We start from the raw sequence: 56,526 nt of genomic DNA on the forward strand, positions 1-56,526 counted from the left end.
TCCTCCGGCCCCTGCTGCACCGGCCACCACCTCGGCCGAGGGCACGCAGCCCGCTCGCCAGCGCGGGCGCTTCGGCGGCATGTCGCTGCAGCAGTTGCAGGAGAAGTACCGCGAAGTCGTCGAGCGTCCGACGGGCAGCAGCAACGTCTCCTACCTCCAGTGGAAGATTCGGGAGGCGGAGGCTGGGCGAATCAACGTAGGCCCGCGTCCCGAGCGCGAGGTGAAGGTGCGCGAGGACGGCAAGCGTGTCATCCCGCTCTCATTCGACGACGAGGCCATCAAGGCCCTGGACAAGGCCTGGCGCGACGCGGGCCTGCCGAGCCGCACGCGCCTCGTCACGCGCGCACTGTACAACGAGCTCAAGGCCATGGGCGCCACCGAGGCCGCCGCGCACTTCGCTCCGAAGGCTGAGGAGTAAGGCCCGGCATGACGACAAAAGAACAAGCCACCGACGCCCTCGTGTCGGTGGCGCTTCGCAAGGCGCTCTCGGGCGCCCGTGTGAAAGCAAAGCTGTCCGGGACGACGCAGTGCTGGCCCTTGAACGCCCTGAAGAAGCCGATGTCACTGAAGCGACGGAATGCGAACGAAGCGCGGTAGCGCGTGACAGGGACGGCAAGGACCTATCACGCGGTCTCAGCGCCGCTGCTCTTTCAATCGAAGAAGACGAGTGCGTCGTTCGAGCATGGCTTGACGCTCCTGCTCGCGAATCGCTTCGGGATCATCACCATGCGCCCGCAGAGCACGATCCATCTCTCTATCCACCGCCCGTACGAATCGCGCCTCCGCCTCCTCGGTAAACCCGAACGGGAACGTTCGTGGCAGGAGCAGAGAAGGGTGCCCTAAGAACCGAAGTTCGTCCGCGATGGGCTCTAGCAGGACTCTCGCGCCATCAATCGCCACCCACAGCGCCTGCACCGAGTCCACGCCCACCGCATCCGCCTTGAGCTTCGAGGGGCCAATCCCCACCACCTCGTATTTGCAGACATAGTCGCGTCGAGAACGGACGGGCTTGAACCACCGGACCTCGATGCTTCCAGAGCCGTCCGCCCACTCATACTTCCTAGTCGCCACAAGTATTCTCGCCATGGTAGCCCTCAATCCCCGAAGTAGGTATAGCACCAGCTATTCCTAGCCCTCAGGCTCGAGTTCTCGTTCGCGCGGCAGCTCTCCCTCAGTTGGATGTCGGAGCTATTGCCGCAGAACCTGCACCATGCGTGGGGGAAGCCCCGAGCGCCGCGAAGCCGCGCATGCATCAAGACATTGGCTGAGGCCCAGGAGAAGTCCACCTTGCCGCGCAGGCCCAACTCGTCGAGCAGGCTCTCCTCACCCAAATGGACTTGATACGCCCGCCAACCAGAGCGTGCATGCCTTTTGCGACGGGCAACAGAGCGCCGCGCGAACCCACCGGAACACCGACTATGAGCACCACGGCCGTCCCCTTCTACATTGTCCCCATCAAGGTGATTGATTTCAGCAACGCCAGGCTGTCCTTGGACCTCGGCAAGAACCAGGTCGGCAGAGCCCAACCTCAGCTGGACATTTTCCTTCCCGGCGCCCCCCATCGGCAGTTGAGCGCTTTGCTCCACACCTATGCCGCCAGCCTGGAGCTGAACACCCCACCCAACGAGCGGTGGCTCATTCGGACCGACTGCTGCGTGGAGCCGAACCACGGCCGCATCTTCCTGGAGCTGGCCGAGGGGGACCATGCCGAGGCGATGCGCGGGATGATGCTCCTCAACGCCCTGTTGCTGGACTGAACGGCAGGGGCAGGGGAACCCGCGCCGCACCACCGCGCGGGCTCCTCTCCCAATCCCGTGACACTGAAACACCACGCGAAACACGCCGCAATCCTCGGCGCCAACTACATCCAGCACAAAACATCAGACACAACTTGCTTCGCACCCCCACGTAGGGATGTATGCGTTTCGCGACGAACGACAAAGCGCCGCGCCAACCCCAAAGGAACGCACACCATGAAGACCACCCCCAAGCCCCCTCGCCTTGGCCAGACGACGGCAACCGCCCCCCAGAACGCCACGGTGACTCTGAGCCTCAGCAAGAACCGATACGGCACGCCTCAGCCGCAGGTGGACTTCTTCCTCCCGCGCGGCTCCAGCCACCGGGAGACGAGCGCGATGCTCTACACGTTCGCCGCCAGCGTGGAGCTGCGCACGCCTACCAGCGAGCGATGGATTGTGCAGACCGAGCGCCTCGAGGAGGCGAATCACGGCCGCGTCTACCTGGAGCTGTCCAAGGGGGACCATGCCGAAGCCATGCGGGGAATGGCGCTCCTCAACGCCGTGCTGCCGCGCTGAGCAGCAGAGGAAGGGGGAACCCGCGCCGCAGCACCGCGCGGGCTCCTCTCCCAATCCCGTGACACTGAAACACCACACGACACACGCCCCCAACCCTGGGCGCCGACCACATTCGACACAAAACACCAGACGCGACTTGCTTCCCACCCGCACGCAGGGATGTATGTGTTTCGCGACGGCCAGCGACGGCCCCGCCAACACACGGAGAACCCCATGAGCCGCCCCATCGTGATTGTCGAGAGCCCTTACGCCGGTGACATCGAGCGCAACGTCGCGTATGCCCGGGCGGCCCTCAGCGACTGCCTCCGGCGCGGCGAGGCCCCCTACGCGAGCCACCTGCTCTACACGCAGCCTGGGGTGCTGCGGGACGAGGTCCCCGAGGAGCGCAACCACGGCATCGAGGCGGGCTTCGAATTCCGCCGCGTCGCGCAGGCCACGGTGGACTACACGGACCTCGGCTACTCGGAGGGGATGAAGCTGGGCATCCGCCACGCCGAGGCCCTCGGCCACCCCATCGAGTACCGCTCGCTTCCCGGCTGGGCCACCCAGGCGTAAGCGTCGGGACGCAGCGACAGGGCAGCAGGAGCCAAGCACCTCGGCCGCGCCCTTTCGCAGAGTCAACGCGGAGCCCCACAGACTCAACTTGAATTGCATCCCCACAAGAGCGCGTATGTCTTTCGCAACGGGCGACACCCCGCCCTACGGAACGCGAGGACAACGGTGGCCACGACGAGCCAGCAGTTGATGATGGTAGGACAGCACACCGCGCGCCATGGAATTCCCCAGCCGTACATCGAGGTGCGCTTCCCGAAGGACACGCGCCAGCGCAGGCTGAGCCCCGCCCTCCATCGACTCTACGCCGATGTCGAGATGGCAACCCCGGAGAGCGAGGGTTGGGACGTTCGCATCGAACTACTCCCGGATGTGTTCATCTTCTCCGGAGGCCGCGTGTACCTGGAGCTGGCGGGGGGGCACCCCGGATGAGGCCGAGCGCGCGATGGCGCTGCTCAAAAGCCTCGTGGGTTGAGCCCTTCTGAGCCCCTCGGCAGGCGCCGCGTGCAGCGCGCGCCCGCCAGCAGCCCGGCGCCGGTGGAAGGCTCCTCCGGCTGCCCCAGCGGACGCAGCGGGGGACTCCGCGCCGACACATCCCGCCAATCCCCCGGCCTATCGCCAAGACAATCACACACACTTGAATTCCGCCTACCGCCCCGAGCCCAGGAACGCGGGGCTGCTCGCCATCCGCAGAAGGCCGGCATGAAACCTCGCGAATTCTCGCGGCTATTTCAGACACTCAAATTCACCCCACCAACCTTCAAAGAGGACTTGCCTCATTCGCACACCGGAGCACGTATGTGTTTCGCAACGGGCGCCACAGCCCCGCGCCAATGCGAGAGGCAAACTCCATGAAGACGCTCCGGTTTGGAATTGAGATTGAGACGGTTGGCGCCACCCGCCAGAAACTGGCCTACGCGATTCAGGGCGCGGTAGGTGGGCACGCTTCCGGCGACTACCGGGGCTGGCAGGTGACGGACGCCCAGGGCCGCACCTGGAAGGTGGTGGCGGACGCCTCGCTGAGCGGGGGCGAGTACAGCGGCGAAATCGTCTCCCCCATCCTCACCTACCAGGAAATGGACGCCTTACAGCAGGTGGTGCGCGCCGCGCGCGAGGCCGGCGCCCGCTCCGACGCCTCCACCGGCATCCACATCCACGTCGACGGCAGCCGCTTCGACGCCAAGGGCGTCACCAACCTCGTCAAAATGGTGCACAAGCAGGAGCGCCTCCTGGAGACGGCCCTCGGGGTGAGTGCGGCCCGGCTGGCCCGGTACTGCCGGCCCATCGATGGGGCATTCCTCCAGCGACTGGAGGCCCGGCGCCCGCGCACCCTGCAGGAGGTGAATGAGGCTTGGTACGGGCGCCGCAACAGCATGCCCAACCGCTACGACTCCAGCCGCTACCACGGCCTCAACCTCAACAGCCTCTTCTTCCGGGGCACCATCGAATTCCGGTACTTCAACGGCACGGTGCACGCGGGAGAGGTGAAGGCCTACGTCCAACTGGTGCTCGCACTCGCCGCCCGGGCCCTGGCCTCGAAGGCCGCCTCCAGCAAGCGCCGCGACTTCAACCCCGCCACCGCGAAGTACGACTTCCGGGTGTTCCTCTTGCACCTGGGCCTCATCGGCGAGGAATTCAAGACGGCCCGCCTCCACCTCCTCAAGCGCCTGGAGGGCAGCGCCGCCTGGAAGGGCCAGCGCCGCGACAGGCGCAGCCCGAGCGGGGAGGGCACGCCCGGCAGCGAGGGCACGCAGAGCGGCGCTGGGGGCGTCCAGGGCGGCGTGCACGAGGCCCTCGCCGCCTGAAGCGGCTTTCACGCCGGGCCCTTGAGGGCCCTGGCCGGCAATGACTACGGCGGGCCGCGCGCCCGCCCCCAACACGGAGAAACCCATGCTCTACTTCGCCTACGGCTCCAACCTCGACAGGGCCCAAATGCGCACGCGCTGCCCTGGCGCCACCGTCGAGGCCCGGGCCACTCTTCCCGGACACACCCTGGTGTTCGGCGGGTACAGCCGCCGCTGGGGCGGCGCCGTCGCCAGCCTCCAGCGCGTGCGCGGCGCCCACGTCGAGGGGCTGCTTTACCGCCTCACCCCGGGGGACTTGCGCGCCCTCGACGCCTTCGAGGGGCACCCCTTCGCGTACCAGCGCGCCACGCGACTGGTGACGGACAGGGCTGGCCAGCGCCGTCGCGCACTGGTGTACCTCCAGCCCGAGGCATGCTTCGAATCCTGGCCACCCGCCACCCGTTACTTCCTCGTCCTCTGGCACGCCTACGGACGCCTGGGCTTCAACCGCGCCGCCCTCTCAGGCGCCCTGGGAGGTGTGGCGTGAAGCGCGATTCAACCTCCGTCACGCGCGTCTTCGTCTACGGGACGCTGCTGTCCGGCGAGCCCAACCACCACCTCCTGCGCGGCGCACACCTCGTCGGCCCGGCGCGGACGCAGCCCCGCTTCACCCTCTACGACTACGGGCCCTTCCCCGCCCTCGCCTCCGGGGGCAAGCACACCGTCGAAGGGGAGGTGTACGAAGTCGACGCGCTCACGCTAGCGGCGCTCGACAGGCTCGAGGGCCACCCCCGCTTCTACCAACGCAGCCCCATTACTCTCGACGGGGGCGCGCGCGTCGAGGCATACCTGTTTCCCAAGGCGCGGCTGGCAGGCTGCCCCACCATCGAATCCGGTTGCTGGCGTCGACACATTCAAGCGAGGAAATCATGGTAATCGTCATGCGTGACGGGCGTGTCCTCCAGGGCACTGCCGTCCAAATCGTGAAGGGAATGCAGGACATCGCCTTCGGAGTGGAGCGCTTGTCCTTGGGTGAGTACATCGACTGGGTGGTAGGCAATGCCCAGCGTTTCGAGTCCGTCGCGCTGCGCGTCCAGGGCGAATCCGACGAGGAGAAGGCCGCGTCGCTCGTGGAGAAGATGCTGCGCGAGGGCCTGGCGACGCGGGGGTGACGGTGCCCTCCCCCAGCGCCCCACATGAGGACTTCGCGCGTGCGCTACTTCCCGTTCAGCCCCTGGCGAATCGCCTCGCGCAGGGCTTCCCGCAGCAGGTACACCTCCCCCAGCAGGCGAAGCACATCCTCAGCCGCGCGCTGCAGCGGCGTCCCCTGTTCCGCGGGGTCGTCGCTCAGCAACCGCAGGTAGTGCCCTTCGAGCCCGTTGAGCTCCTCGTCCGTCATGGGGCATCTGCCTCCCGAGGGACGTGACGCCGTGTCCAGTCGGGGCGTCCTCCACTGCGGGAAGAAGGCCCTCGTGGGCCCCGCGCGCCTCCACAAGCACCAAGGCCTCGCGCGCGCCCAGCGCCGTCAGCGCAGCCTCCTCCGCCCGTCGATACGCGTCCTTCGCTGCGGCCAACCGCGTCCGCGCCTTGAGACTTCCGTCCAAGCACGCATACGCCCGCTGCAACTCCACCTCTACCCGCCCCAGGCGCTCCGCGAGTGCCCGCCGCTTCTTCATGCTCATGGAGAGGGTGGAGAGCAGGTGGCATGCCGCACCTTCACGGACGCCTCTTCACTCGGGACGTGCTGAGCGCCGGCCCAGTGCCCACATCCGTCGGCTTGCACTCCCCAGTCCGGGCAGGAAGACGCCAGCCACCGCCGCCCACGGGCTGGAGTCCCTGGCGACGTTGGCCCATGAATTGAACTGCCCCGAAGGGCGATGCCACTGAAGGGCGTGGCATCAATCAGCCGAACTCTGTCCACAGGCTGACGGTGACTTGCCTTTCCGGCTTTAGCGCGACTGCCTCGTCCGTGCGTTCTCCAGTTAGCGGTTGCGATTGCCACCGCATTTATAGCAGTGACTCTCGCGCGCCGACAGCCGGCGAGGCTGGAAAGCCTTCGCACATTCATGTCAGCCCTTGCAGCTACGCTTCGTGGAATCCAGGGGGAGAGGGCACCATGCTGTTGGTAGACGTGCTGGAGGAGCACCTCGACGAGGCCGAATTTCGGTGGCTGCAATGGGAGAGGGCCCTGGAGGCACCGGACTTCACCCTTGAGGAGACGGCAACGAGAGAGGAGCGACTCCTGGCGCACCTGGAGGCACTGGAGGACGAGTCCGCGCTCGACACCGTGCTGCGCCCGGCCTTCGACTCGGAGGAAGCGCTGCGCGTCTCGGCCGCAACCTACGCGCTGCTGGGGCTGGGCCAGGTGGACGAGGTGCTGGTGCGGCTGCGAGGTGCGGAAGCGCCCACCCGTGCCGCCATTCTCCGGGCGTTGGAGGTGAGTGAAGCACCAGGGCTGGCCCCTCGCCTCCTCGAATTGCTGAAGTTGGAGGACACGGGACTTCAGGCGGGAGTGCTGGAGACGCTGGCCTTCCGCCAGGAAGCGCCCGTGGAGGTGCTGGCGCGCTTCTTCACCCATGACAAGCCGCGGGCGCGAGTCGCCGCCCTGCGCGGGGCGCCTTCGCTGCCGGAGGAGACGGCGCGCAGACACTTGCCCGCGCTGCTCGATTCGGCCCACCCCGGCATTCGTGCGGCGGCCATGGAGGCGGGCCTTGCCTCTGGAGTACAGCTGGCCTGGGAAGCATGTCGCAAGGCAGTGCAGGCGCCCGGCGCGCATACCCGAGAAGCCATGGTGTTGCTGGCACTGGGCGGCGACGAGGCGGAAGCCGCCCGCTTGGTGGACTTGCTGGAGTCCGCCGAGCTGCGTGCCCACGCCCTCTGGGCTCTGGGCTTCAGCGGCCAGGTGGTTGCCATGGAGGCCTGCGTGAAGCACCTCGCGGTTCCCGACGTGGCGCGGCTGGCAGGAGAGGCGCTCTCGGCCATGACGGGCCTGCGCTTGGAAAGCGCCTATGCCCTACCTCCGGGAGAGAGGCTCGAAGACGCGCCGGTGCCCCCGGAGGAGCAGGAGAGTCCCGACGCTGATTTGACGCCCCGGCCGGAGGACGACTTGCCCTGGCCGGACGTGGCCGCCGTAAAGGACTGGTGGGCGCAAAACCGTGCACGCTTCGCGAAGGGCACGCGCTACCTGCAGGGCCAGCCCTTCTCGGGCCCGGTGCTGGTGGAGGCGCTGGGGTCCAGTCCCATGCGGCGCCGGCACGTGCTGGCGCGAGAACTCACCATTCGCACCCGCGGGCAGCACCGCATACCCACCCGCGCCTTCACCCACCACCAACACGAAGCCCTTGCACGGGCGAAGGCCACAGCTGCCCGCGTCCGGGCCGCGCCCCTGGCCTCCACCCTCCGCTGACGCCCCATGCCTGCCCTGGAGAATTTCACACCCTTCGCGGCCACAGACTTTCTCTCGCTGACGAAGGAGGGCGAGGAGTGCCTCGTCTTCGTCGCCGCCGGCAGCTTCGTCCTGCCGCCGGCCGGGCGCGCCGCCAACGCACCGCTGGCGGTATGCGAGAAGCAACTGCAGCCCGCCACCACGGACACGTATTGGGGCGAGCCGGAGAAGTCGAGCCTGCGCTACGAGTCGCAGTCTGCCTACACACGCCCGGGCACGGACGTGCTGCTGCACGGCCAAGCCTGGGCGCCCCGAGGCCGAAAGGTGACGCGCACGCAGGTGGTAGTGCGGGTGGGCACGTTGGAGAAACGGGCCACCGTCTTCGGCACCCGCGTCTGGTACCGCGGCCTCGTAGGGCTGAGTGCCTCAGACGCCCTACCCTTCGAGTCCGTGCCACTGCGCTACGAGAATGCCTTCGGCGGCACCACGGCGTCGGGCCACGAGGCGCGCAACCCCGTAGGCCGGGGCTTCTACACCGGCGCGAAGGAGGCGCTGGAAAGGCCCCTTCCCTCCATTGAGGCGCCCGAGGCCCTCGTGCGCGGCTGGGCGGACAGGCCCCCACCCTGCAGCTTCGGCCCAGTGGCGCGGCACTGGCAACCGCGCCTGGGCTGGGCGGGGACATACGACGCGGCTTGGGTGGAGAAGCGCGCTCCCCTCTGGCCCAGGGACTTCGACGAGCGCTTCTTCCATGCCGCCCCTGACGGTCTGCGGGCTCCGGCTCACCTGCAGGGCGGAGAGACGGTGGTGCTGGAAGGCGTCTCGCCCGATGGCCCGCTGGCCTTCCACCTCCCCACTCACCGACTCCTGGCCCGCTGCACCTTCGCAGGCCGGAGGGAGAAGCGACGAATGGTGCTGGACACGGTGCTGCTAGAGCCGGACGAGGGGCGCCTTGTCCTCACCTGGCGAGCGACGTTTCCAGCGCACCAGCAACTGGCCAGGCATGAGGTGAGTACCGTGCGGCTGCTCTTGCCCGGGGAGGACACGCCATGAGTGCTGCGCAGGTTGTGGGACTGGGCCTCTGCACGCCGGTGGGCACCTCGGCACACATGACGTTGGCCTCGCTGCGCGCGGGCCTCGTGCGTTTCGCGGAGACGGAGGTACTGGACGGGGTGGCCGAGCCCGTGCGGGCCTCGCGACTGAGTCTCCTTGACGCCTCCCTCTCCCGCACAGAGCGAATCGTGGCCCTGGCCCAGCAAGCCCTCGCCGGCGTGCGGCCGCTCCTGGACGCACTCCCTCCTGGGCGGGTGCCGCTGTACCTCGGACTGCCGGAGGCCGGGCTGGGCGCCCGAGTGGAGCAGGAGTCGCTGGTGGCGGCGCTCCTGGCCGAGACGAAGGGACGGTTGGACGTCGTGCAGGTGTATGCGGCCGGGCGGGCCGCCTTCTTCGAAGCACTCGCCTCGGCCCAGAAGGATTTGCACTCCGGTAGAGCCTCCTCGCTGGTGCTGGTGGGGGCGGTGGACTCGTTGGTCGACAGCGCTTCACTGCGGGCGCTCGTGGAGGCACGGCTCCACCTGGGCCGCCGGAATCCAGACGGGAGAATCCCGGGCGAGGCTGCTGGCTTCGTTGCCCTGGCACGGCCAGGCGCCCTCAAGCAGCTTAAGTTGGAGACCTCGGGCGTCCTGCTGGGCACAGCGCTCGCAGTGGAGCCCAAACCCTTCACGCACGGCCGCCCCAGCCTGGCTGAGGGGCTGACGGAAGCCCTCCTTGCCCTGCGGAAAAACGCGGTAACGGGCGGGCGATGGGTGGACGCAGTCCTGGCCTGCCAGCCTGGAGACGGCTTCTGGGCAACTGAATTCTCCCGCGCCTACCTGCGCAACACCGCCCTCATGCCCGAGCCCCTGCGCGTCCTCGTCGCGGGCGAAGGACTGGGAGATGCCGGCGCCGGCGCCGGCGCCGTCATGCTGGGCGTAGCTCTGCACCGGGCACGCTGGCGCCACCCCAGCGCACGCAGGACGCTCGTCTATGGCAGTGCCGACGGTGGACGCATTGGCGCCTGCATCGTGGAGATGAATCGAAACGCCAAGGAGGAAGCTTGAGCAAGGTCTTCGCCAACGGTCGCTCCATCCTGCACAAGGGGAGCGGGAACACGCACACCTCTGCCGCGCCCGACGTCTGCAAGGTGCCGACGCCAGGCGGGCCGGTGCCCACGCCCTTCGTGAACTCCGCCCAGGACGCCACGCTCACCAAGGGCAGCAAGAGTGTCACCATCAACGGCCAGCCGGTGGCGCTGACGGACTCCGAGCTGAGCGTCAGCTCCGGCGACGAGCCCGGGACGGCAGGCGGCCTCATCTCCTCCAAATTTAAGGGGAAGATGGCTTGGGGCAGCGGCAGCGTGGACGTGAAGGTTGAGGGCAAGGGCGTCGTGCGCTTCCTCGACGTTACCCTCCACAACGGCAACTCCTTTAACACCACGTTCATGTCGAATGGCCGGGCGGGAACTGGCTTCGCCTACGGGGACGACTTCGAAGGGGTGTGCATCATCTGCCAGAAGGATGCGGAGAGCCACGCGGTGCCCGAGCTGCTCGAAGGCAGCCTGGATGTCGCCAACAAGATTCTCAAGGACCTCAAGGCGCGCGAGGACGCATGGGTCAAGGTCAACCAGGAAATCGCCATGAAGGCGGCTGAACTCGAGCGTCTTGGGCGCCAGCCTGTCCCCCCTAAACAGGCGACGCTGGAGGAACGACGGGCGAGCATTCAGTCACTGAAGCGGACGCGCGATGAACTCGAGGGCCATCGCCGAGAGGACTCCACCGGGTACATGTTTGGAGTCATGGTGTGCCTCACCGGCAAGAAGTTCGCCGCGGTGTCGGGGAATGAGGTGCCGCCCGCGTTCGAAACCATCGCCGCGAGTTACGGTTGCACGGTCATCAAGGATTCGGCCACGCTGGAGAGCTTCAAGGCCCTGAATCCACGATGTGCCGCCGGAGACACCGCGGCTACCCAGAAAATGACCAAGCAGTGGAACGACACGACGAGGAGGGTCGCAAGAGGAGAGACTGGCTACTCCAACCGCCCAGGGACTTGCGCAGGCGCCAAACTCATCGGGAAGAGCGGCCACGTCGCTCACTCGATGACGGAGCTCTACTTCTCGTTCACAGGCGGTAGGCGAGCACTGACCTTCAATGTGCTTTATCGCGGCCCCAACAAATTCGCTCCATCCGAGGGAACTTGGACTCCTCCTAGCGTAGCTTCTCTCTTAAGTGGCGAGGGCGGCGAGAACATTGAGGAGCGTCGTGACATGAAACGCAAGAAGGAGACCACAGTGCCTTCATGTCGCTCATGTCAGGACACGCTTTACATGGCCCGGTGCGATATCGAGGTGCAGACATGCGGATGACCTGGTCGGAACTCCTCAAGGCCCCGCCCCCCCTCTCGGTGGCGGGCATGCTCACGTTTATGGAGCGATGGAAGCCACGGAGTACGCACGGCTTCGAACCAGCAACGGCCGACCAGATTGCGGCGCTGGCCCAGCCTCATGGCGGGCTCGACATGATGCCCCCCGTGTATCGCGAGTTCCTTGCGACGATGGGAGCCTCAACCGGCGGCTTGCGATTGATGTGGGGCACGACTTCGATTTCGGAGCTGCTCGAGGAGCGCCAGGAGCCTCAGCGAGAACGGCCCGATTCGCGCCGCTACCTCAAGTTCGCCATCGGCGAGGATGACTACAATGGCCGCCATCCCGATGACTTCTTCGACCTCTCCCACCGAACATCTGATGGACGCGACGCAGCGATTATCCGCATCCACGAGCGGCACTTGATAAGTGGCAAAGCGGAGGCTGAGCAGCCCTTCCCGAGCTTCTCAGACCTTCTCCGAGCGGTAATCGTATCCAGAGTCTGCCTGGAAGCCGACCCGCGAAAGAGAACGTCATCCTACGACCTTGGCTCGAATCCCGAGGCGCCGGCCAAGGCCTACGCGTTCTTCACACAACTAGGATTCTCGCTTACAGAGCTCGGGGCATCCTCGGCGATAGTCCCTCTAGAACACCCAGAGCGCGGCGCAGTAGCCCTTATCAGTGCGCCTTCGACACTTATCCCAAGTACGAGTGTTGAGTTGCGTGCTCGTGACAATGCCCAGCAGGTGCTCCTCAATGAAGTGCTCCAGGACCACGAGCAGGAGTTAGGCGGCGATTGAAGAAGAGGCGTCACGCACGTAGCGTGTCGAGCTCTCATCCATGCGGCGACGGGGGGGACGATGCCTCCGCCAGAGACAACACCGGCGACACACAGGCTCGCGGTTTTGAATTCCGGCTACGAAGCAAGCAGCCGGACCTGCGCACGCGCAACATTGGCTATAGCCGCCAAGCCAGCGCGCCTTGCTGGTTCACCCTACCCTGAGAAAAATCTCCGTACGGTGAAACTCAAGGTACTTCCTCTGCGCCGGGTTGAATGCCCCCACGTTGGGCCTTTCGGCAACATTCACCCCCATCCTGAGTAAGGCATCCTGGTTGGCCACTGGAGACACCAGAACATGGCCGTTATCTGCAAAGGAGATAAAGCCTCTGTCGAAGAGGCAGTCGATGCTGGGGCTTAAGAGCAGTCCATTATTTCCGTCCAATCGTTCCTGATTGGAACTGTGCCGCCACGGCTTGATGTGGCTCGCGATAAGGAAGCTGGGGATGCTCACTCCAGTGATGCGACAGGCCTTCTCCACCTTCGCCACATTCTCCCGAAAGAGCCCCTGTCCACGGCGGGCCTTCACAAGCGCATCCCGCTCTGTTGTCGACAACTCGGCCTGAGCTCGAACTTGCCCTTCTGCGAGCGCCTCCCATTGACTTCGAGCCTGCTCCACGGGGGATACGACCTCGAGTGAAGCCTCATGACTCGTCGCGGCGATTTGCAAGTCCTTGGCATTGAGCAATGCCACCAGGAGCTCGCCCATTGCGAGAGGAAGCTCCGCTAGATAGACGGACTGCAGGCCATTGCCAGTCTCCGGATGAAGGGGAGAGTAAATAGCGGGCAGTAGCGGCCGGATTTCTTCCAGGTGAGCTTTCGGTGAAAGTGGGTACGCCAGCACTTCGAATTCAACGCTCACCTTATAGCCGATGGCCTCCCACCCCTCGCTGAACCCATCGGGCCGCGGGCAATCGTAGCAATACGACTGAACGACTCCGTATCCCCGAATCGCCCCATCCCAGTATGCGAGCACCACATCCCCCGGCGAGGCCTCCCTCATGTTCTCGTAAAACTGGTTGCGCGCACCGTTGCGCTTCCGCTTCGGCGACCACAGGTACCCGCCGGCGATCTCGTGTCGATGCGTCTGCTTCTGGTTAACCCACCAATATCGCAAACTTCCCCCTCCTACGTCGTTGGCTCTTGGGGCGAGTATAGGGGATGAGATTGAGTCTGAGGGAAGTCCGCAGCTCAAGCGACCTAATTACGGCCCACCAGGCACTGCCCTAGTTAAGGTGACGGACGCGACCAAGCGCAAGCCGGCCTCCTGCTACTCCTCACGAAGCCGGAAGCCCCGCGGTCGACGCCCCCCCCTTCAGACCGCCTGGCACGGCACAACGGGCTGGCCCGCGAGAGTAGCGTGCCAGCCAGGCAGAACCGGCGCACGATCGCCTCTGGCACGGGATGCCTTCTGCTCATGTCATGTAACAACGGGGTCGGGCCGGTCGCCTCCGAGCTGAACTGAGCCAAGTTCCGTAGGAGCTGCATCAGACTACGGTGGGCGGATGAAGGGTGGACACCGCCCTCGACGAGCCAAGCACCTCCTCGAGAACGCGCAGCGCATCCGCAGTCGTCTCTCGCATCTCCGCATGCCATCGTTGCTCGTCAGCGGTAGGTTCACGCATCGTTTCGAGTCGGCGCTCCATGTCGTTTAGGAACGGCCGCATCCGCTGGTGCACTTGCTTCGCAAGTTCGCGGCCGAAAGATTCAATCCCAGCGTCCACTGATTGCTTGAAGGATGTGAAAGCCGCATTCGCATGCTCCTCGATACGCGCTCGTAGAGTAGCAGAACTATCCGCTCGATCTGTAAGAACATCAACAAGCACGGACACTCCGAACCCAACCCCTGCCGCGGCAAGCAAGCCCACAGGATTTGCGAGGGCAAAGAACACCGCCAGGCCGGCGCCTCCGCCAGCAGCAGTCACCTTCAACATGCGTTCACCGTCACCAGAGTCGGGCAGGACGACGGCCTCGCTCCAGTTCCCAAGTGCCCCCAGCGTCGCACGAGCATGCCTTGCCTGAGCGGATAGCCCTGCCTCCTCTCTAAATTCTGAAAGGGTACGCGCCACTGCCTTCTCCGCGCCCTCGCGCAGCGTTGTCACTGACGGAGTTACGTTTTCGATGATGGACCGGCATGCCACAATCAAACGCTCCTGCAGTGCCTGCACCGATTCAGAAACTAGCGGAACCCTGCTCCCGGCCGGCAAGGATTCGATGTACTCCGCAATGGCGTGGAAGTGCTCGCCCCTACGCACCTCGATGAGCGCAGCAGTCCGTTGCCGGAGGGAGTGAAAATTGTGCCGGCAGGTCTCCAAGATTCTTGCTTTGTCCTGCTGGCAGCGTGCAAATGCAGCGAGCAAGCGTTCGCGCTCCCTCCCCTTGGCCCTGCGGGCAGCGATGAGCGCATCAACTTCCTCGTCGGCAACACGAAGAGCGTCGAAGACCCTGAAGAGCCGCCGCAGGCCGACTGCCTCGGTGTTCCAAAGTCGCTCCCAAAGAGCCGCCTCGAAGGTTGAGAACGGCCTTGGAACCGGCCCGCTACGGGCACGCGCCTCCAATACCTCCCGGGTGCTCATGAAAAATGGGCCGTGTACTAATGCTGTGCGGAGCCTGAATCGGTCGAAGCTCTCCAACACGTACAGCTTAGCCTCTTCCTGATCCGCCCTAGAAAGCTTGTCTGCCTTGTTGCAGACGACAAGGACGGGACATTCACGGTCCCTGGCGCGTTCCAGGACTTCCCGTGTTGCATTGTCTATGGTTAAGCCACCACTCTCATAGGACGAGACATCAAGCACCAAGACCAGCGCATGTGCCTCTCCGATCGTCTCCTGCGTCGCAGACCAAATCCGTCCGCTCGGGTCGTCAAATCCCGGGATGTCGACATATTCGACACCAAGATCGAGCACCTGATGCCCAAGACGGACTTCGATGCAATCCACACGTTTCTCGTTCCCTCGATTGTGACGTTGGTCCGCGTAAGGGGCGAGCATGTCGGCTGAGATGGGACCATCGAAAATGAGCGGCGGCCGCCCATTAGGTTGGTATTTGATGGTTGCCGACTCTTTCTCTCCGGGGCCAATTATGATTGGAATGGCAGTCGTAATGACCCGCTCAACGGGACAGATAGAACGCCCCACAAGGGCATTTACCAACGAACTCTTCCCCGCACGGGACCGGCCAGTTATGGCCACCCGGTATAGCTCCTGCTCCAGGACGTGAGATATCTCCTCGCTATGCACGCCAATGCTCTCCCAGCCGAGTTGGCGGGCAAGCGCGCTGAGCCGGGCAACAGCCTCGCGCCCCTTCTGCTGGAGCCGCGAGTATTCTCCGGCCGAAAGAGAGGGACGTGCTAGAGGCAAGACATCCTCCAGTGACGGTACCGTCAGATTCGGATCTGCTTTAGCGCCTTCGAGCCCTGGCGAACGGAGCGATTCGATGAACGCGGGAAGCTCATCATAGGAATCGCCATATGGCACCACGCGCACATGGTGCCCTCTTTCGTTGTGCCATTGCTGTCGGCGCTCTACATCGGCTTTGCGCTCAAGGCGGAAGTGGCGATGCCGCGCGCCCTTGAGAACTACCGCCATCCAGTCAAGGAACTGTTCGAAGTTTGGATCTGCAAGTCCATCACCGCATCCGATGAAGACCAGCGACCAAGCCTCCCCCAACGTGCGCAGGCCAGCCTGAGCCAACTGAGCGCCGAGGATGCGTTCATAGTCCCCACCATCAAGGATGACAGTGTCCGGCTGCCGCCAAAAACCGTGCAGATGCAGAATTGTTTCACATGACTCAACGCGCGCGAAGGCGATTTGGTCCGACTTATCCATCCAGGTAATGGGATGTCGATGAAGCCGGCGTTCAAGGAGGTCGTCGTAGTTCGTCGTGAGAATCGGAGCGTTGAGGCTTCCGATCGCATCAATTAGTTCAAATCGCGTCGCTCTTAGTGTGCCGATTGTGTCTTCAAGCCAGCGCGGCCACTCACTCTGCCGGAGAAGAGAACGGCGTACCTTTGACGCTCCTGCGACAAGGTCATCAAGTCGTCCCGAACTAACATCGGCGAGCGCCCTGTCACGCCAGTCACCCGCTAGCTGACCATCAAGCTCGACGCATCGATCTACACCATGCCTTAGGAGCCCCATCCAGGAGGCGGCCGGAGCATTGTTCGTCGCAGCAACTGACACGCCGGAACCAACGACTAGGACCGCCCGTCGGGCGGCAATCTGCCTCTGAAGATCATTGAGGACTACGCTCGTCATGCATGCCACCATAACTGGACGGCGGCATTGAGTCCTCATTGGTACTTTGGCCCCGACCGATTCCGGCGACTGTGCCTTCCCAACGTTCGGTCGCTGGGTCATGGGGCACCAAGGCCACGCTGCGTAGTGGGTCAAGGCGAGTGAGCGAGGCGCGAAAGGGCTCGACGAGTTCGTGTCCTGGCGAAATGGGTGGGTCAAAATTACCACCAACTCCTCCGCGCCGCACGCGAGCATACGGGGCCGCGGGGTGGTATCTCATCAACCCGACGCGGAACAGGCCGCTCACGTCAACCAAGTCTGGGGTTAATCTGAACGGGGTCCGTGGCACTTCCGGACTTTCTCTCCACTGCCGCACGGGCAACGCACATCAGGACCAGGCAATACCTCCGGGGAATTTAGACTGAAGCGGCGGAGCCGAGCATGCGCCTCAGTGAACTTGATTTGGAACTCCTTGAGCCTCCAGCGGTCGCGATTGCTCCGAAGCTCAACCCCCGCGTCCTCCCCACCATCGTCTACGAAGTGCTTCGCTCTGAATTTTGTGTACTGACCGAATGCGAATATATATCTGTCCACGACTTCGCTAGCCGCGATGGCTCGCTGCCGCGACGGCACCATCTTGCCTCCGTAAGCGTGCCCGGGCGTGTGCACGAACAAAACCCTGGCGCCTCCATCCTCTGGGGGTGTGACGTCGACAAGACCGCCGTCCGGCAGTTTTACAATCGCATGGAATTGCGCCTCAAGAAGGACTCCGGGCCACTCCCAAATCTGCCACCCATAAAGCACTTCTCCGCCGGTCGCAGCAGCGTATTCCCTTGCGTTCATGTAGCAGTCGAGCGCTTGTGCACCCTTTCTTGTCACGACAGACACAAAGGTGGGTTGAGCATTATGCCCTGCCAGTTCTTGGGAAAAGCCAAGGATCGCTGAATTTATGAATTCGGGTGTCTTGAGATTCATGGGAAGTTCGGGTCAGTGAATGGATGCCTTAGGACCACGACCACAAGGATTCGATATCACGGCGAGCGAATCACCGGCTACGGTGTCCGCCACTTCTCTCTACGCCTACTCGGAATCCGACCGCTGATTCATGCGTGCGTCAAGACCTGTCCCTATCCCGAACTCGGTCGCAGCATCATGGGTCCGACACCACCACATTGGGCAGTGCGTCAAGACAAGTGAGTGATGCACTCACGAAGCCATTGCGCTCCTGTGACGGCGAAGCGGGGTCGGAGTCACCCCAGGGCACTGGGCAACCTTGAGGTCCAAGCACCTGACCTCCGCCCGCTCGAACATCCTAGGCTTCGAGGAGATGGCGGAGGCGAGCGGCAGGCCGCGTTGGATACCTACCGGGGCCGGTCGCTCGTCCTGGGCTTCCGGCACGGGGCGCCGAATCGCCGTCCTCGCAGCTGAGGAGGACAACCCCAGCCCACGCGGCACTTCTCTCCTAATCAATGATTCGAACGGGCCTGGCACGTCACGCCGAGCAGACCTGCGTTGGACGGAGACGCGTAGCGTGTGCGAAAATGGCCGCATATTCGAGCTGAACGATGCGCTTGAGCGCCTGCACCTGCCATCTGACCAAACCCTCGTGCTGAGGAACGCCGTCTCCGAACTTGGCGAGGCGCTCTACTGGATTGCGGACGAACGTCCAGATCTCTTCCGCGCCTATCAGCACACTCAAGGGCCTCAGCTCACCAGCGCAATGAAGCGCGCGCAGTACATCGTCTCCTGCATTGGGCATGAGCCCGACCGCGCCGTCTTCGTGGGTGTCTACGAAATCATGGGCGGCCGGCTGATCGATGCGGCTCAGTTCAGCGCGCTTCCGGAGCATCAGGAGCTCGCCCGAAACGGGTACAGGATGCTCACCGCCGCCGACACTGCTTGGGCCTTCGACCTGCAGGCGCGTCCCATCATGGAGACGTGGAAGGGGAAGCTGGTGTTCGGTTGGCCCGGCGGCACACGCAGTTGGTGGCGTTACGCCAGCCAGAACCACTTTCCGATTAAAGCGATGCATGAGGAGAGCATCATCACACGACGAATTCCGCCCTGGAGGGAGGTGGTGCTGACATGGGCGCAGCTTGCTCTGCTTCCCACGTCCTGGCGAACCCATCTGTCTCAGTGGCGCGGGATCTACTTCATTCACGATGAACGCAGACGCCTAGGCTACGTGGGCTCCGCAACCGGGGAGAAAAACTTACTCGGCCGCTGGCTTGACTACGCCGACAACGGCCATGGCGGAAACAAGCTGCTCCGTCAATCACAACCGACCGATCTCTGATTCAGCGTGCTTGATCGCACTTCGCCCGACATGGCGCCGCAGGAGGTGCGCCTCCTTGAGAAGACGTGGAAGCACCGGCTGCACACGCGCGCCCCCTACGGTCTGAACGAGAACTGAGCCGGTTCGGAATCGAAGGTCTGAACGATAGGCGGAGGCGTGAGGTTGCTTCGATCTCGTGGCGCTCCCTCTGTCCACCCGAAATTCGGTCGCTGCGTCATGAGTGCGCCAAGGCCACATTCGGCAATGCGTCATGGCGAGCGAGCGAGGCGCGCACAGGTGTGCCTACCCCAAAACTCGGTCGCTGCGTCATGGGTGCGTTAGCCCGCCATTTTTCAGCGCGTCAATGCCAGTGAGCGAGGCGCGCGAGAGGGCGTCGGCAGCTCTGTGCGTCCGCCGAGGCGACGTCTTCCCTCGCATAGGGGGCATGAGCCATAATATCTTCGCTAGGCGATCTTAAGAACGACCTTGCCGAATGCCGCGAGGTCAGCCCGATAGGCATCCGCAGTCCGCTTAATAAGTGCATTATCTGCGGCCTCAGCCAGCACGCTCACCAAGTCTGCCTCTACGTCAATACCAGCAGCGATTGCTCCGGTGCGCAATGCCGCCTTGAGCATGGAGTCTACGTAGGCACGATCATCCTCTGTCGTTTGCAAGGGGCTAAGGAGCTCGCTCAAGGTGCCGGCACCGGTGAAGCCCTTCTGCCGACGTAGATTCCCGAGAGCATGCTGCACGAGGAGGCGAGCCTTCTGCTCTGCACGATCAACATCTAGGAATGTAGTCTCATCCTGAGACCATAGCTTCAACAGTCCCTGCGCCTCTTGCAGAATGCCCACCCGCTCTCGTGTGAGTTCTCCAATCCTCAGAGTCGCCCTGGTCGGTGCGGCATGATGGACCAGTGTTCGTAGGATGTGCGCGTCCCCAGATAGGCGCACCTCTAGGAGACCGACCTCAACAGAGCGTGCAAGCGAGACAACATCCTCGTCGAGTCCTTGTTCAGTTGGATCCCAATCGATGAAGACGAGCCATGCCTCGTTTGCCCACCGCGAGTTCGCGGCAGCTTCTGCAACTGCGGTAAACAGCTTTGCCCGGTCACGGTCGAGACCGCCTTTAACTTCGATTGACGCAAGAATGCACTCCGGCGATACGTCTACAACTCGAAACGCTTCCGGCTCCAAGGTCGGGTCGAATTCTTGCACGCGAGATAACGGACTCGGGCGCAGCATGAGGATGTCTGGATTTCCCCAACGAACGGTGTCGGTTGCGTTTTCGAGCGAAACAACGCGAGACGAGAAGTGGGCACTAAGAGCGACAGTGAGCGGCAGATGAAGAAATGACTCCCAATGCTGCCGCCCTGTGGAAGTGCCTCCTCCCGCACCAGTTATCGATGGCAATGACGCTGCCGTAACCGCGGTGCCGTTAGTGCCTTGCTTCGTAGGCGCCTGAGTCGCAATGGGGGAGACCAGTTGGTAGCCCCCCCAAGGCCCGCTCGAGGCGATGATCCCGCCATCCTTCGCCCTCGCCGCGTAGTTCGCGAAATTCTGTCCGAGGTCCTCAAGCTCTTCGGGACCAATTCCGAACTTCGCGGCCAGAGTAGCCGCACCCTCGATAAGTTCTCGGGCCTTGAGCGACTTGCCGCCAGCGAGCACCTCCAAGAGCACGTACTCGAATTTCTGCTGGAGCCCAGGATATTTTGGTCCACGCGCCATGGGCGCAAAGATACACCGCAGGCTGTGGCCACTCGACGGGTATCCAAACAAACTTGGCCCCCCAGAACGGCCCACAGTGACCATCGGCTGCGGGCAGGGCAATGCGCGCAAGGCCACCAGTGAGGACTGGAGCTGAACCCAGTGCCACCCGCCCACCCGGCGACCTGGGCCTCAGCGCACTATAGGCACCACGCCAACCACCTTGCCTGACAAACCCTTACTCCCCATGACAAGGGCGGCGAACGCGCCACAAACCGTGCTACATCGAAACAACGGGAATGAAGTTTGCGGACACTCAATCGGACCCCGAATTTTCCCGACTTCGGATAACCCTAGGATTTCTCTCGTGTTTTCCGTCGCAGTCTCTGGAGAGAGCGCCGAGAACGGGTTCGCAGAAGCCTTCATTCGGGGAGCTACTTGAAGGGCCCTACCAACCGGTAGGGCCCTTTTTGTTTAACACGGGCCTCGCGATGACATCGCGGGGCCTTCGTGCTTAAGTCCCTGAATCACAAGGGATTTTGGCTCGCAGTGCTGAGGAGAGCCCTCTCGGTTCGCAACCTCGCAGAGCGCGACGCCCCCTCTTTTTCGCCTCCAATTGGGCTCTCTGGAGCGCTCTTTCGACCGTTTTGGGGAGAGAGAGGCCGAGAGTGGTTAACAGTTTTGTTAACCGCCACGGGCGGCCGATTCCAACAATCCAGGGCTTTCGATGTCGTACCTTCCAGGGTTGCTTCGCTTCCCTTTCTCCAGGACGGCTCGGAGCCATTCGGCGACGGATTGGCCCCTCGTGGCTGTTAACCGAGAGAGCGAAACAAGGCGGGGGCTTACCGGGTACTCGCGATTTCGTCGCGCGGCCCAGCCCCTCCGAGACGGCCCTCAGACTGTCTCGGCAGCGCTTCTCGACCACGACCAGGACAGCCCACTGCCCCGATCTTCCGCTCCTGGCCGCGCGGAGCAGCTCGTTGCGCGGTCGAGCCTCCCAGATGTCGTGAGCCGCCCAGAGCATTCAGCCGACGCTGCACCTCTTCCCCAACCGAGGAGCGTCCTCTGGTCTTGAGAGCGCCCCCAGTCAAACCGATGCAGGCTGGCCCTCATTCAAACTGAAGCGCCACCTCGACCGTCTTCGAGCCCAGAAGCCCCTTCTCTGGGACTACCAGCTTCAGCCCCGTGCCAACCGCAGCCTCCGGCACCTCGAAGGCCGGCATCACCGTGCGCTTCACACCGGGGGTCAGCTCCGACAGCAGGTGGTCCTTTCGGCTTCCACTCATGGCGAGGGCGGTGTTCGCATGAGAAGCATGAACGACCTATCAATCGATGATAATGCAAAGCTTCGACCCGATCGATTGTGGCTCACGCCAAAGCTCGCGGAGGCCATCGGCATCGTCGTGATGATGAAAAGCTAGCTGGGAACAGGAGGCAAGATGGTTACGACAAGCAATGCGATTCCGTGGGCGCCGATCAGGTCCACGCTGACTGACAAGTTCAGCTTTGGCGAAATCAAGCAGATCGTCGGATATGGCAATCTGGACATGTTCCTTCTCGCGCACCTTGAACAAAAGCCACAGAATGGCGTATCGAAGTCCCATCTCCTGAGCGAGATCGACAAACAGGTTGGCGCGATGGATGACAAGCGCCGCAACGCTTTCGTCTCTATCTGTTGCGAAGAGATGATGCGCCGCAAGCCTGATGTCATAGAAGAACTGGATCGAGTGCTGTCCCGTGTTGGCTGGAAATTCTCCGGCACGTCCCTCGTCCCTATCGAGATTTTCGATATTGCGGAACTGGCCGAACTCCCCGAGCTGGCGCATGCGGATATCCAGAAGGCGGCGAGAAGGCTTCGCGATGGTGACTTGAGTGGCGCTCTATCGGCGGCCTGCGGTGCCCTGGATGCCGTGACCAGCGACATATATGGCCGGTATGGCCTGGGTGATGCTGGGAAGGCATCGTTCCAAGAGCGCATCAAGAAATCTATCGACGCCTTAAAGGTGAAAGACAGCTTGGTGCGCGAACTGACCGAAATCGGATGGTCTGACCCCGACCGCAAAATACTCTCCGCAAACATTGATGGCTCATTGAATCAAGCCGCATTCGTGATGCAAAAGCTGCGTTCCGACATGGGCGATGTCCACGGGACGAAGCCCGTCATTAGCGCATTGGTTTATGACTCCATCAAGTGGTCATCCCTGCTGCTGAGAGTCTTGGCGTTCCGTTAACGCGCAGATCAGTTGAGCTGAAGGAAGCAGAGGCAGTGACGGAGCCAAGCGACGAGCTTCGCCTCCAGTTCGGGCACCTCGGCCGCCTTGTGGGCTACAGGCGGCGCAGGCTCGGGCGGCAGTGCTGGCTCCGCTGGAGCGGCATTGCGTCGCGCCGTGGCAGCAGAGGCTTGAGGTGAAGGGGCGGGACTTTCGCCCTGGGATTCACGCTTACAAGCCGACGTCGCGGCCATCATGGCAACGAACGCGGCGGCAAGAACACCAGAATGCAGGGGCAGAAGTCGGAACACTGACTGGCTGGCGCTGTTCAGGATGGCACCATACTCCAGAGCCTACAGGCCGCACCGCGAACTGCGCGCCAGCCGGCCCCCCTGGCGCGCGAGGAGCGGCAGAGCCAGCTCAGGGCCGGTACCGCTCCACCTCTCGGAAGAACTGCGTGAGCGAGTAGTCCAGCAGCGACTGGCGGGACTGCATGTACCGGCGGGCGCGGAGAAAGGGCAGCCAGACGCGCTTTCCAACGCGCACCTGGGACTCCTCCATCTTCGCCCGCAGCACCCACGTCCCGCCCAACCGCCGCACCAGTACGTCCCCTAGATAGGCTCCAAGCGCCGGTGCGGTGTGTCCATCGATGAGCTGCCGCTCGTACCTCTCGGGGAAGTCTTCCCTCCAGAAGAAGAAGTCGAGGTCCGTGAGGGACTCGACCGTCTCGTCCATGATGGAGGGCTGCTCCTCGTCGATTGCCATCGCGCGTCGCTTCATGGTGGCCCGACTCTGTGTCGAAGCACCGGCGCCTTCGCACGCAACGACCTACCGAGCGCCAGCTGATCAACTCGCTAGATGAGGGGACCCTTCAGAGTCGGCATGGCAGCAAGCCCAGGCGCACCTCGACAAGCTAGATCAGGAAACAGACGATTGAGAGCGGTGGGCCAACCGTCAGCGGCTCCGAATCCGCTGGCGGTTCACTCCCCCAAGCGTCCGGCCGAGGTTCGGCTCGCCCCACCAAGGTTCTCCCGGTCATGGGACTAGGGGGACTCACAAATTTGTAGAGTCCTTCGGAGAGTAATAGGGTGCCCCCGTTTCTTTGAACCGAGACTGACGCTCAATTTTTCGTCTTGAATAACGTCCCTATTTCTATCATCAAGGCTGGACTGTACGTCTCTGAACGCCATGGAATCCCTCGCGCGACGCTCCTGGGCAGGCCGTCCGTCGAGGAGCGCGAGCTGACCGGACCGCTTCGTAGAGTTAGTTGGGATTCCTTCTGCGAATTCAATGACCGCATCGAACACGCATGGAGCCCGCTGGGGGGCGTCGAGCAGTTCGCCCTGGCGGTGAACGAGCAAATCCCCGAGATATTGGCGGTGGCCCGAAGGGTCCTTTCGCCTCTTCAGCTCCTCCGGCTGGTAATCTCCGTCGGGAGCTGGGCGCATCCTCGGATAACGGTCCGGAGCAAGCTTCTCGGGCCGGAGCGGCTCCAACTCGAACTTTCGCTGTCGGATGATTGGCGCGATTCGCCTGCGTTCTTCCGCATCAGCGGCGCCTCGCTCGCGAACTCGCCACGGCTCATCGGCCTGCCCCGGGCTCAGGTGGAGATGGAGCTCGTGCCGCGTCGAGCCGTGTATCGGTTCCTGCTCCCGCCCTCTCGAACGGCCTTCGCTCTCGGGAGTGAGATGGCCAGCCATGCCCACCTGCTGATGCTGGAGCGCATCTCCCATCTCCAGGCGGAGGTCAGCGTACTCCTGAGATCGCCGCGAGGCGGGAGCTCCACGGGGGCTCGCAGGCGGTTCCTTGCCTGGCGCGGGGCGCTCACGGCCCGCCAGACCGAGGTCCTGGAATTGGTCGCTCAGGGAATCTCGAACCGGGACATCGCGAACCGCCTACGGTGCGCCGAGCGCACGGTAGAGGTGCACATCACGGACATCCTCAAGAAGTCTGGCAATCAGAGCCGAGCCCAGTTGATCGCCGCGTTCTGGGGGGCGCTGGGCTGAGAGACTTGCGCCTCGTGGAAAACCACTAGCCACCTTCATACGCTCCGCCTGGAAGGTCAGATAGGGCTTGAGTCCCCACGCAGCCCGCACCGATACGGATGCGCGCAATCCTCACCCTTTGGAGGCAGTGCCATGCGCGCTTCTCGTATGCGTTGTTTTCTATTGTCCCTCTTCGTTGCTGGCTGTGGCGCCGACTCTGGCAAGGGAGATGATCCTCCCCCTCCCAGGCCCACGCCTACGGACTCCACCATCACCGTCGCGGGGAGCAAGAATACTCTCGCTGTCAATGAGGTGCTCGTGTTGACCGCGTCGGGGCGGGACAGCAGTGGCCAGCCGGTGGTGCTCGACGACGTCATCTGGAGTTCGAGCGAAGCCTCCGTCGTACGTGTGGAGCGGGACGGGACGGTGACGGGAATGGGAGCTGGGACTGCGACGGTCACCGCCGCGTCGGGGAACAAGAGGGGGAACCTGACGCTAACGGTTCGGGGGGCCATTCACCGACACGGGAGCATCTTGACCAGCGAGACGTGGCGCGAGGTGGACAACCCGCATATCGTCCTTGATGACATTGTCGTTGCGGGGCCCGGCACCCCGGTGCTCACCATCGAGGCGGGGAGCATCATCCGCCTTGAGCATGGCGCATCAATCGAGGTCGGCTACGGCGGTGAGGGCGGGACGCTCCGGGTCCAGGGGACAGCGGAGAAGCCGGTGACTTTCACCACGAATGCCGACTCGCCGGCGCCGGGCCAGTGGCAGGGCGTGTACTTGTTGGAAGGGACCACCTCCAGCAACATCTCCCACGCCGTCGTCGAGTACTGTGGTTCGAATTCGGGCTACGGCGCTGCGAGCGATGCCTGCATCATCGTGAGTGGAAACACCGTGCGCCCCAACTTTCAGGACGTGACGATTCAGCACAGCGCGTCCCAGGGCATCACGTTCATTTACGAAGGTGCCTTTGGCTCGAACTCAAGGGGGCTGACGGTGACGGACGTGGCGACTTCCCCCATCTCCATGGGAGTCAACCAGCTCGGAAGCCTCCCGGGTGACAGCGTCTTCAAGACCAACGGACGCAACGTCATCCGGTCGCCCGGTGGGCAGGTGGACCGCTCGCAGACCTGGGTCAACGTTGGCGTCCCCTACGTCATGGAGGACTCCGTCTATGTCGATGGGGCAACCACTCCGACGCTGACGTTGAGCCCGGGTGTCACGCTGCGCTTCGGTCGCCTGAGCTACTTCGAGATCGGCACGGGAGAGGGTGGCAACCTGCGTGCCGAGGGTACGGCCGAGGCTCCCATCACGCTGACGGCCGACGCGGAGTTCCCCATGTCTGGCCATTGGCAGGGCCTTGCGTTCGGCGAGATGGCGACGGCGGCCAGCAAGCTGACGCAGGCCGTGGTCGAGTACGGTGGCGCGCCCGCGAGCGATGGGCACCCAAACGCGAACGTAAGGGTCATTGTTGACAAGGGGCCCCTCATCACCCAGACCACGCTTCGTCACTCCATGGGGTGCGGAATCACTCGAGCGAAGACCCCCAACTATGACACCTTCACCACGGATTTCACCGCGCCGAGCTTGGGGAACGTATTCTCTGATAACTCGGGCCCCGCGCAGTGCGGCCCTTGAGCCATGATGTGTAAGGTGAGGTGTGGGACCGGATGATGGTCTCCGTCCCTCGCTTGTTGCCGTCACCGCCTTACTGTGGCGGCAACGCATCTGGAGTCTGCTTCGCTCAACTCCTGCCAGGCTTGCTGTTAGCGAGCCGTGGCTGCCCCCGCGAAGAAGGACGTGGGCCGGTAGCGTGGTTGGGCAGCGCACGCGTTTCGAGGCGATGGCCCCTCTGGGAATGCGGCCTCCCCCATGGACGGGCGGTACCAGGAGGCTGCTCCGCAGCGCCGATCTACGCGGAGCGAGGACCGCGCGCGCCTCGCGAGTTCGCCTTGACGCGCTTTCGAAGGTGGCCTCGGCGCACACATGACGCAGTGACCAAATTTTGGGATAGGTACGCGGGTAGGAGAAGAAGCGGATGCAGCACCGCGAACTGCGCGCCAGCCAGCTCCACCTGGCGCGCGAGGAGCACCAGCTCCAAGTCAGGGCCGGTACCGCTCTGCCTCATGGAAAAACTGGGTGAGCGAGTACTCCAGCAGTGACTGGCGCGACTGCATGTACCGACGGGCCCGGAGGAAGGGCAGCCAGATGCGCTTCCCAACGCGCACCTGGGACTCCTCCATCTTCTGCCGCAGCACCCACGTTCCTCCCAACCGCCGCACCAGCACGTCCCCTAGGTAGGCGCCTAACGCCGGTATCGTGTGTCCGTCGAGGACGTCGCGCGTGTAGCGCTCGGGGAAGTGAGTCTTCCAGAAGTAGAAGTCGAGGTCCGTCAGAGACTCAGGCGTCTCCTCCATGATGGATGGCACATCCGTGTGAAGCACAGCCACGAGCCCTTCGGACAAGTCTCCGTAGGATTCGAGGACGCGCTCCGGATTCTCCACGTCCGAGGGATGAGCCACAGGGAGCCACTCCTCCGGCACCGGCGGCCGGAAGGCGTTGAGTTCGGCAATCTTCCGTTGCCGCTCGCTGAGGGAGAACTCGTCCGGCAGCCGAGAGAGGAACGGCGCCACGTCCGGGTGGAAGCGCGGCTCGACGGGTGCGAGTGCGGCGCTGCGCTCCCTCAGCGTGCTCAGCACCGTGTCAAAGTCGAGGTCCGGCCGGAGGTGGACATGGGCGCGGGCCTGCGCGACGCGCGCCTCCTCACTGTCGAAATCGGCGGCAGTAGGCCGCAGCACCAGGAGGACGGAACCATTGGGGAGTTCCTCCACGAGGTGCGCAGGCGTCGTGAGCATCCGCTCCCGGCCTACGGACTCCACCAACTTCGGGCCGAAGACGTTCAGCCAGAACAACTCATAGACTTTGTTGAACCCGTCCCGCTTCCATGTCGCATCGTCACGACCGAAGGCGGGAGAATCCGCAAGTTCCAGGTCGGCTAGGCTGTGCGCTGCGGCGTACTCCGAGGGATACCGGGAAGCCCAAGCACGGGCCGCTGCCACAAAGCCGCGACAGGTCTCCACCTTGTCAAAGAATGAGAGTGGCTGCGCACTGAGGCTAACCCTCAAGGTGGACTGTTCGTCTACTGGCCCGAGATTAAGCACCAACGACACACTGGGGTTCTCCGAACGGAAAAGCCCGATGATCGTTCCGTACTCATTACGCCGCTCCTCCAGCGCTCGCCACACAGCTTCTCGGGAGTATTTCCGCTTCCGGCCCGTCTTGACGAGGTTCGGCATCCACCCGTCGGCGCATTCTTCGAGGGCTTCAAGGAAGGGCTCCACTTCGCGCTCTAGCCCATTCCTCGGGTCGTAGGCTCCAGCAAAGGTGAAGCGCAGGCTATCCACCTTGCACAGGTCACGCAGCGTCAGCACTTTCATTGAAACAGCACCTCCACGCCCTTGACGTTGCTCTGCGTCGCGTCCACCGCGTTGTTCAGCACTACCCGCTTTGGGGGCAGTAGCTCCCCGCCCTCATAGACAAGGCGCACCCGCCGAACATCCGCCTGCTGTCGCATACCGTCCCGAAGAATCTTCAGCGTTCCACCGTAGTACTTCATCGCGTTACTAGCGTCCGTGTTCAACTGCACAGGCAGCGTATCCTCGTCCAGAACAGCGAGATTTCGGCTCTTGAAGCTGAACGTCTCCACCCGAGGTGGCTGCCCTGAAGGGGGGCGCGCCTCGATGACGAGGACGTCGGCGTACCGGAAGTCCATCTTCGACACGCCCACGTGCGTCTCAATGCGCGGCTGTTCGAAGTCGCCGAGCCAGCGCCGCTGTGCGCGGGGCAACGCAGCGTCCGCCTTCAGGATGGCGACCATGGTCCGCTCGAAGGCCATGCCCCGAGCATAGTAGGCGCGCATCGCCTCGTAGCCCTCCCACTTCAGGGGGCCCTTCACTGCGTCACCGTCCTGAATCTCCTTCAACCGCCTCTTGCGGTAGGCGACGTACTCCTGCCAGAGCGGCGCCCCCTTCTCGACTCCCGGCGGCGGCTCCTCCAGCTTCGGGGCCATCTGCTTCAGCAGCTTCACGTCCTTCGGGAGCCGAGGGCCCAAGGACTCCAGCTCCGCCAGGAACAGCTTCGCCTTCGCGGCCTCCGCAGCGCCCACCTTGGCGTCCTGCGCAAAGAGGTCCTGGTTGACGTACCGCTTCCCGCTTGCGCCGCGTGAAGCCGCGGGCTGGGCGGACTCCCGACTCGCCCCCTCTCGCGTCGCGGCAGCCCTGGAGGACTCGCGGCTGGCCGTCTGCGCCTCCGCGGCGGACACTTCGGCGTTCTGCTCGAAAAGGTCTAGGTTGACGGGCCGCTGCCCTGACGAGCCCCTGGTGGCCACGGACTGGGCGGGCTCGCGGCTCGCCGCCTCCATCAACACTGCCTGCGCCTTCGCGGGGTTTCCGCGCGCCTCGTACAGCGCCAGCAGGCCCGCCTCGCCCCACTCGGCGGCCAGCAGGGCACCCTCGCGGCTCGCCTGGAGGTAGCGCAGCAAGTCGCGCGCGGCGTTGATGCCGAGTTGCTCCTCCAGGCGCGCTATCAGCGCCTTCATGCCGTCCGCGTCGAGCGCCGGCATCTGGAGCCGCCGCAGCCCTCCGCGCGACTCCACCAGGGCACGAGCGCCCTTGCCCCCGGCGTACACCGCCACCGCCAGTGCGGCCGGCGCCAGTTCGCGCGTGGCCTGCTCGTACTTGCCCTGCGCCAGCGAGTACGCCCCGTGCCCCGTGCCTACCGCCAGGTGGTAGAAGCCCACCGGCACACCGAAGGTGAGGGAGTCAAAGGCACCCGCCGAGACGCTTCCCGGTGAGTAGTGCCTCTCCGCCAACGCCTTCTGCACTTCATCGAGGGCGGCCTGGTAGGGCGGTGGCATCTGCCCACGCATCACCATGAGTTCCGCGTACCGGGCCTCGCCACTCATCGATGTGCTGGAGAGCATGTCCCGGCCCGCGCGCCCCAACCCGCGCAGCACGTCGCCGGCCTTCTCTCCCCGCTCCGGGAAGCCCTCCAGCTCCAGGCCCCGTCGCTTCAACTCCTCGCGGACGGCGGCCATGGCGCCCAGCGTCTCCCCCAACTGCTTGTCACGGGCGAGCCGCTGCACCACCTCGCGCAGCTCGTCGTCGAAGGCCGAGTGCAGAATGAAGAGTGCGAACACCTCGGCATACGGCACGCCGTACTTCTCCACGGACGTGACGATGAATTCCGCGCGCTGGCGACTGAGGGCTTCCGAGGCGTCGTCGTCCATCGGCCCCAGGGCGCCCAGGCGGACAGCGTCCCAGGGATAGAGGGACTGCACTACCGCGCCCATGTCCCCCACCCCGCGCTGCATAGCCACGAACTCCGCGGGCGAAGCACACGCGAGGAAGGGCGCCAGCACCTCCCGGCTTTGAGTCAGGCGAGGCCAGCCCGAAGGCAAGGCCTTGCCGCCACAGGCGAAGGCCTCGCCCTCCTCAGCCGGGCCTCGCGCCCCCTTTCCGTTGACGGCATTGCCGCTGGGCCCTCGCCGATAGCCCATTGGCGCTGGCTCTGGCGTCCTATCCGCGGCGCCTGGCTCCTGTCCCGGGTGCACACCCGTGGCCGCACTCCTCGCCGCCTGGGAGGGCACGGAGAGGGGACTGAAGGCCAGGGCCGCACCACGGCCCGCCTGGCCCGGCCTCGCCGGCAACGAGGCGCACCCGGAGGCCAGGAGGGCCACCACCAGCGCGAGGCCAAGCCCGCCGCACCAAGGCCGCTCAGCGCGCATTGTCCACCCCCAGCCCCACGGACGCGAAGGCGCCTGGCCGCAGCGTCCCTTCCGCTGTCGGGAAGAGCAGCGTGCCCCCCTGCCCCACCGCGTACAGCTTCCCACCCAGGAAGCGCCATCGCGCCTCGGCCGAGGCGAGGTAGCGCGCTCCTGGCTGGCCGGCGCCCATCGCCACGCCGCCCACCCCCACCGAGAGGTTGCGGTGGAAGAGCTGCGTCTCCAGCCGGCCGTCTACGTCCACGCGGTCCCAGTTGAAGACCTCGGTGCCCATCGTCAGCCGGAAGTGGCGCTGCCCCAGCACGCTCAGGCTCTCCGCATCCCAGCTCAGAATCACCTCGCCGTAGGCCGAGTACCCGTCCGGGAAAGGCGCGTCCGCCTGCGGCAGGGCAGTCGGGCCCGCCACCTGGAAGCGCGCCAGCTCGTAGTCCGGGCCGAAGGCGCCCTGCCGGAAGCCTCCGCGCTGGAGGCGGCCCTCCAGGCGCGCTCGCAGGTCCATCCTCGAGGTCAGGTACTCCGCGCCCAGCCCCGCCACCGCGCCCCACGCGCCGCCCTCGCCGGGACGACCGCCCCAGCCCACATTCGCCTGCAGTTCGAAGCCCCCCTCGGGATTGCGGCGCCGCACGAGCATGGCCGTCCCATCCAGGTGGGCCAACGTCATCGGCTCCGACGTCCCTCCCGCCTTGCCCCAGTCATGCACCGCGGACAGCGCCAGCGTGTACTGCATGGGGTACGGCTGGCGGCCCACGAGGAGGTGCTGCATGTCCAGGACGACTTCCGCCCCCATCAGCCGCGCGCCCAGTACGTCCGAGGCAAAGGCCTCGACGTAGAGGGGCCTCAACATGCCCGTCACCACCGCGCCGGCCGGGTGGTAGTCGGGGTTACCCCGGTTGTTGTAGCGGCGCACCAGGTGCCCGGACAGCAGCGTGTACGACTCCAAGGCGCCCACCCACACGAAGTTCGGTGCGTCGCCTCCCACCATCAGGTTTTGCACCATCTGGCCCCAGTCGGAGAGCTCATCCCAGTCCTCCTTCCGCACTAGGCTGCCGCCCGCCTCTCCGCCCCACATGCGCAGTCGCACCGGAGCGCCCAGCTCGACTTGGAGGAAGCCTGGTTTGACGACCTCCAGTCGAGGGTGGAGCTGCAGGAAGCCCTCATCCGTCCTCGCCCCACGGCGAGGCAGCAGCGCCCATGTCGTGGTCTCCAGGCTCAGCCGGTTCGCCCAGCCAGAGCCCGAGCTGGACGAGGCCGGCTCCTCCTCGACCAGGGCGTCCCCCTCCTCGACCAGCGCATCCCCCTCGTCCACGGATGGCTCGAGCAGCGCATCCCCGCCTGCCTCAACGGGGTCGACTTCCTCCTCGGCCACGTAGTCTTCAGGATAGGCAACCTCCTCCGCCCACCCCGCTCCGGGTAACACCAACAGCAACACGACGGCCCAGCGCATGAACATCGACGTCTCCTGTGAAGGCCCCGACGAAGGGGCAATGGACAGAGGCTTCCCGCTCAGTCCGGCAGGGCGCCGGACTGCGGGGTGAATGCATTGCATTGAGGGAGTCGCCGGCCGGCCGACTGGGCCAAGCCATAGGCAGACGTGTCACGCCACGGCGCCAGGAAGCCTGGCCCCGTCCCAACAGCAGGCACACGCGTCACGCCATGGCACCGGGCAAGGCCCGGCTCCGCTTACGACTCCAAACGTGAATAGGGATGACTGAGGAAGGGCTCCTCAGCGCCCGTCAGGCATGCGGCCCAACGAAGCGCAGACGGCTTCTCGGCGCACGACGACCGCCAGCACGTGCCTCACATGGCAGTGCGGGAGGTCCTCTGCGCAGCGCGAGAGCCCAACGCCTGCTTCGATGCGGAGTTAGGAAGGTGGATCAAGTGCGTCGCCCTCGGGGCGCCCTCCGAAGCCACCAAGGAAGCGCGCAGCCGCGCGCATGCACTCCAGCACAGTGGGGAACACATCGCCCTCCAGGGCACGCCAGAATGAACTAGACCAATAGGTATAGTCCATTGGACCCCAGATTGACATTCGGCACAAGCCCCCAATGCCGGAAACCCACGAAAGGGTTTGGAGGCAGCGCTCGCGAGGTTAAGGGAAGGTGATGTTGCCCAGGGTGATTGTGCGGCGCATGTCTGAATCCCAGAGCTTCAGCGTGAAGCCCCCTTGCGGCCCCCCCGATGCGAACTCAGCCTCCACCACCACGCGCTGGGTATCCGAGCCCGGGGCGACGGGGCTGGACTGCCACACTTGAAGCACCTTCAGCTCCTCGTTGGCCTTGCCCCTGAGCGTCGCTCCCACTGCCGTCCACGGTTGGTCGTCCCCTCGTGACATGAGGGTGACCTCAACAGCCACCCTGCGGGCTGCGCGATATGCATAGACATACTGCTTGGCCGCGGCCCCGCCCGGGGTCATGGTCACGCTCTTTGTCAGGTCGCGGAAGTCAACACCTCGCCTGCTGACGACATCTGCCGAGATGAGTCCCGTCAACCCATCAGGAGCACTTCGCTCCGCGCGCAGGCGCTCATTTTCCTCCCTGCACTGCTCGGCCTCAATGCGCGCCTGCCGGACCTCCTCCTGGTATGTCTCGACGTCCCTCCTACGCCGATAGACTTCGACGAGCGCCTCTGACCGTGCCGGGTGCGAGACCAGGACAAACGTTGCACTTGCCGGGGCCGCCCCATCATGGAAACGCACCGTCAACTTGAGCCGCTCTCCCGCGGAGATCTTCTCGGACGGGACCAAGCGTAAGGTGGTGAGACCAGCGTCCACCACCGCGAACCGCTCGCGTCCCTCGAGCGTCAGCCCGTCTCGACCCACCTCCGAATCGAAGATGAACACCGTCGAGAGCCCTGGGCTCACCGCCACTTCAACTGCTGGCTGAGCATCATCAGAGACCAGCTCGACTCGGCGAACGCTCAGTCCCACGGAGGAGGATGAAGGCGACTGAGCCAGAGCCGGCCCCCCGCCTGCGAGCAGGAGGAAAAGAAGACCGGCCGACACTGAATGACGCACTCGACGATTCTCCTGGACCAAGCCAGCGGTGACTCCGCTGGCGACTCACGGGCGCCTGCAAAACAGCGACTTGTCATTCAAACTCGCTCACTGCCTTAACGGAAACGGCAGAGAACACGCGCGCCTTACCGGTATCCCCTCCGCCACCCTCTATTTCCAGCCCGCGGTTGCCAGAGGAGTCCAGCACCTCCAAGCATACAGGGAAGCTTCCTTTGCTCGTGCGCGCCCGAGTCAGGCGAACATAAACGCGGTCGGCAATAATGAGGCGCCCAGATAGAGTGGCCTTGTCCGAGCCCAGGATAATCTGCGCAGCGCCTTCCCTCACCGTTACGTATTTTGAATCCCCCCGGATGAAGCTCGCACCCGCATCGTCCCCAATGTCCATGCCGAGCATTTTCATGCCCTTGGTGGCACCCGACGGGCAGGATTCAGGATCCGGAGCCGGGCGCACCTGTGGGCCCGAGCAGGCCAGTGCGCCGCAGAGGGCCGTCGTCGCCAGGGCAGTGCGGACGCTCCTCGCGGCCTTTTTCGCAGGCGCTGGCGGGGAGGAAACGGTGTCATTCTGGGGGGTCGTCACGGTTGCAGTCACCTCGGGAAGCGTCGCAGGGGGCGCGACGGCCGCAGGTGTTGCCTCCGGCCCGATGGGAGCTGCGGCCGGGGCAGCTTGAGGTTTCTTGGCATATGCCGCTACTTCTTGGCCGGGGTCGGACTGCGGCTGCGGTGCGGCCGTCCGCAGTGAGAAGTACGCCCCAGACGCGAGGGCCATGGCCAGCAGCCCCGCCCCCAGCACACGCCCCAGCCGGAGTCGCGAGAGAAACGAGCGCCGCCCTGCCTCGACGACGGGGGCCACAGGCGCCACTAGCAGCGCGGCGTCCGCCTCCATCGCGGCTTCCGCCCCCACCCCGGCCTCGAGCGCCAAGCCCGGCAGCTGCGCCTCCACGGGCCGCGTGGCCGCAGGCACCAGCGGGGCCTCGGGCGGCAATGCCGCGGGCCTGCCTTCGCCTGGGACTTCCGGCAGCTCCGGCCCCGGCGCCTTGCCACGACGCATCTGGCGCAGGGGCCGCTTCGCCCACCGCTCCAGCTTGTTCACCTTGCCCTCGTTCTCGGTGGTGGCCGAGTTCGGGCCATAGGCGTCAAACAGGGGCGTGTCCCATGCCTCCCCTTCCGCCCCGGACAGGAGCTCCTCCAGGGCCGCACAGACAGTGCTCGCGTCGGGACGCGCAGCAGGGTCCTTCTCCAGCAGCCGCATGCACAACATGCCCAGCCGCTCCGGGACGAAGCGATTGACGTAGTGAGGGGGTACGGGCGACTTGCCAATGACACTCTGGACGTACTCCGCGTCCGTCCCCGCGTCGAAGGGCAACCTCGCCGTGAGGAGGCGGTAGAGGACAGTGCCCAAAGCCCACATGTCGTCCGAGGGAACGGACACGTAGCGGGCGCCCGACTGTTGGTCCATGTGCTGCTTCCAGAAGAGCCAGGCCTCGGGTGGCCGGTACTCCATCGTCCCCGGCGGCAGCATGGACTGGGTGACGCCGGGCGCGCCCCTGTAGTCCCCAATCCCGTAGTCCACCAGCACCGCCAAGCCGTCCGCGTCGCGCACCATGACGTTGGCGTCCTTCACGTCCCGGTGCACCACTCCCGCCTCGTGCGAGGCCTCCAGCGCCCGCGCCATGTCGAGCGTCACCTTCGCAATTCGCCGGGCACAGGGGTTCTCATCCTTCACCCACGCGCTCAGCTTCCGGCCCTCCACGTACTCCATGGCAATGAGGGCAAAGTCGCGCTCCTCGGCCTGCCAGTAGGTGAAGCCGCGAATCCCCACCACGTTCGGGTGCGTCAAGCGCAAGAGGATGGAGACTTCCTTCTCCACCCGCCCCTCCACGCGCTGCCGCTCCACGAGCTTCAGCGCGCAGGGCTGCCCGCCGTTCGTCGCGAGGTACACAGTGCCGAAGCCACCTCGGTCCAGCTGCCTCACCACCGTGTAGCCCATCACCGAGTCCCCAGGGGACAGCACGGCTGGGGGGCCGTTGTCCCTCATGGCGACTTCCTCGAGACTCTGTAGGACAGCAGGACTGCGGCCACGCGCATGCGACTCCCTCCCCGGCGCCGGTCCACGCTACCAGAAGCCCGGGGAAATCGTGCGAAGTCTTACCCTACCTCCAGCCACCAGCCGCAGAGGGTTTCAAGCCTATCTCAAGGTAAATCCAACTAGACTATCAGGTACAGTTGATTGGGAATGTACATCCACCCTGACGCCCGCGGCTTCGCCCTTCCGAAGGAGCCCTCCCGTCCCTTGCCCAGCATCGTCGGCGGCACCCTCCGCGCAGCCCGCCTTCGCGCTGGCCTGAAGCAGACAGAGGTTGCCCAACTCATCGACATCTCCCCTATCGTCTACAGCCGAATCGAGCGCGGCCGAATGCTTCCCAGCGTCCAGACGCTGTACCGTCTGTGCTCCGCGCTCCGCACCACTCCCAACGAGTTACTGGACTACCCCGCCTCACTGCCACCGGACGTCGTCACCGCCGCCAAGGAGGCCCTGCTCCGCCGTGTGCGCCAGTTGGACGTGCACCAGGCGCTCGCCCTCATCCAACTCCTGCCGGACGTGCGTTGATGGATGGTACTCCCTTGACAACTGGCAATTCAGGTATACTCCATTGCACCTATGAACGAACAGCTTGCAGCGCACCTGGGCTCCATCGCCCGCCTTGCTCGGGAGCAGATGAGTCTGACGCAGGTCCAAGTCGCGGAGCGCGTGGGGCTGGCCTCTGCCGTCTACAGCCGGATTGAGCGCGGGCACATGATTCCCAGCGTCGAGACGCTGAAGAAGTTGTGCATCGAGTTGATGGTGAGCCCCGAAGACATGATGGGGCTCACCGAGTCCCCCAACAGCGGGAGTCCAACTCGTCCGGACGACGACGTCACCTTGCGCCGGCTTATCTTCCTCGCGCGGAAGCTCGATGCGGCGAAGCTGGACGCCCTCGTCCGCATCACCACCGAGTTGGCCCGCTGAAGCTGCGCCCCGTGGGCGCCCGCCCCTCCAGCGCCAGGCTGCTTGCGGCCGACGCTCCGGCGTCTCCAAGCAGGGAGCAGACCTGGCGGGAAGAGCCCCATACCTCGGGGCTCTGCACCGGAGCACGCGCCCCCCAACCGAGCGGACCCCGGCGATGACGGAGCGCCTCCCCGTCCGAAGGAGGAGGCACCCCGCTACGCCGCGCCGCGCTCCCGCAACTCCGCATCCACCTCAGCGAGTAACTTCTCCAGGCGCGTCTTCTGCAACTGAAGGCGGGAAACGTCGTCCAGCCCCGCCTCTGGGTCGCTGCGGCGCTCCTTCGGTGGGTCGGCCTCCAAGTCCTCACGCACCTCCACGATGAGGACATCGCCCGCGCGGATGTTCGCGTCACACCACGTCAGGTGCTCGCGGTACTCCCTACCTTCAGAGCCGCCCACGTGGAGTGTGAATTCAGGGATGGCGCTGGTCTCGTCGTCAGGGCGGCGCACCCACGACAGGATGGTGTGGAGGACTCCGAAGTCCGGCAGCCCCGCGGTGGTGAGGTGCTCGCCATTGCGAAGGACGCGAAAGCAGAGCATCGGCGGCCTACTCCTTCTTCGGGAGACCCAACTCGTGCTTCTCCAGCCCATCCGGGTAGATGCCGGCCTCGCCGAACTCCACCAAGTCCCTCAGTACCCCGCCCTCGGACACGACACGGGCGGCCTCCTTGGCGGCTTCCGCTCGCCCATAGGGCTCGCGGAGCTCGGCGTGGGCGACACCACGCAGCGCATCCCTCATGTCCGCCGCCGTCGCGAAGCGCTCCTCGGGGTTGCGGCGCAGCGCGGTGTGCAACACCGCCTTGATGTCCTGGCTGAGGTGGCCCACCGCCTTCTCGACGACGTCCGGAGTGAATGCCTCCATGAGGGCCTGCATCTGCTGCAGCGGCAACGAGGGCTGCGACTCCGCGACAAACCGGCTCTCTTTCGCCACCACTGGGACGTCGCGCACCTCGAAGAGGTGTTTGCTCGTCAAGACTTCCACGAGCAACACCCCCAGGCTGAAGACGTCGGAGCGCGGCGTCAGCCCTTCCTTGCGCAGGTACTCCGGAGAGGCGTAGGCCACGTCCCCGCGCAGCAGATTCTCCGGCGACTCCTCCCGCCCCACCAGCAGCGAGAATGCCGAGCCGAAGTCCAGCACCTTCACCTCTCCATGGAGGCCCAAGGCGATGTGCCGGGGACTCACGTCACGATGGACGATGCCTAGGGGCACACCCTTCTCTGACGTCAGCGTGTGCGCGTAGTGCAGCGCGTCCGCCACCTCCGCCCCCACATACAAGCCAAAGCCCTCCGAGAGGGGCTGCCCTCGAACCAACGCCGCACACACCAGCGTCTCCAGCGAGGGCCCACCCACGTACTCCATGATGGCGTAGGGGGCGTCCTCCTCCTCATCCACCTGCATATGGAAGACGTGCGCAATGTTGGGGTGGTTGAGGCGAAAGGCCAGCTGCACCTCTTCAATCATCCGCTTGCGCATCATGTACGTGGATGGGCTGGCAATTCGGCGAACCAGGGAGAGGCCAGCCAAGACTCCATCCGCCACCCGCCGCTCCACCTTCAGGAGCTTCTCGCCATTCGAACGCACCTCGACCTCCCGCACCGCCTCGTAACGCACGCCCTCCACGTCGAAGAGGAAGCGCGGCGCGCTGGGGCTAGGCGGGGTGGGGAGTCTGGACGGTAACTCCTCCGTCGACACTTCATCTTCCGAACGCTTCGTCATGGCTGTGAATCCTCCTGAAAGCAGGGGCGCGGCCCCACGGACACCGAGATTCGCCATTGCGGCAAATCTCCCGGAGCCACAAGGTCTAGTTGACTCGACCGTCGAATTAACATGACCTTCGGGAGCTTGTGAAGCCCTCTACCACTCGTAGCGAACAGGCCACCCCAAGCGCGCCAATCCCTATCCAGGGTGAAAGAGACCCCAGCCTCGGCCTCAGACGCTGGGCTGGGCAGCCCGCAAAGGAAACATGCATCGTGACTGAAGCCGTTGATTGGGGGCCGATTCGCGCACTGGCGCGTCGTGTCCTCACCGAAGGAGAGCGCCTGGCCCTCACGCGGAAGGAGAAGGCGCTGCTGAAGCGCACGGCCGCCGAGGTGGGCATCAGCGACGGCGAAGCCAAGAGCGCACTCGCTACGGAAGAAGGAGCGCTGGGCCTGCTGCAAGAAGAATCTCGGCGCATCCGCGAGGGCACTCGCCGGCTCATGGACGCGCTGTACCGGATGTACCAGCACAAGGACAAGGGGGACTTCCTCAGCGCCCGCCAGGAGATGCGGGACGTGCTCGCCGTGGAAGTCGTGCCTCACTACCGCGCTATCGCCCAGGGGCAGTTCGACGCCATCGCCGACGAGCCGTAGCGACGAGCTGCAGGAGCGCCCTCCGAAGAGGGCGCTTCGCGGCCCACACTCAGGCTGGCGTCACCTTGTCGAAGGGACGCACCACCTGCTTACCGTCGGAGACGCGCGCCACCGTCACCGTCTTCGCTTTCTCGTCGACGGCCTTCACCTTCGCATTGAAGGCGCCCCGCCCTTGCTTGTAGCGCACCTCCTGTCCCACCGCGAAGGAGACGGGCGCCTCGGGGCTGGGACTGGCGCTGGGGGCTGCGGCCGTCGCAGTGCGTCCCGCTGCGCGCGGGCGCCCCCGGCTCTTCTGGGGCGCGGAGCCGGCCCGCGTGGGCTTCGGCGCAGCCTCCGGCCTCACATACTTCCGCACGGGCACCGAAGGCATGCGCTTCGGCGTGGACGTTGGCGCGGGCGCGGGTATGCGCTTCGACGCGGGAGGCGGTACGGGGGCCCGCTTCGGCGCGGACGCCGCATGAGCCGAGCCGGACTCAATGCCCAGGAACTGAGCAATCTTCCCCAGCAACTCCAGCTGCCGCTCCTGCAGCTCCAGTTGCCGGCCCAGCGTCTTCTCCACCGCCTCCGCCACCGCAGCCTGGATGATGCTCTTCATGTCGCTCTGCATGTGCTCTCGCTCACTTTCCGCGCGGGGCGTACAGCCCGCGCACTCTCAACGCGGACAACAATTCAGCCTCTTACACTCACGCTACACCAAGGAGTCCAGGCGTCCTGGATTCCCATCTCAGAATGAAGCTTTCACCTCACGCCAGCGCTCGCGCTGCACCTCCCACGTCCCCGCGTGTGCAATGGCCCGGAGTCCTCGCTCGCTGAGGGGCTCCTCTCCCTCCACGGCCTCGAGGAACAGCACCTCCTCCTGGATGTCGGGCGCCAACAACTGCAAGTCCAACAGGTGCGTCACACGCGCTCGGGTGAAGCCCAGTTGACTGGCGACGTCCGCCGCGCTCGCCACCAACCCGCGCTCAATGACGGACTCCACATGGTGCGCCAGGGCCAGCATTCTCGCGACGTGCGCGGGCCTTCGCGCCACCTCTCGCGGCGAGGGTGGCGCCCCCACCCGGAAGCGCACCTTCGCGCGACGCACGCGGTGGAAGTGCGCGCTGATGAGGCCAGCCTCCGCCGGCTGAGACTCGAAGCCCGCGCTCACGCCGCCACCTCCTCGCGTCCGGGCGCTGCGGCCTCACCCGCGTCGGCCAAATGCACGTCAACGCGGCCCGTCGCCTCATTCACCACCACCCAGGCAATGAGGGCCCGCAGCAGGCGGCCCCGGTTGGTGGCCGTGAGGGCGTCCCATACCGCGTCGAAGTCCGCCAGTGCCTGGGCCACCCACGCTGCTTCCAGTTTTTCCCCCTCCATGGCGTCCAACGCGCGCTCCACCTCCGCCAGCCGCCTCTTCATCCCGGCGGCCTCCTCCTCCGCCGCCGTCAGCTTCTCCTCCAGGAGGCGCCGGGCCGGGCTCTCCACCTGCGAGAGGGAGTCCACCCACTTTGAGGCCTCCCCGGCGCGCCTGGCCAAGTCTCTCGGAAGCTGCGCGCGCTCGGCGCGCAGGGCCTTGTGCTTCTCCTCCATCCGCGCCGTGAGGCGGGCGTGTACCTGCGCCGCGAAGCCGTCACCTACCGAAACCTCCCGCAGCTGCGTGACGACGAAGTCCTCCAGGGCGGCTGCCGGAAGGGGCGCGGCCCGGCACCCCGCCTTCCCCTCTTTGTCCCGGGTGACGCAGCGGTAGTAGCGGTACTCCCGCGTGCCCTTGCGCGTGCTGCCGGGCGTCATCGCCTCGCCACAGAGGCCGCAGCGCAAAAGGCCTCGCAGCACGTAGTCGGGGTTGCGCCCGTGGGACTGAATGCCGGGGCCCTCCAGCATTTCCTGCACCCGGTGGAAGGTGGCCCTGTCTACAATCGCCGGGTGCTCGCCTGGGTGCGTCTCGTCGCCATACGGCACGAAGCCCGCGTACAGGGGGCTACGCAAGAGGCGCAGCACGTCCTGCGTCGTCCACTTCCGAGCAGCGCGCGTAGCACCGCTCTGGGCCTCGTACCGCTTTGTCTTGCGCCCCGCCTCGTTGAGGAGGCGCGCCACCGTCGAGGCCTGCTGGTGCTGGAGGTACAGCTCGAAGGCCTCTCGCACCACCACCGCCTCGTACTCGTTCACCACGAGGCGCTTGTCCTTCACCTCGTAGCCCAGCGGCGCGCGGCCTCCCGTCCACTTCCCCTTGCGCCTCGCGGCAGCCACCTTGTCCCGCGTGCGCTCCGAAATCATCTCCCGCTCGAACTCGGCGAAGGACATCAGCATGTTCAACGTCAGGCGCCCCATGGCGTCCGCCGTGCTGAAGTTCTGCGTCACCGAGACGAAGGAGGCGCCCGCCGCGTTGAAGCGCTCCATGACTTTCGCGAAGTCGAGGAGGCTGCGGGAGAGGCGGTCCACCTTGTACACCACCACCACGTCCACCCGGCCCGCGTCCACGTCCTGCAGCAGTCGCTGGAAGGCGGGGCGCTCCATGTTGGCGCCGGTGAAGCCGCCGTCGTCGTAGGACTCGTCCACCAACACCCAGCCGGGCTGGCGCTGCACGTAGGCGACACAGGACTCGCGCTGGGCATCGAGGCTGTTGAATTCCATCTCCAAGCCCGCCGCCGTGGACTTGCGCGTGTAGACGGCGCAGCGCTTCTCCTCGGTGAGCGGTGCTCTGCTCTTCTTCATGGCTCCGTCCCCGTTGTCGTTGTCGACTGCACCGGCTCGCCGATCGAGGCCTCCTTCTGCCCGGCGAGCTGCTCCGCCATGGCCACCAGCCGCTCCATGTTGTCGTTGAGTCGCTTCAACTCACGGACGAGCGCCGGCATCGTCCCCTCGTAGAAGCGCTGCCCCATGTGCGTCTGGAATAAGGACGGGCCGCTCATGACTTCACCGCCTTCGAGCCGCCGTCCTTGAGGCCGAAGAAGGTGAAGCCATTCCAGGCCGTGCCCGTAATCAGCTTGGCCACGCTGGAGAGGCTGCGGTGAAGCTGGCCCTCGTACTCAATCCCGCCCTCGCGCACCGTCACCCGGTGCTGCGTGCCCTTGAATACGCGGGTCAGAACCGTGCCAGGCTTCGGCAGGCGCGCGTCGCGCCCATCCGCGGCAGCCGCGCGCCCATCCACAGCGGCTGCGCGCCCGTCCGCAGGGGCTGTGGAGGAGGCGGCGTGGAGGGCTTCGTCTCCTCCACCTGCCGCATCCGCCAGCGCTCAGGCCTCAATGGTCACGTGAAAACCGGCCAAAGAGGGTCCCTTCAAAACCGGCCAATGGGAGAGGACCGAGACAGGAGGACTCCTACCCCGCGGACTCGGAGGTCCGCAACTCCATGGCCCCCTTGGTGCGCCAGCTGCGGGGACCGAATTGGACGACGTGGGCATGGTGCAGCAGACGGTCGAGCATGGCGGCCACGGCGGCGTTGTCCCCCAAGAGCTTCCCCCAGTCCTCCACTGGCCGGTTGGAGGTGATGAGGGTGGAGGCCTTCTCGTAGCGGCGCATGATGAGCTCGAGCAGGTCCTCGGCGGCGGTGGCCGGCAGCTTGCGCATGCCGAGGTCATCGATGATGAGCAGCGGAGCGCCGGTGAGCGCATCGAGCTTCTGGCGTCGGGTGCCTTCGAGGCTTGCTTCGGCGAGCTCCTCGAGCAGGTGGTGCGCCTCGCGGTAGAGGACGCGGTGGCCCTGGGATTGGATGACGGCGCGGCCGAGGGCCTGGGCGATGTGACTCCTGCCGGTGCCTGGAGGGCCGAGGAAGAGCGCGTCCTCGCGCCGCTCCACGAAGCCGCCGGTGGCCAGTTCGAAGACGAGGCGGCGATTCATCTTCTTGTTGAAGTCGAAGTCGAAGCCGTCGAGCGTCTTGCCCGCGTCGCGGAAGGCGCCCTGTTTGAGGCGGCGTTGGATGAAGCTGTCGCTTCTGCGAGTCAACTCGTCGTTGACGAGGGCGGAGAGGAAGTCGAGTGGAGCGAGCTTCTCGGCTTGCGCCTGGATGACTCGACGGGCAGGGCCAGCAGCCATGGGCGCTCCTCGCCGAACATGGCGGCCACCTGGCGCTTGGTGGTGCCGTGGATTCGGGTGTCCGCCCACTTCGCCTCCCACGCGTCGAGGTAGGCCTGGGCGGCCTCCAGCGACTCGAAGCGCAGGCCCTTCAGCGGCGTGCGCTGCGCGTGGCCCACCGCAGACTCCACCTTCCCCTTCCTGTCCGGGTGGCGGACTCGGGCCGGCAGGGCCGTGGCCCCGTAGTGGGCCAGCACGTCCCGGAAGAGCGGATTGAGGGCCGGCTCGTAGACGTCGGGCGAAAGCACCCCCTCACGCAGGTTGTCCAGCACCACGGTGCGCGTCACTCCGCCGAGCCGCCGGAAGGACTCCTCGTGCAGCTGCGCCCACGCGCGGCTGGAGGACTTCCAGCACAACAGCCGCACCGACTTGCGGCTGTAGCCCAGCGTCATGACGAACATGCGCGTGCGCCGGTATTTCCCCGTCTCCGGGTGGCGCACCATGGGCCCCTCCCCATAGTCCACCTGCGCTTCCTCGCCCGGCGCGGTGTGGATGACGGCCTTGGCCTCCGGGCCCTGGCTGTCGCGCAACGCCCGGATGAAGCGGCGCACGCTGATGTAGCTGCCCGTGTAGCCCTGCGTGTCGACGAGCTCCTCGTAGATGGCGCGCCCGTTTCGGCCCACCTCCAGCCGCTGCCGCACCAGCTCGACGTAGGGCGCGACGATGCTCGCCGATACGTGCCGGACTCCGGCTCGGCTGCGCGGCATGGAGTCGGGGGTCCCCTCATTGGCCGGTTTTGCTCCGGCGGCCTCGGCCTCCGGCTCACTCGCCTCGGGGGTCCCCTCATTGGCCGGTTTTGACTTGCCCCACCGGCGCGGTGGACGGATGCCCACGCCCGCAGCCTTCAGGTACTGACGTGGAGCCGGGGCGGCTTCGTGCTGCTGTACAAACGGCTGGAGACGGGGAGATTCCGCCTGCCGCCGGTGGACGCGGGCGCGCAGGTGGTGCACCTGGACGCCACGCAATTGGCGATGCTGCTGGACGGCATCGACGTGGCCCAGGTGAGGCGCCAGCCCGCCTGGACGCCACCCGGGCGCACGGGCACGTGACGGACCCGGCCCGGGACACGGCGCAGCGGCGGCGTGTTGAGGCCGGGTGCCGCGAGAACTCCCTCAAGACCACTTCTGTCCCTGGCGCGAGGAGGCGGAGGAACTCAAGGCCGAGGTGAGCCGCATTGGTGGGGAGGTGGATGCGCTCAAGGGGCAGCTGGCAGCCCTACAGCGTCACGTCTTCGGCCGCAGGGCGGAGAAGTTGCCGACAGTGGCTGCCGAGCTGCGAGGGGACGCGGACTCGACGGCGGCCCAGGCCGACGCCGCGAAGAAGAAGCGCCAGGAGAGGGCCGCCCGGAAGGCCGAGGAGGCACCCGCACGGGAGATTCGCCACGCGGTGCCAGCCGAGGAGCGCCACTGCCCTGCGTGTGGCAGCGCGGACATGAAGCCACTGGGCAAGGGCCGCGCTTCGGTGCTGTACGAGTACGTGCCGGCGCGCTTCGAGAAGCAAGTGCACGTGCAGGAAGTGCTGGCGTGCGCGTGCGGCCGGGGTGTCGTCACCGCCCCGCCTCCGGCCAGAGTGGTGGACAGGGGCGAGTACGGCCCGGGCTTCATCGCGCACGTGGTGACGTCGAAGTGCGCCGATTCCATGCCCTTGCACCGGCTCGCTCAACGAGTCGAACGCGGTGGCATCCCCATGAGTCGCAGCACCCTGACGGACCTCTTCCACCAGGCCGCCTCGGTGCTGCTGCCGCTGTCCCAGCACCTCTTGCAGTGCATTGCCTCGGCGGACGTGGTGTGGGCCGACGAGACGCCTCTGCGCGTGCTGGACGTGAAGAAGACGCGCCTGGGCTACCTCTGGACTTTCCTCACCCAGAATGAGGCGGGCGAGTGGCTCATCGGCTACCGCTTCAGCATGGGCCGGGCCAGCAGGACGCCGAAGGAAGTCCTGGGCGGCACCGCGGGCGCGCTCGTGGTGGACGCGTACACCGGTTACAACGCGGTGACGCTGCCCAAGGGCCGCGTCCGCGTCGGGTGCTGGGCCCACGTACGTCGCCGCTTCTTCGACGCGCTGGCCACCGCGCCCGAGGCTCGCGAGGCGATGAACTTCATCCTCGAACTCTACCGGGTGGAGGCCCAGGCGCGTGAGGCGGCCGTGGTGCGCACCACGGCCCACCGCGAGCTGCGCCAGGTGCACAGCGCCCCCGTCCTCGCGCGACTGCGCGTTTGGCTTGAAGCCCAGGCACCGCGTCACCCGCCCAAGAGTCCGCTGGGGCAGGCCCTCTCCTACGCGATGAAGCAGTGGGAGGCCCTCACGCGCTTCGTCGAGAATGAGCGACTCCCCCTCGACAACAACCGCTCGGAATCGGCGCTGAGGAAGGTGGCCCTGGGCCGCAAGAACTTTCTCTTCGTCGGGCACGAGGCCGCGGGCGAAAACCTCGCGGGCCTCTACGCGCTGGTGGCCACCTGTGAGGCCAACCAAATCAATCCCGAGGCATATCTGGCCGACGTGCTGCTGCGTGTGCAGACACACCCCAACTCGCGCATCGGTGAGCTGCTACCCCACGAGTGGAAGCGGCGCCGCGCCGACGACCCGCCCGATTCGCCCCTCCAGCTCCGTCACTGAACAGCTCGCTCGTCTCGGCGCTCGCCGAACACGGTCCTCGTCCGTCTGCAACCGCTCACGCCACGGCACTGGCCGGACGGTTACGTCTCGCGGGTGTGCCCAGGCGGTGCAACCGCACCAATTCCTGCAGCCGCTCCATCTCCACTCTCCGGTTACTCACGCCACTTCCCTTTCCAAGGGAAGGCAGCGTGGCCTGTCGGCGGGACATCCGAGTGGACCGGTTTGGCCGAACCGGTGCGGACCGGTTTGGCCGAACTCACCCCGACCGGGTTCGCCGAACTCCGGAGGAACTGCTACGCCGAGCTACGACATCAAGGCGAGCAGGAGTCCGGTGGAGATGCCCCCCGGGAACGAGGGGCTCCCGACATCCCGCTCAGCGAGTCTTCTCCTGGTAGGCTTTCACCAGCGCGTTGAGGCGCCGCCCGCTAGGGTCTTCCTTCTTCGGGTCGGCGATAATGAGCATCATCTTGCCGGAGACCGCCGCAGCCCCGACGGAATTGCCGATGAGCTTCCAGGCGGCCTCCTCGGCCTGCTGTGCCTTCTCCGCACTTTCGAACACGCATACCGTGGCATCCAAGCCACTCACCTTGCCCGCCTGACATTTTCCGCCCGGGAGCTTCTCTCCGGCATCAGTGAACGCGGAGGGCGACTCTCCCGCCGTCTTCCAGGCATCCACCACGTCGTCCACGCCGCTGGAGCAGCCCGCCACCAGCAGCGCCACCATTCCAAGTGCCACGCTCCGCACGCTCAGTCCCGTCCCTTGAACTTCTTGTGTTTGTGCTTCTTGTGTTTGTGCTTCTTGTGCTTCTTGTGGACGTGGTGGTCGCAGTGGTCATGGTGCACGTGCACATGCTCATGCCGGATGACGTCCCGCTCCCACTCGGGCGGGGGAGGAGGCGGCGGCCGTGGTGTCCCGACCCGCACCTCGATAGAGGGCAATGGGATGTTCAGGCCCACCTGGATGACGGGGCCGTGGTACTCCGGCGGCGGGGCCAACGTCACCACGGGGCGTGGGGCACTCCAGGAGCGGTACACCGTGTTGACTCGCACCAACTTCGGACTTTCCTGCCGGTACTCCTGGGGGTACTCGCCCGCGTAGTAGTGGACGTCCTCCTTGTCCACGAACTCCTGGCGCGGCGGAGGCGGGTAGGCGTGGTAGTGCGGCCCGTCGTGGTAGCAGTACTCCACCACGTCCACGTCGACGTCGATGCGCACGAGCACGTTGAGCACCACGGGGTGGTGCCCGTAGTACGCATGCTGCGGCCCCTCGTAGCCAAAAGGCGTCGGGTCTCCAATAAAGACATAGACGTTGTCGCGCGTGCGGTAGAGCGTGTCGGCGTGCATCGGCGCGGCGGTGTGCACATGCATCATCTCGATGTGACACAGCCCATCCGCCGGCCGCCCGGTGCGCGGGTGCATGCCCGCGTACCGCCACTGCTTCGCCTCGACCACACCAGAGGAAGCGAGCATGAGTATCGCGACCAGGCCGGCCAGATTCATCCGTGACATAGTGGAGTTCTCCCTCGGAGCGGCACCTTATACCGGACCCAGCTCCCGCAAGGTCGAGCACGCGCACGGTCGGGCATACTCGCGGTGTCTTCACATGTGCTCCGCGCGCAGCATGAAAACAGCCAGCACGAAACATTTCCGCCGCATGACATTTCGCACCGGAACGCGAGCTCCCGAGTAACCTTCAGCGCCAGCCTCCGATGCTCCCGGCTCCCCACACCCTCCGCCGCTGGCTCCTCGCCGTGGCGAGCCTCCTCACCCTCCTGGGCGCGGGAGTCGAGGTCGCGTACTACGCGCTCGACGTCCGGGGGCTGGAGCCATTCGTCGCGTTCCTCTCCTTGAGCTACGAGCGGAACCTGCCTACCTGGTACGCGTCGGCCTTGCTGCTGAGCTGCGCGCTCGTGCTCGCGGGTATCAGCCATGTGGCGAGACAGGGCAGGGAGCAGGGATGGCGTCATTGGCGGGCGCTGGCGGGCGCGTTCGCGTACATCTCTCTCGACGAGAGCGTGGGCCTCCACGAGCACCTCGGGGGGCGGCTCTCCCTGGGTGGCGTGCTCTTCTTCACCTGGGTGGTGCCCGGGGCGCTCCTCGTGCTGCTCTGCGGGCTTGCCTTCCTCCCCTTCCTCGCCCGGCTCCCTCCGCGCCGACGCCGACAGTTCATCCTCGCCGGGGTGCTTTATGTGGGTGGGGCGCTGGTGATGGAGCTTCCGCTGGGGTGGTGGACGGAGCAACACGGCAACGACAACCTCGTGTACGCACTCATCGACCACGTGGAAGAGGCCCTGGAGCTGATTGGTGCCAGCCTGTTCCTCGCGGCGCTGGCAGAGGAGCTGGGCGAGCGGGTGGTGCTCACGGCGCGAAAGGAGGAGCCCCATGGGTCTGGCCCAGCCACTCCCCGTTGAGGCGCAGCGCTCGCCCGAATCCGTCCAGGAGTTGGCCCCCGCGTCCTCGCGCTCGCCCTACATCGTCGGGCCCCGCTTCGACTGGGCCTTCTTCCTGCTTCCTCCACTCCTGGCGCTCGGGCTGGGCATCGCCATCTCAGGCACGCCCTTCAGTGACGACCCCATCCAACTCCTGGGTCAGGAGAAGACGTGGGCCGGGCTGATGGTGGGCAGCCTCATCCATGCCCACCTGGTGGCGGTGTTCTTCCGCAGCCACAGCAACCCCACCATCTTCCGGCTCTACCCGCTGCGCTTCCTCCTGGTGCCCGTGCTCGCGTGGGCCGCCATCCGCGGCTCCACGGTGGTGGCAGCCGGCGCCACGGTGCTCGCGACGTTCTGGGACGTGTGGCACTCGGGACTGCAGACGTTCGGCCTGGCCCGCATCTACGACCGCAACCGGGGCAATCCACCCGATGTGGGGCGCCGGCTCGACTTCTGGCTGAACCACCTGCTGTACGCGGGCCCCATCCTCGCGGGCGCCACCATGCTGGACCACTTCAACAGTTTCGAGTCCTTCGACGGGGTGGGAATGCCGTGGCTCGCCTCCGTGCCCGCGCGCATGACGGCCACCCACCGCGCCTGGACACTTGGCGTCGTGGCGGTGGGCGGCATGTTCCTCCTCTTCTACATAGGGGCCACGGTGCGCCTGTTGCGCCAAGGCCACCGCCCCTCCTTCCACAAGGCGTTCCTGCTGGTCACCACGGGGGCCTGCTCCATCTACACCTGGGGCTTCAACTCGTGGGGTGAAGCCTTCTTCATCATGAACCTGCTCCATGCCATCCAGTACCTGGCACTGGTGTGGGCCATGGAGGGCGAGCGCCTCCGTGAGCGGCTGCGGCTGCGGTGGCGCTGGCTCGCGCTCGCGCTGTTCCTCGGCACCGTGCTCACCTATGGAGTGTGGGCCGAACTTCTCGACTCCAGCGTGGAGAGTCTCTGGGCGCTCACCCTCGTCGTCTCCCTGATGCACTTCTGGTATGACGGCTTCATCTGGTCCGTGGCGCGCAGGCAGGTGTGAGCACCGCCTCACGGAATGTGCCACTCCGTCGCCAAACTGCCACCAGGCGGAGTTTCCCACCTGTGCCTACCCAAAATTCGGTCGCTGCGTCATGAGTGCGTCAAGGCCTCATTCCGCAGCGCGTCACTGCGAGTGAGCGAGGCGCGCGCACTGAGGCGACATCTTTCCTGACGCAGGGGGCAACTCTCGCCTTCCAGCGGCAAGCGGTACGGCTTGGCGCGCGTGACGGCCACCTGGCACGTGCCGCGGGCTACCGTGTACCGGCACCGGGCCCGACGTCAGGCCACCACGGCCCCCGCGGCAGCCCGGCGAGGCCCCAAGACGGCGCTGACGGACGAGGCGTTGCTGGAGGCCATCCGCGGCGTACTGCCAGCTTCGCCCTTCCTGGGCGAAGGGCATCGCAAGGTGTGGGCTCGCCTGCGCGCACAGCGCGTGCGCACCTCGAAGACCCGCTGCCTGCGGCTGATGCGCCAGGCGGGGCTCTTGGCCCCAGGCCGGGCCCGCCGGGTGCTGGGGCCGCGCAACCATGACGGCACCATCACCACCGACAGGCCCGACGACATGTGGGGCACCGACGCCACGTGCACCGTGACGACACTGGAGGGGCAGGCCACCGTCTTCATCGCCATCGACCACGGCGCCGCCGAGTGCGTTGGCATCCACGCGGCCAAGGTCGGCACCCGCTTCGAAGCCCTCGAGCCCATTCGTCAGGGCATCAAGGCCCGCTTCGGTGCGTATGGCCCAGGCGTGGCCAGGGGACTGTCCATCCGCCACGACAACGGCAGCCAGTACACCTCGGACGTCTTCCAGAACGAGCTGCGCTTCCTGGGGGCCGTGTCCAGCCCGTCCTTCGTCCGCAGCCCCGAGGGCAACGGTTGTGCCGAACGCTTCATCCGCACCCTCAAGGAGCAACTGCTCTGGGTGCGAACCTTCTCCACCGTGAAGGAACTGCGGAGGGCCCTGCTGGAGTGGGCCCTGCGGTACAACGAGAACTGGCTGCTGGAGCGCCACGACTTCCTCTCGCCGAGTCAGGCCCGACGGGAGCTGATGCAGTCGAAGCCGGCGGCCTGATTACAACCAACCTGGTGTCTCAACAATCCGGTGCGGTACAGCGGTCTGCCTCCGCGAGCACCCGCAGCTTGTACTCCGCCGTGAGCCCTCGGCGTCTGGCCTTCTCCACCACCTCGGTCTCCATGACGCGAGCCGCTTCCCTCACTGCGCTCATCGTTCCTGCCTGGGTCGCCCTGCACACTAAACTGCCGGGTACGAACTGTCTCACTCACGTTGGCAGAGAGGGCTGGCGGGACTGCATGTACCGGCGGGCACGGAGGAAGGGCAGCCAGACGCACATACTTCGTCTCTGCACCGGACACCTCCCGGACGCCCTGACGTTCACCCGCGCATGTGGCCGCCGACTCCGCCAGAGGGTCCTCGCTATGCAACCGGCAACCCGTGGCGCCCTGGGCCTGGAGCGCCCGTGCCGCCGAAAGAGAGTTCTCGAAGTGAACCGCTTTCTCCTGCTGATGCTGTGCACCCTCCCGCTGATTGGCTGCGGGGATCCGGTGTCCAGTTCGGCCCTCATTGGCATCAACCTCAAGGCCAAGTCCTCGGACACCGCCAACGGCACCGTCACCGCGCAGAAGAGTATCGGGAGCGAGTCGGGCAACCCCTTCAAGGTCTTTGTTGACGATGCTCGCCGGGAACTGGATGGCAAGTCGCCCTCGCGCGTCGAGTTGACGAGCCTCACCCTGACGCTTGGTGCCGGGAGCGTAGGCGTAGCCTCGCTCTCCGAGGTATTTAACGACCGGGTGGAGGTGGTCTTCCTCATGAATGAGTCCAACAACACCTATGCCGCTGGCCACGTTGCGGGGCCGAGCGGAAGCGGCCCTGTAGCGATGGAGGTGGATTTCAACTCCGAAGCGCTCCCGGCTGCCGACTACACCCGATTCCTCGATGGCAAGTTCAACGTGGTGCTGCGCGGCTCCGCGGCCCCCACGTTCATGCGCCCGGGAGCCGACGTCGATTTCCAGACGACCTTCTCCTTCACCGCCTTCAAGTAGCTCGCGCTTCAGTCCTCCCAAAGTGGCCTTTTCCAGTAGCCCTGCCGGACCCGGCACCGTACCTGGGCATCCATAACGACGGCCTGGGCAAGCGGGTGATTGGCGAGAGGGAGGTCAGCTCCTGCAAAACGCAGTGGCAGGCCATAGGCGGGGGTTGGCATCCCTGACGGCCCCCGGTGGGGTGCGCGCCGGACCGGGCCGGTGCTCACGCGGGAGCTGCCCCCGGGCACAGTCGCTGGCCCAGTGGCTCGAGCGGAACAAGGCCCGCTTCCTGCGGGCGGCGTGAGCGGCCGGGACACCGCCGCGCGCCGCCAGGTGCGACTCTACCCAGACGTTCCACCGCGCGTGTGTGAGCGAACCGACGACAGATAATCAGAAGTTTCGCGCCTCCACTTGTTATCGTGCGCGCCCATGAATGAGCCCACGGCCGTTACGGATCCTCGCATCGGCTCAGTGTTGCAGGAGCGCTACCGCATCATCGAGCGGCTCGCCGCCGGTGGCATGGGCATGGTGTACCGGGGCGAGCGGCTGGAGGTGGGCAAGTCCGTCGCCATCAAGTTCCTGCACGCGTGGGCGGCGCGAGATGATGACTTCCGCAAGCGCTTCCAGGTGGAGGCGCGCGCGATGAGCCGCCTCACCCATCCGTGCTGCGTGTCGGTCATCGACTTCGGCGTGGATCAGGAATCGCCGTACATGGTGATGGACTTCGTCACCGGCGAGACGCTGCGGGCGCTGCTGCGCGACGGCCCGCTGCTGCCGGCCCGGGCCCTGAGCGCCGTGCGGCAGGTGCTCGCAGGTCTGGCCCATGCGCACGACCAGGGCATCATCCACCGGGACATCAAGCCCGAGAACATCATCGTCACCCACGCCGTCGGACTCGGGGAGCAGGTGCGCATCCTCGACTTCGGGCTCGCCAAGCTTCGCGACGAGGTGACGGGCATCACGTCGGGGATGATGCTCGGGACTCCGTCCTACATGGCCCCGGAGCAGATCCACGGCGAACCGGTGAGTCCGCCCACGGACCTGTACGCCACCGGCGTGCTGCTCTACGAGCTTCTCACCGGAAAGAAACCCTTCAACGCCACCAGCAACGCGGAGCTGCTGCGCATGCAGCGCGAGGTGACACCGCCCCGGTTGCGCAACGCCGCACCTGACGCGGGCTTCTCCGCTGAGCTCGAAGCGACGCTGGCGAAAGCGATGGAGAAGGCCCCAGGGGATCGCTTCCAGTCCGCCACGGAGTTCCTGGCCGCGCTCGAAGGGGCCGGGGCGGGTCCGGCTGTGCTCTCCGTGGCGCCCGTGACTGGCGATGCACCGGGGGTGCCGCGCTCGTCCTCGCCCACGCCGTCACGCCCCAGGGAGGACGTGCTTGAGACCCGGAACGCCCGGGCGCAGCCCCGCGCGACGCCGGTGGGCCATCGAGCCGAAGCCCGCGCTCCGGAGGCCCTGCCCGTGGCCGTGGCCAGGAAGGAGTCCGAGGCCACGATCCGGTCTGGCCCCATGACGGTCCCGCCCGCCCGGAACCGCTCACGCCGGGTGGTGGGAGGCGCGGTGGTGCTCTCCCTGGCCGCGGTGGGCTTTGGTGGGTGGGCGTTGGCGTCAAGGTCCGCGGGCCTGGCGCCTGTGCCCTTGGAACGACCGTCGCCCAAGCCCCCCGCGAGTGAGGAAGCACCGGCGGAGGCTCCGACGGTCGCCACGGACTGGCAGCCCGTCGTGGAGCAGCTCCCAGGCATCGACGAGGTCCATCGGCTGATCAAGGCGAAGCGACGGGACGCGGCCCTGGCGGCGTTGAAGAAGCTGGCGGCGAAGTACCCGACAAGCGCCTATGTCCGCTACCTGGAGGGGAACGTCGACTTCGACAACCTGCGTTGGGTGGATGGCGTGGCGGCCTACCGGGCGGCGCTGCGCAATGACGCCGCGTACCGCAACGCGCCAGTCGTCATCCAGAACGCGATCCGCTGCCTCGTCAGTGACCGGTTCCACGGCACCTGCCAGGACTTCCTCCGCAAGGACCTGGGCGAGGCCGCGGTGCCCTCGCTGGAGGATGCTGCCCGAGAGCACCCCATGGCCAGCGTCCGGACCCGGGCCGCGGCGCTGCTCCGCCAGCGTGACCGCGATGCCACGGAGGGTTCACGCTGAGCCCCCGGACGGAGCCAAGGAAGTGAAGTTCGAGCGGTAGCCCATAAGGAGCCATGAGACTCTATTTCCGCCGCGCCTCGCTGCTTGTGATGGGACTGGCCCTCGGTGAGTTCGGCTGCGCGGTCCGCACCCTTGGGGCGGCCCTCTCTGCGGAATCCGACCGCGGGGCTTCGCGCCTCATGCGCTGGAGCAAGCCCCAGCGGCTCCCCGCTACACGGCGCGCTACGCCAGCCGGGATGTCGAGCTCTTCCGTGTAGTACGGGCTTACCATACGGCCTTCCTCACGCGCCTAGGCAGGCTGTTGAAAAGGACCGGGACGTCTCTCGGTCAAGTCCCGAATCGTGTGTAGTTGGTTCGGAGGGGGTGCGGGGGAGGAAGGCTCCTTGGAGGCATCATTCAACGATGTCTGGGTTTGAAGTCAGCAGGGCCATGTCGAGGTAGCGGCGGTCATCCCAGATGCCAGTGACTTCGAGGGCGACGGCGGTGATGAGGCGCAGGGCGCTGGCGCGGTCAGGGAAGGCCCCCACGGAGCGGATGCGGCGCTTCACTTCGCCATGGAGGCGTTCGAGGCCGTTGGTGCTGCGAAGCCGCTTCCAGTGGACCTTTGGGAAAGAGAAGAAGCAGGTGGCTGCGGCAAAGCCGTCGCGCAGGCACTCCATGGCCTCGGGGACCTGGCGGCCCAGGCCGGCCTGGAGCGCCTCCAGGCGCTTCCTGGCGTCCTGGAGCGAGGGCGCCCCTCGAAGATGGCCGACGTGTCCTTGCCGAGCCGTCCACGCAGCCGCCAGGGGGCCTTGGCGAGGACGTTCCGAGTGAGGTGCACCGTGCAGCGCTGGAGCTGGGCCTCGGGCAGCGACTGCCGGGCTGCGGCGGCCAGTCCCGCATGTCCGTCGGCGATGACGAGCCGCACGCCCCTCAACCCTCGCTCGAGCAGTTGGCGAAGCAGCTCCAGCCAGGAATCCACCGACTCGCTGCCCCCCAGAGTCACAGCCAACAGGTGCCGGTGCCCATCCTCGCCCACGCCGTAGGCCACCAGGGCCGAGACGTTCTGCACCGTGCGCGCCCACCGGGCGTCCAGGAAGGTGGCATCCAGGTACAGGTAGGGGAAGGCCTGGGTGAGGGGCTGGGTGCGCAGGTCCTCCACCTTCTCCTCGAGGGACTTCGTCACTCGACTCACCGTCGAGCGCGAAACCTCCTCGCCCATGAGGGCTCGCGTCACCCGGCCCATCTTCCTCGTGGAGACGCCCTGCACGTACGCGCTGGTAATCGCCTCGTCGAGCTCTTCGCTGCGCCGCTTGTAGCGGCCCAGCACGGCCTCCGCGGAGCCGCTCGCCCTCGTCCGGGGCACCGCTACCTCCAGGTGCCCCATGGATGTCAGCAGGCCTCGCAGGTAGCTCCCATTGCGCTGGTCCTTGCGCCCCGCCACCTGCTGCCAGCGCCCGGCTCCCACCAGGCCCCGTATCTCCTCCTCCAGCAGCATCTCGAGCGTCATGCGGATGGCCCCCAGGAAGAGCGCGCGCACGTCGGTGCGCACCTCCTCGTGCGAGGGAGGAACAAAGTCTGTATCTTCCACGTCGGGGAACTCCTCGGCCTCCTCGCCAAAGGAGGACCGTCTCGGTTGGTTTCACCGAGGAGCTTCCCTCTTTCCCGCTCGTCCCTCCTCTCTATCTACACACTTATAGGGACACGACCCCACGTTCACCCTCTGTGCCGTCGCCCACGGCTTCCTCGCGCTCCGTCGGGCGCTTTTCCCCCCGGAGCCGCGTGCACTGGACGCTACCGATGGTGCGGCGCGCGCTTCAGCCGCTCCTGCTACGCCAGATTGGCACCTGCCCGCTCTGCAACAGGGCCATCAGCCCCAGAGCTCCGCCTGAGCGACCCTCTCGGATGTGACCAAGTCGTATTAGGGCAGCCTGGTGATGCGATTGAGCGCGGGGGCGGGCAAGGGGCTCGCCTGGCTGCTGTGTGCCTTCAGGTATGCCTCCAGCGCGTCGCTGTCCACGGCGCCACCCAGCCGGTTCGTCCCCTCGGCGAACACCTGGAAGCCATCACCCCCACTCACGAGGTAGTTGTTCGCGGTGACGCGGTAGTTCGCCGCCGGGTCCACCGTCACGCCGTTGATCCGGATGGACGCCGGGTCGACGCGGCTTCCGACGGGCGCCGACGCGCTGAACGCATAGGTGAAGCCCGCCGACGGAAGCAGCATGAGGGTGGCTCCCGACGGCCGCCACTGCCACTCCAGCAGTTGCTCGATTTGCGCGCCCGTCAGCGTCAGGGTGACCAGGCTGTTGCCGAACGGCTGCGTGGTGAAGGCCTCGCCGTAGGTGACCTCGCCCTGGGCGATGTCCGCGCGCACGCCCCCCGGGTTCATGAAGGCCACCTGCGCCCCACCCAGGTTCGCGGGCTTCGTCGCCTCCAGATGTGAGTCCGCGATGACGAAGCCCAGGGTGGACTGGCCCACGGAGTCCGACTGTGTCCTGAGCGTCTGCGACACCCAGCCGATGACCCGGTTGGCCCTCGGCGTGACGAGCTCCTGGTACTTCGTCACCAGCGCCTTCACCGCGCCGACCTCCTGCACGTCGCGAGTAACGATGATGTTGTTCGCTCGCGCCTCCACGACGTCGCCCGTCGCCTTGCTCACCGTCAGGTCGATGTCCGTGACGAGCTGCCCCATCGACGAGGCGCTCGTGACGACCTTGCCATCGATGACGCAGTTGTAGGCCTGATGCGTGTGGCCGCTGACGATGACATCCACCGCGTCGTTGAGGCCCTTGGCCACGCCCACGATGGCACCTGAGATGAGGCCGTCCGCACCCGCGCCCTTGCATTCGTTCACCAGCGAGCCCGAGGCCGGAATTCCGCCCTGGTGCACCACCACGATGATGGCTTCGATGCCCTGCCGCCGCAGCTCCGGCACCAGCGCGTTCACCGTCTGCACTTCGTCCTTGAAGGTGAGCCCCGCCACGCCCGTGGGTATGACGCTTTCCGGCGTGGCCTCCAACGTCATGCCGATGAAGGCCACCTTCACGCCCTCGAACTCGCGCACGTCGTAGCGGGGGAACAGCGTGCGGTCCACGCCCGTGGCCACGTTGGCCGCCAGGAACTTGAACTTCGCGCCCGGGAAGCCATCCCCGTCCAGGCAGCCATCCACCGGGTGGCAGCCGCCCGACTGCATGCGCAACAGCTCCGTGCTGCCCTCGTCGAACTCGTGGTTGCCCACCGCGACCAGGTCCAGGCCAATCAGGTTCATCGCCTCGACGGTGGGCTCGTCGTGGAAGAGCCCCGACAGCAGCGGGGAGGCGCCGATGAGGTCTCCCGCCGCGACC

General features: G+C 65.8%; 51 protein-coding genes and 7 pseudogenes (1 of these 58 only partly in view). 30 read left to right on the forward strand and 28 right to left on the reverse strand.

Features of this window, described 5'->3' with window-relative positions; translation table 11 throughout:
* Together HNV26_RS15015 and HNV26_RS15020 are read left to right on the forward strand one after the other, a co-directional pair.
* Nucleotides 1-418 (forward strand): DUF2924 domain-containing protein (locus HNV26_RS15015; protein WP_171452821.1); only part of this gene is annotated, 418 nt, incomplete at its 5' end.
* Between the two features lie 8 nt (nt 419-426).
* Nucleotides 427-597, forward strand: coding sequence for a hypothetical protein (locus HNV26_RS15020; RefSeq protein ID WP_171443797.1), 171 nt, complete (start codon nt 427-429; stop codon nt 595-597).
* A gap of 36 nt (nt 598-633) precedes the next feature.
* Here the strand turns inward: HNV26_RS15020 and HNV26_RS15025 are convergent, their stop codons facing one another.
* Nucleotides 634-1,086 (reverse strand): DUF6968 family protein, encoded by a 453-nt coding sequence (locus HNV26_RS15025; protein WP_171443817.1) that lies wholly within the window; start codon nt 1,084-1,086, stop codon nt 634-636.
* A 332-nt stretch (nt 1,087-1,418) separates the two neighbouring features.
* Between HNV26_RS15025 and HNV26_RS15030 the strand changes: the two genes are divergently transcribed.
* From HNV26_RS15030 to HNV26_RS15065, 8 genes are all read left to right on the forward strand, one after another.
* Complete coding sequence (locus tag HNV26_RS15030; RefSeq protein WP_020479225.1) at nt 1,419-1,757, forward strand: hypothetical protein; 339 nt, start codon at nt 1,419-1,421, stop codon at nt 1,755-1,757.
* Between the two features lie 216 nt (nt 1,758-1,973).
* The gene (locus HNV26_RS15035) at nt 1,974-2,315 is read left to right on the forward strand and encodes a hypothetical protein (protein WP_171443816.1); all 342 of its coding nucleotides are present in this window, start codon (nt 1,974-1,976) and stop codon (nt 2,313-2,315) included.
* A 213-nt stretch (nt 2,316-2,528) separates the two neighbouring features.
* Nucleotides 2,529-2,870, forward strand: coding sequence for a DUF7768 domain-containing protein (locus tag HNV26_RS15040; RefSeq protein WP_171443815.1), 342 nt, complete (start codon nt 2,529-2,531; stop codon nt 2,868-2,870).
* 165 nt (nt 2,871-3,035) lie between these two features.
* A complete protein-coding gene (locus tag HNV26_RS15045) occupies nt 3,036-3,299 on the forward strand; it encodes a hypothetical protein (protein WP_253816586.1) in 264 nt (87 codons plus the stop codon).
* 419 nt (nt 3,300-3,718) lie between these two features.
* A complete protein-coding gene (locus HNV26_RS15050; RefSeq protein ID WP_171443814.1) occupies nt 3,719-4,672 on the forward strand; it encodes an amidoligase family protein in 954 nt (317 codons plus the stop codon).
* Between the two features lie 85 nt (nt 4,673-4,757).
* On the forward strand, nt 4,758-5,198 hold the full coding sequence (locus HNV26_RS15055) for a gamma-glutamylcyclotransferase family protein (RefSeq protein WP_171443813.1): 441 nt from the start codon (nt 4,758-4,760) through the stop codon (nt 5,196-5,198).
* Entirely contained in the window at nt 5,195-5,587 is a 393-nt protein-coding gene (locus HNV26_RS15060; protein WP_171443812.1) for a gamma-glutamylcyclotransferase family protein, read from the forward strand. The genes HNV26_RS15055 and HNV26_RS15060 overlap by 4 nt, the downstream gene beginning before the upstream one ends.
* Before the next feature lie 5 nt (nt 5,588-5,592).
* Complete coding sequence (locus HNV26_RS15065) at nt 5,593-5,823, forward strand: hypothetical protein (protein ID WP_171443820.1); 231 nt, start codon at nt 5,593-5,595, stop codon at nt 5,821-5,823.
* Between the two features lie 44 nt (nt 5,824-5,867).
* On the opposite strand, the gene HNV26_RS15070 is transcribed toward HNV26_RS15065, so the two are convergent.
* A complete protein-coding gene (locus HNV26_RS15070; RefSeq protein WP_141254452.1) occupies nt 5,868-6,050 on the reverse strand; it encodes a hypothetical protein in 183 nt (60 codons plus the stop codon).
* A 717-nt stretch (nt 6,051-6,767) separates the two neighbouring features.
* Between HNV26_RS15070 and HNV26_RS15075 the strand changes: the two genes are divergently transcribed.
* From HNV26_RS15075 to HNV26_RS15095, 5 genes are read left to right on the forward strand one after another with little or no spacing between them, the layout of a single operon-like run.
* Nucleotides 6,768-8,057, forward strand: coding sequence for a TIGR02270 family protein (locus HNV26_RS15075; RefSeq protein ID WP_171443811.1), 1,290 nt, complete (start codon nt 6,768-6,770; stop codon nt 8,055-8,057).
* Nucleotides 8,058-8,063: 6 nt separating this feature from the next.
* On the forward strand, nt 8,064-9,086 hold the full coding sequence (locus tag HNV26_RS15080) for a DUF2169 family type VI secretion system accessory protein (protein ID WP_171443810.1): 1,023 nt from the start codon (nt 8,064-8,066) through the stop codon (nt 9,084-9,086).
* Nucleotides 9,083-10,132 (forward strand): 3-oxoacyl-ACP synthase, encoded by a 1,050-nt coding sequence (locus tag HNV26_RS15085; protein ID WP_171443809.1) that lies wholly within the window; start codon nt 9,083-9,085, stop codon nt 10,130-10,132. The genes HNV26_RS15080 and HNV26_RS15085 overlap by 4 nt, the downstream gene beginning before the upstream one ends.
* Complete coding sequence (locus HNV26_RS15090; RefSeq protein ID WP_171443808.1) at nt 10,129-11,433, forward strand: DUF4150 domain-containing protein; 1,305 nt, start codon at nt 10,129-10,131, stop codon at nt 11,431-11,433. Before HNV26_RS15085 ends, HNV26_RS15090 begins: the two co-directional genes overlap by 4 nt.
* Nucleotides 11,424-12,230, forward strand: a complete 807-nt coding sequence (locus HNV26_RS15095) for a hypothetical protein (protein WP_171443807.1) — start codon at nt 11,424-11,426, stop codon at nt 12,228-12,230. The genes HNV26_RS15090 and HNV26_RS15095 overlap by 10 nt, the downstream gene beginning before the upstream one ends.
* Before the next feature lie 189 nt (nt 12,231-12,419).
* Here HNV26_RS15095 and HNV26_RS15100 read toward each other — a convergent pair whose 3' ends face one another.
* From HNV26_RS15100 to HNV26_RS15110, 4 genes and pseudogenes are all read right to left on the reverse strand, one after another.
* Nucleotides 12,420-13,385, reverse strand: a complete 966-nt coding sequence (locus HNV26_RS15100; protein ID WP_171443806.1) for an HNH endonuclease — start codon at nt 13,383-13,385, stop codon at nt 12,420-12,422.
* 370 nt (nt 13,386-13,755) lie between these two features.
* On the reverse strand, nt 13,756-15,747 hold the full coding sequence (locus HNV26_RS15105; RefSeq protein WP_366816877.1) for a dynamin family protein: 1,992 nt from the start codon (nt 15,745-15,747) through the stop codon (nt 13,756-13,758).
* A 69-nt stretch (nt 15,748-15,816) separates the two neighbouring features.
* Nucleotides 15,817-16,758 (reverse strand): annotated as a pseudogene (locus tag HNV26_RS39305) (SIR2 family NAD-dependent protein deacylase); the annotation flags it as partial.
* A gap of 69 nt (nt 16,759-16,827) precedes the next feature.
* Nucleotides 16,828-17,478, reverse strand: a complete 651-nt coding sequence (locus HNV26_RS15110; protein ID WP_171443804.1) for an SEC-C domain-containing protein — start codon at nt 17,476-17,478, stop codon at nt 16,828-16,830.
* 556 nt (nt 17,479-18,034) lie between these two features.
* Here HNV26_RS15110 and HNV26_RS15115 point away from each other — a divergent pair.
* Nucleotides 18,035-18,799 carry a GIY-YIG nuclease family protein gene (locus HNV26_RS15115; protein ID WP_253816587.1) on the forward strand — a complete coding sequence of 255 codons (765 nt, stop codon included), beginning with the start codon at nt 18,035-18,037 and terminating at the stop codon, nt 18,797-18,799.
* Between the two features lie 443 nt (nt 18,800-19,242).
* Here HNV26_RS15115 and HNV26_RS15120 read toward each other — a convergent pair whose 3' ends face one another.
* Both HNV26_RS15120 and HNV26_RS15125 read right to left on the reverse strand, forming a co-directional pair.
* A complete protein-coding gene (locus tag HNV26_RS15120) occupies nt 19,243-20,505 on the reverse strand; it encodes a hypothetical protein (protein ID WP_171443803.1) in 1,263 nt (420 codons plus the stop codon).
* Nucleotides 20,506-21,593: 1,088 nt separating this feature from the next.
* The gene (locus tag HNV26_RS15125) at nt 21,594-21,770 is read right to left on the reverse strand and encodes a hypothetical protein (RefSeq protein ID WP_171443802.1); all 177 of its coding nucleotides are present in this window, start codon (nt 21,768-21,770) and stop codon (nt 21,594-21,596) included.
* A 153-nt stretch (nt 21,771-21,923) separates the two neighbouring features.
* On the opposite strand from HNV26_RS15125, the gene HNV26_RS15130 reads away from it, so the two are divergent.
* The gene (locus HNV26_RS15130; protein ID WP_171443801.1) at nt 21,924-22,715 is read left to right on the forward strand and encodes a hypothetical protein; all 792 of its coding nucleotides are present in this window, start codon (nt 21,924-21,926) and stop codon (nt 22,713-22,715) included.
* A 399-nt stretch (nt 22,716-23,114) separates the two neighbouring features.
* On the opposite strand, the pseudogene HNV26_RS15135 reads toward HNV26_RS15130, so the two are convergent.
* A pseudogene (locus HNV26_RS15135) lies at nt 23,115-23,438 on the reverse strand (hypothetical protein); the annotation flags it as partial.
* Between the two features lie 389 nt (nt 23,439-23,827).
* On the opposite strand from HNV26_RS15135, the gene HNV26_RS15140 reads away from it, so the two are divergent.
* Both HNV26_RS15140 and HNV26_RS15145 read left to right on the forward strand, forming a co-directional pair.
* The gene (locus HNV26_RS15140; protein ID WP_171443800.1) at nt 23,828-24,700 is read left to right on the forward strand and encodes a helix-turn-helix transcriptional regulator; all 873 of its coding nucleotides are present in this window, start codon (nt 23,828-23,830) and stop codon (nt 24,698-24,700) included.
* A gap of 162 nt (nt 24,701-24,862) precedes the next feature.
* A complete protein-coding gene (locus HNV26_RS15145) occupies nt 24,863-26,323 on the forward strand; it encodes a beta-helix domain-containing protein (protein ID WP_253816589.1) in 1,461 nt (486 codons plus the stop codon).
* Between the two features lie 464 nt (nt 26,324-26,787).
* Here HNV26_RS15145 and HNV26_RS15150 read toward each other — a convergent pair whose 3' ends face one another.
* From HNV26_RS15150 to HNV26_RS15170, 5 genes are all read right to left on the reverse strand, one after another.
* Entirely contained in the window at nt 26,788-28,122 is a 1,335-nt protein-coding gene (locus HNV26_RS15150; protein ID WP_171443798.1) for a hypothetical protein, read from the reverse strand.
* Nucleotides 28,119-30,470, reverse strand: a complete 2,352-nt coding sequence (locus HNV26_RS15155; RefSeq protein ID WP_216612316.1) for a hypothetical protein — start codon at nt 30,468-30,470, stop codon at nt 28,119-28,121. The genes HNV26_RS15150 and HNV26_RS15155 overlap by 4 nt, the downstream gene beginning before the upstream one ends.
* Nucleotides 30,460-31,917, reverse strand: coding sequence for a hypothetical protein (locus HNV26_RS15160; protein WP_171452822.1), 1,458 nt, complete (start codon nt 31,915-31,917; stop codon nt 30,460-30,462). Before HNV26_RS15160 ends, HNV26_RS15155 begins: the two co-directional genes overlap by 11 nt.
* Before the next feature lie 639 nt (nt 31,918-32,556).
* Nucleotides 32,557-33,480 (reverse strand): DUF2381 family protein, encoded by a 924-nt coding sequence (locus tag HNV26_RS15165; protein WP_171443925.1) that lies wholly within the window; start codon nt 33,478-33,480, stop codon nt 32,557-32,559.
* Nucleotides 33,481-33,553: 73 nt separating this feature from the next.
* A complete protein-coding gene (locus tag HNV26_RS15170; protein WP_171443924.1) occupies nt 33,554-35,515 on the reverse strand; it encodes a serine/threonine protein kinase in 1,962 nt (653 codons plus the stop codon).
* A 255-nt stretch (nt 35,516-35,770) separates the two neighbouring features.
* Between HNV26_RS15170 and HNV26_RS15175 the strand changes: the two genes are divergently transcribed.
* Together HNV26_RS15175 and HNV26_RS15180 are read left to right on the forward strand one after the other, a co-directional pair.
* Nucleotides 35,771-36,088 (forward strand): helix-turn-helix transcriptional regulator, encoded by a 318-nt coding sequence (locus HNV26_RS15175; protein ID WP_253816591.1) that lies wholly within the window; start codon nt 35,771-35,773, stop codon nt 36,086-36,088.
* A 51-nt stretch (nt 36,089-36,139) separates the two neighbouring features.
* Nucleotides 36,140-36,487, forward strand: coding sequence for a helix-turn-helix domain-containing protein (locus tag HNV26_RS15180; protein WP_141255346.1), 348 nt, complete (start codon nt 36,140-36,142; stop codon nt 36,485-36,487).
* Nucleotides 36,488-36,681: 194 nt separating this feature from the next.
* Here HNV26_RS15180 and HNV26_RS15185 read toward each other — a convergent pair whose 3' ends face one another.
* Both HNV26_RS15185 and HNV26_RS15190 read right to left on the reverse strand, forming a co-directional pair.
* Nucleotides 36,682-37,065 (reverse strand): hypothetical protein, encoded by a 384-nt coding sequence (locus tag HNV26_RS15185; RefSeq protein WP_141255347.1) that lies wholly within the window; start codon nt 37,063-37,065, stop codon nt 36,682-36,684.
* A gap of 7 nt (nt 37,066-37,072) precedes the next feature.
* A complete protein-coding gene (locus tag HNV26_RS15190; RefSeq protein ID WP_171443922.1) occupies nt 37,073-38,242 on the reverse strand; it encodes a serine/threonine-protein kinase in 1,170 nt (389 codons plus the stop codon).
* 254 nt (nt 38,243-38,496) lie between these two features.
* On the opposite strand from HNV26_RS15190, the gene HNV26_RS15195 reads away from it, so the two are divergent.
* Entirely contained in the window at nt 38,497-38,877 is a 381-nt protein-coding gene (locus HNV26_RS15195) for a DUSAM domain-containing protein (protein ID WP_171443921.1), read from the forward strand.
* Between the two features lie 49 nt (nt 38,878-38,926).
* On the opposite strand, the gene HNV26_RS15200 is transcribed toward HNV26_RS15195, so the two are convergent.
* The 7 genes and pseudogenes from HNV26_RS15200 to istA form a co-directional block, all read right to left on the reverse strand.
* The gene (locus HNV26_RS15200; protein WP_171443920.1) at nt 38,927-39,484 is read right to left on the reverse strand and encodes a PspA; all 558 of its coding nucleotides are present in this window, start codon (nt 39,482-39,484) and stop codon (nt 38,927-38,929) included.
* Between the two features lie 117 nt (nt 39,485-39,601).
* Nucleotides 39,602-40,024, reverse strand: coding sequence for a hypothetical protein (locus HNV26_RS15205; protein ID WP_171443919.1), 423 nt, complete (start codon nt 40,022-40,024; stop codon nt 39,602-39,604).
* Nucleotides 40,021-41,568, reverse strand: coding sequence for a recombinase family protein (locus HNV26_RS15210; protein WP_171443918.1), 1,548 nt, complete (start codon nt 41,566-41,568; stop codon nt 40,021-40,023). Before HNV26_RS15210 ends, HNV26_RS15205 begins: the two co-directional genes overlap by 4 nt.
* On the reverse strand, nt 41,565-41,765 hold the full coding sequence (locus HNV26_RS15215; protein ID WP_171443917.1) for a hypothetical protein: 201 nt from the start codon (nt 41,763-41,765) through the stop codon (nt 41,565-41,567). Before HNV26_RS15215 ends, HNV26_RS15210 begins: the two co-directional genes overlap by 4 nt.
* Nucleotides 41,762-42,093, reverse strand: a pseudogene (locus tag HNV26_RS39310) (DUF2924 domain-containing protein); the annotation flags it as partial. The pseudogene HNV26_RS39310 and the gene HNV26_RS15215, both read right to left, overlap by 4 nt.
* Before the next feature lie 80 nt (nt 42,094-42,173).
* The gene (gene istB, locus HNV26_RS15225; protein WP_171452823.1) at nt 42,174-42,887 is read right to left on the reverse strand and encodes an IS21-like element helper ATPase IstB; all 714 of its coding nucleotides are present in this window, start codon (nt 42,885-42,887) and stop codon (nt 42,174-42,176) included.
* Nucleotides 42,854-43,876 (reverse strand): annotated as a pseudogene (istA, locus tag HNV26_RS15230) (IS21 family transposase); the annotation flags it as partial. The gene istB and the pseudogene istA, both read right to left, overlap by 34 nt.
* Between istA and tnpB the strand changes: the two are divergent.
* Nucleotides 43,802-43,975 (forward strand): transposase, encoded by a 174-nt coding sequence (tnpB, locus tag HNV26_RS15235; RefSeq protein ID WP_237078526.1) that lies wholly within the window; start codon nt 43,802-43,804, stop codon nt 43,973-43,975. The pseudogene istA and the gene tnpB overlap by 75 nt on opposite strands.
* A 46-nt stretch (nt 43,976-44,021) precedes the next feature.
* Nucleotides 44,022-45,542 carry an IS66 family transposase gene (gene tnpC, locus HNV26_RS15240; protein ID WP_171443914.1) on the forward strand — a complete coding sequence of 507 codons (1,521 nt, stop codon included), beginning with the start codon at nt 44,022-44,024 and terminating at the stop codon, nt 45,540-45,542.
* A gap of 373 nt (nt 45,543-45,915) precedes the next feature.
* Here tnpC and HNV26_RS15245 read toward each other — a convergent pair whose 3' ends face one another.
* Together HNV26_RS15245 and HNV26_RS15250 are read right to left on the reverse strand one after the other, a co-directional pair.
* Nucleotides 45,916-46,278: a hypothetical protein gene (locus HNV26_RS15245; protein WP_366816876.1), complete on the reverse strand. Its 363-nt coding sequence runs from the start codon at nt 46,276-46,278 to the stop codon at nt 45,916-45,918.
* Between the two features lie 11 nt (nt 46,279-46,289).
* Nucleotides 46,290-47,012, reverse strand: coding sequence for a hypothetical protein (locus HNV26_RS15250; RefSeq protein WP_253816593.1), 723 nt, complete (start codon nt 47,010-47,012; stop codon nt 46,290-46,292).
* Between the two features lie 239 nt (nt 47,013-47,251).
* Here HNV26_RS15250 and HNV26_RS15255 point away from each other — a divergent pair, with 239 nt between their 5' ends.
* From HNV26_RS15255 to HNV26_RS37905, 3 genes and pseudogenes are all read left to right on the forward strand, one after another.
* On the forward strand, nt 47,252-47,953 hold the full coding sequence (locus tag HNV26_RS15255; protein WP_171443911.1) for a DUF8692 domain-containing protein: 702 nt from the start codon (nt 47,252-47,254) through the stop codon (nt 47,951-47,953).
* Nucleotides 47,925-49,007 (forward strand): hypothetical protein, encoded by a 1,083-nt coding sequence (locus HNV26_RS15260; protein WP_171443910.1) that lies wholly within the window; start codon nt 47,925-47,927, stop codon nt 49,005-49,007. The genes HNV26_RS15255 and HNV26_RS15260 overlap by 29 nt, the downstream gene beginning before the upstream one ends.
* Nucleotides 49,008-49,190: 183 nt before the next feature.
* Nucleotides 49,191-50,078 (forward strand): annotated as a pseudogene (locus HNV26_RS37905) (transposase); the annotation flags it as partial.
* A gap of 19 nt (nt 50,079-50,097) precedes the next feature.
* Here HNV26_RS37905 and HNV26_RS38970 read toward each other — a convergent pair.
* The gene (locus tag HNV26_RS38970; protein ID WP_301338523.1) at nt 50,098-50,232 is read right to left on the reverse strand and encodes a hypothetical protein; all 135 of its coding nucleotides are present in this window, start codon (nt 50,230-50,232) and stop codon (nt 50,098-50,100) included.
* Nucleotides 50,233-50,509: 277 nt separating this feature from the next.
* On the opposite strand from HNV26_RS38970, the gene HNV26_RS15275 reads away from it, so the two are divergent.
* Together HNV26_RS15275 and HNV26_RS15280 are read left to right on the forward strand one after the other, a co-directional pair.
* Complete coding sequence (locus HNV26_RS15275) at nt 50,510-51,067, forward strand: hypothetical protein (RefSeq protein WP_171443909.1); 558 nt, start codon at nt 50,510-50,512, stop codon at nt 51,065-51,067.
* A 411-nt stretch (nt 51,068-51,478) separates the two neighbouring features.
* Complete coding sequence (locus HNV26_RS15280) at nt 51,479-53,203, forward strand: serine/threonine-protein kinase (RefSeq protein ID WP_171443908.1); 1,725 nt, start codon at nt 51,479-51,481, stop codon at nt 53,201-53,203.
* Between the two features lie 392 nt (nt 53,204-53,595).
* Here the strand turns inward: HNV26_RS15280 and HNV26_RS15285 are convergent.
* Nucleotides 53,596-54,773, reverse strand: a pseudogene (locus HNV26_RS15285) (IS256 family transposase).
* A 127-nt stretch (nt 54,774-54,900) separates the two neighbouring features.
* Between HNV26_RS15285 and HNV26_RS39480 the strand changes: the two are divergent.
* Nucleotides 54,901-55,074: pseudogene (locus HNV26_RS39480) on the forward strand (IS701 family transposase); the annotation flags it as partial.
* A gap of 29 nt (nt 55,075-55,103) precedes the next feature.
* Here HNV26_RS39480 and HNV26_RS15290 read toward each other — a convergent pair.
* Nucleotides 55,104-56,526 carry the 3' portion of a bifunctional metallophosphatase/5'-nucleotidase gene (locus HNV26_RS15290; protein WP_171443907.1) on the reverse strand. Its footprint extends 497 nt past the window's final position, so 1,423 of the gene's 1,920 nt are visible here — the last part of the coding sequence; the start codon falls outside the window, past its right edge; the stop codon is at nt 55,104-55,106.

Origin of the sequence: Myxococcus xanthus (genome assembly GCF_013116825.1) — a bacterium.
Taxonomy (GTDB): domain Bacteria; phylum Myxococcota; class Myxococcia; order Myxococcales; family Myxococcaceae; genus Myxococcus; species Myxococcus xanthus_B.

What these genes read in the sequence shown, in the direction of transcription:
- HNV26_RS15020 (WP_171443797.1), top strand. Translation starts at nt 427, where the DNA reads ATGACGACAAAAGAACAAGCCACCGACGCCCTCGTGTCGGTGGCGCTT.
- HNV26_RS15025 (WP_171443817.1), bottom strand. Translation starts at nt 1,086, where the DNA reads ATGGCGAGAATACTTGTGGCGACTAGGAAGTATGAGTGGGCGGACGGC.
- HNV26_RS15030 (WP_020479225.1), top strand. Translation starts at nt 1,419, where the DNA reads ATGAGCACCACGGCCGTCCCCTTCTACATTGTCCCCATCAAGGTGATT.
- HNV26_RS15035 (WP_171443816.1), top strand. Translation starts at nt 1,974, where the DNA reads ATGAAGACCACCCCCAAGCCCCCTCGCCTTGGCCAGACGACGGCAACC.
- HNV26_RS15040 (WP_171443815.1), top strand. Translation starts at nt 2,529, where the DNA reads ATGAGCCGCCCCATCGTGATTGTCGAGAGCCCTTACGCCGGTGACATC.
- HNV26_RS15050 (WP_171443814.1), top strand. Translation starts at nt 3,719, where the DNA reads ATGAAGACGCTCCGGTTTGGAATTGAGATTGAGACGGTTGGCGCCACC.
- HNV26_RS15055 (WP_171443813.1), top strand. Translation starts at nt 4,758, where the DNA reads ATGCTCTACTTCGCCTACGGCTCCAACCTCGACAGGGCCCAAATGCGC.
- HNV26_RS15065 (WP_171443820.1), top strand. Translation starts at nt 5,593, where the DNA reads ATGCGTGACGGGCGTGTCCTCCAGGGCACTGCCGTCCAAATCGTGAAG.
- HNV26_RS15070 (WP_141254452.1), bottom strand. Translation starts at nt 6,050, where the DNA reads ATGACGGACGAGGAGCTCAACGGGCTCGAAGGGCACTACCTGCGGTTG.
- HNV26_RS15075 (WP_171443811.1), top strand. Translation starts at nt 6,768, where the DNA reads ATGCTGTTGGTAGACGTGCTGGAGGAGCACCTCGACGAGGCCGAATTT.
- HNV26_RS15080 (WP_171443810.1), top strand. Translation starts at nt 8,064, where the DNA reads ATGCCTGCCCTGGAGAATTTCACACCCTTCGCGGCCACAGACTTTCTC.
- HNV26_RS15085 (WP_171443809.1), top strand. Translation starts at nt 9,083, where the DNA reads ATGAGTGCTGCGCAGGTTGTGGGACTGGGCCTCTGCACGCCGGTGGGC.
- HNV26_RS15095 (WP_171443807.1), top strand. Translation starts at nt 11,424, where the DNA reads ATGCGGATGACCTGGTCGGAACTCCTCAAGGCCCCGCCCCCCCTCTCG.
- HNV26_RS15110 (WP_171443804.1), bottom strand. Translation starts at nt 17,478, where the DNA reads ATGAATCTCAAGACACCCGAATTCATAAATTCAGCGATCCTTGGCTTT.
- HNV26_RS15120 (WP_171443803.1), bottom strand. Translation starts at nt 20,505, where the DNA reads ATGGCGCGTGGACCAAAATATCCTGGGCTCCAGCAGAAATTCGAGTAC.
- HNV26_RS15125 (WP_171443802.1), bottom strand. Translation starts at nt 21,770, where the DNA reads ATGAGTGGAAGCCGAAAGGACCACCTGCTGTCGGAGCTGACCCCCGGT.
- HNV26_RS15130 (WP_171443801.1), top strand. Translation starts at nt 21,924, where the DNA reads ATGGTTACGACAAGCAATGCGATTCCGTGGGCGCCGATCAGGTCCACG.
- HNV26_RS15150 (WP_171443798.1), bottom strand. Translation starts at nt 28,122, where the DNA reads ATGAAAGTGCTGACGCTGCGTGACCTGTGCAAGGTGGATAGCCTGCGC.
- HNV26_RS15155 (WP_216612316.1), bottom strand. Translation starts at nt 30,470, where the DNA reads ATGCGCGCTGAGCGGCCTTGGTGCGGCGGGCTTGGCCTCGCGCTGGTG.
- HNV26_RS15160 (WP_171452822.1), bottom strand. Translation starts at nt 31,917, where the DNA reads ATGTTCATGCGCTGGGCCGTCGTGTTGCTGTTGGTGTTACCCGGAGCG.
- HNV26_RS15170 (WP_171443924.1), bottom strand. Translation starts at nt 35,515, where the DNA reads ATGAGGGACAACGGCCCCCCAGCCGTGCTGTCCCCTGGGGACTCGGTG.
- HNV26_RS15180 (WP_141255346.1), top strand. Translation starts at nt 36,140, where the DNA reads ATGAACGAACAGCTTGCAGCGCACCTGGGCTCCATCGCCCGCCTTGCT.
- HNV26_RS15185 (WP_141255347.1), bottom strand. Translation starts at nt 37,065, where the DNA reads ATGCTCTGCTTTCGCGTCCTTCGCAATGGCGAGCACCTCACCACCGCG.
- HNV26_RS15190 (WP_171443922.1), bottom strand. Translation starts at nt 38,242, where the DNA reads ATGACGAAGCGTTCGGAAGATGAAGTGTCGACGGAGGAGTTACCGTCC.
- HNV26_RS15200 (WP_171443920.1), bottom strand. Translation starts at nt 39,484, where the DNA reads ATGCAGAGCGACATGAAGAGCATCATCCAGGCTGCGGTGGCGGAGGCG.
- HNV26_RS15210 (WP_171443918.1), bottom strand. Translation starts at nt 41,568, where the DNA reads ATGAAGAAGAGCAGAGCACCGCTCACCGAGGAGAAGCGCTGCGCCGTC.
- HNV26_RS15215 (WP_171443917.1), bottom strand. Translation starts at nt 41,765, where the DNA reads ATGAGCGGCCCGTCCTTATTCCAGACGCACATGGGGCAGCGCTTCTAC.
- istB (WP_171452823.1), bottom strand. Translation starts at nt 42,887, where the DNA reads ATGGCTGCTGGCCCTGCCCGTCGAGTCATCCAGGCGCAAGCCGAGAAG.
- HNV26_RS15250 (WP_253816593.1), bottom strand. Translation starts at nt 47,012, where the DNA reads ATGCTCGCTTCCTCTGGTGTGGTCGAGGCGAAGCAGTGGCGGTACGCG.
- HNV26_RS15255 (WP_171443911.1), top strand. Translation starts at nt 47,252, where the DNA reads ATGCTCCCGGCTCCCCACACCCTCCGCCGCTGGCTCCTCGCCGTGGCG.
- HNV26_RS15260 (WP_171443910.1), top strand. Translation starts at nt 47,925, where the DNA reads ATGGGTCTGGCCCAGCCACTCCCCGTTGAGGCGCAGCGCTCGCCCGAA.
- HNV26_RS38970 (WP_301338523.1), bottom strand. Translation starts at nt 50,232, where the DNA reads ATGAGCGCAGTGAGGGAAGCGGCTCGCGTCATGGAGACCGAGGTGGTG.
- HNV26_RS15280 (WP_171443908.1), top strand. Translation starts at nt 51,479, where the DNA reads ATGAATGAGCCCACGGCCGTTACGGATCCTCGCATCGGCTCAGTGTTG.